A 42,962-nucleotide genomic window follows, 5' to 3' on the forward strand; every position below is an offset into this window, starting at 1 on the left:
GCAAGATCAAGGTCAAGAGCGGCTCGCTTCGCATTGTGGTTACGGGGGCAAGATCAAGAGCGGCTCGCTTCGCATCGTGGTTACTAAAGTTGTGTAGATACCTATGGTAATCGGGGGCAAGCCCCTCCCACACGGGCCTAGCCTGGATTGAACAGCACCTGCTGCATCGCCTGGGGCGGCTGCCCGAATGCACGGAGGAACGCCTGGCGCATGCGTTCGCGATCACCAAACCCGGTTTCGCGGGCCACTACTTCCACCGGGTGACGGCTGGTTTCCATCATCGCCCGCGCCGCTTCCACCCGCAGGGCTTCGATGGCCTTGGCCGGGGTTTGCCCGGTTTCTTCGCGAAACACTCGGCTGAACTGGCGCGGGCTGAGCCGGGCGACTTCGGCCAAGGCTTCTACCGATAAATCATGGGTTAGGTTTTCACGCGCATAGGCCAGGGCCAGTTGCACGCGGTCGGATTTGGGGTCCAGTTCCAGCAAGGTTGAGAGTTGCGATTGCTCGCTGCCGCGGCGCTGGGCTATCACCAGCTTGCGTGCGATGCGGCGCGCAAGGTCGCTGCCCAGGTCGTTCTCCACCATCGCCAGTGCCAGGTCGACCCCGGCGCTCATGCCGGCACCGGTCCACACCTGGCCGTCCACCACGAACAACTTGTCTTCTTCCAGGCGAATATCCGGGTAGCGCTTGCGAAACGCCGGCGCGTGGATCCAGTGGGTGGTGGTGCGTTTGCCGGCGAGCAGGCCCGCTTCCGCCAGCACAAAGATGCCCATGCATAACGAGGCCACCCGGCGCGACTGTGCCGACGCTGCCTTGACCAGTTCCAGCAGGTTGGCCTCCGGTAGGCGAAACTCCAGATAGCCGCTGACGATCAGAGTGTCATAACCCTCTGGGCGGATGGCGTTGGTATTGACTGAAAAGCCCTGGGAGGTCATCACCGCGCCGCCGCTTTCCGATACCAGGTGAAACTCATAGGCCGGCTCGCCGCGCAGCAGGTTGGCGCACTCGAACACCGAGCCCAGGCTAAGGCTCAACGACTGGAAATTCGGGTAAACCATCAGCGCAACGCTGTGCATTGCATCTCTCCAAGGGGCAGGGGAGAGGGGATTGTCGGCGTGTACCAGGCAAACGGCAACCGACTTTGGCGCATGTCCGGAATCCTTGCGGATATGACATTGTGAGTGGTTGCCTCGCTGCCTAACATGGCCCCAACGAACTAGACGACTGGTCTAATCGCACGGAGGCAAGCATGAGCAACGCAAGCAGCAGTGCACGGCAAGCGATTCTTGAGCGTGCGCAATCCATCGTCGGCGCCAAGGGATTTTCCGCGGTGGGCTTGAACGAAATCCTGCTCGCCGCGCAAGTGCCCAAGGGCTCGTTCTATCACTACTTCAACTCCAAGGATGCGTTTGGCGTGGTGTTGCTCGATACCTATTTCGACCAGTACGTCGAAGGCATGCAGCAGCTGTTGGATCAGCCGGGTTTAACCCATCACGCCAAGTTGATGCGCTATTGGCAAGGCTGGATCGACAACCACACTGGCTGCACCGATACCGGCAAGTGCCTGGCCGTCAAGTTGGGGGCTGAAGTCTCCGACCTGTCAGAACCCATGCGATTGGCGTTGCAGCGCGGTACTTCGCGCACCATCGAGTTACTCGCGCTGGCCCTGGAGCGCGGGGTCGAAGACGGTTCGCTCAGGTTTGAGCACGCTCCGCACAGCCTTGCCAAGCGCTTGTATGCGCTGTGGCTGGGAACCAGCGTCATGGGCAAGATCACCCGTACCACTGCGCCGTTCTGCGAGGCGCTGCTGCTGACCCAACAGTTGTTGGGCGGCCCTGAAAACCCTGCTACTCACATCGATCGAGGCACTGGAAAATGAAAGTATTAATGGTACTGACCTCTCACGACCAGCTTGGCGATACCGGGCGCAAGACCGGCTTCTGGCTCGAAGAGTTTGCCGCCCCTTATTACGCGTTCAAGGACGCTGGCGCCGATGTGGTGCTGGCTTCCCCGGCCGGCGGCCAGCCGCCGTTGGACCCGAAGAGCGATGAACCGAATGCGCAAACCGAGCAGACAGCGCGCTTCGCCGCAGACCCGGCTGCGCAGCAGGCCCTGGCTACCACGGTGAAGCTGGAAACGGTCAACACCGCCGACTTCGACACCGTGTTCTACCCTGGCGGCCACGGCCCGCTGTGGGACCTGGCGGAGTCGCCGGTGTCCATCGCGTTGATCGAGGCGTTCGAACGGGCCGGCAAACCCATCGGATTTGTCTGCCATGCACCGGGTGCCTTGCGCCACGTCAAGGCAGTCAACGGTGAGCCGTTGATCAAGGGCCGCCGTGTGACCGGGTTCTCCAACTCGGAGGAAGCCGCGGTGCAATTGACCGATGTTGTGCCGTTCCTGATTGAAGATGAATTCAAAAAACTGGGCGGCAAGTATGAGAAGGGCGCCGACTGGCAATCCTTTGTGATTGTCGATGGCTTGCTGGTCACTGGGCAGAACCCGGGCAGCTCCAGCGACGTGGCCAAGGCCCTGCTGACACTCAGCGCTTAAGTTAATAAACCGAGGTACGCGCTGGCGACTCCCAGGAGTCGCCAGGGTTTTCGTTCGTTCTGAATTTGGAATATCCCCATGCCTGACTGCATTTTGAACACCCCGATAAAGCTGGGGCATCATCGCTTGAACAATCGCGTTGTGCTGCCGCCGCTGACACGCCAGCGCAGCGCCCAGCCGGGCAATATCGCCACCGACCTGATGGCCGAATATTACCGCCAGCGTGCCAGTGCCGGCTTCATGGTCAGCGAGGGTACGCAGATCGAGCCGCGCGGCCAGGGCTACGCATGGACGCCGGGCATCCATACACCGGCGCAGATCGAGGGTTGGCGCAAGGTCACCGCAGCGGTACATGCCGAGGGTGGGGTGATCTTTGCCCAGCTATGGCACGTGGGGCGGGTGTCCCATAACGCCTTGCAACCTGGCGGCGCCGCACCGGTGGGGCCGTCTGCACTGCCGGCGCTGCAAGCCAAAGCCTTTATTGAAACCGGTCCGGGTGTGGGTGAGCTGGTGCAGCCGCCCGTGCCTCGTGCGTTGAGCGTGCTGGAAATCGATGAGTTGGTCGGGCACTACGCCCAGGCTGCTCGCAATGCCCTGGACGCCGGGTTCGATGGTGTGGAAATCCATGCGGCCAACGGCTATTTGGTCAACCAGTTCATCTCGGCCCACTCCAACATCCGTGAGGATGAGTACGGCGGTTCGCTGGACAATCGCCTGCGCTTGCTGCGCGAGATTGTCGAGGCGGTGTGCAAGGTGGTGGGGCCGCAGCGCCTGGGCGTGCGCTTTTCGCCGCTGTTCAGCGGTACCGATCAGGATCGGGTCTACATTGGCCTGGTGGAAGAGGACCCGCACCGTACCTATATCGAAGCGATCAAAGTGCTGGAAGCGTCGGGCATCGCCTATGTTTCCATCGCCGAAGCCGACTGGGATAACGCGCCGGACCTGCCTGAAACATTCCGCCAGGCCGTGCGCCGCACCTTCAGCGGCAGGATCATCTACGCCGGCCGCTACACCGCCGAGCGCGGTACACGGCTGGTAGAGGCAGGGCTGGCGGGCCTGATCGCCTTCGGACGGCCGTTCATTGCCAACCCAGACCTGCCCCAGCGGATTTTCAATGGCTGGCCATTGAATGCGTTGAAGGCAGAGGGCTTGTATGGGGGGACTCAGGCGGGGTATGTGGATTATCCGGTGTATGCCGAACCGGAGTGACACACGCCCCTCCCACATTTGTGCCGAGTACCGTCAAACTTGGCCGGTCGCCAAGGATTGAGGAAAGCGCCTCACTCCACCCGCAACACAATCTTGCCAATGTGATCCCCACCTTCCATGCGCGCATGGGCCTGGGCGGCGTCGGTGTATGCATAGACCTTGTCGATGATCGGCAGGCAGCGCCCGGCGCTGAGCACCGGCCACACGTAGTCGCGTAGCTGTTCGGCAATCGCGGCCTTTTCTTCGCGGGTGCGGGCGCGCAGCAGGGAGCCGGTGATCACCGCGCGTTTGGCGAGGATGGTCAGCAGGTCGACGTCATGAGCCTTGCCGCCACCGAGGAAGCCGAGCATCACCAGGTGACCGTCCATGCCCAGGGCCTTGAGGTTGTTGTTCAGGTACGAGGCACCCATGATGTCGAGAATCACATCGACGCCTTTGCCATCGGTCTGTTGGGCAATGACCTCGGCAAACTCCTGTTCGCGGTAGTTGATCGGTTCGGCGCCCAGCTTGGCAATCGCGGCACATTTGTCTGCGCTGCCGGCGGTGGCGAATGCCTGGATACCGAACTCCTGGCAGAGCATCAATGCGGTGGTGCCGATGCCGCTGGTGCCGCCGTGGATCAAGGCGCGCTGGCCTTTATGGGCACCGCCGAGGCCGAACAGGTTGGCCCAGACCGTGAAGAAGGTTTCCGGCACGGCGGCGGCCTGAATCCAGTCCATGCCCGCCGGGATCGGCAGCGCCTGGCTGGCCGGCACCGCACAAAACTGCGCATAGCCACCGCCATTGGTCAGGGCACACACCTTGTCGCCCAGGCTGTATTCAGTCACGCCAGTGCCCAGCGCCACCACTTCACCGGCCACTTCCAGCCCGGGAATCGGGCTCATGCCGGGTTTCATCGGGTATTTGCCGGCGCGTTGCAGCGCGTCTGGGCGGTTGACCCCGGCGGCGTGCACGCGAATCAGAATCTCGCCTGGCCCGGCCACTGGCACGTCGGCGCGCCGTGGCTGCAAGACGTCGGGGCCGCCAGGCGTGGTGATTTCGATCAGGGTCATTTCTTGGGGGAGCGTCATGGAAAAGTTCCTGTAGCGATGAGCGTATGGGTTGGGACCGTAGCGCGGGGTCGGCAGTTCAGCAAGATCATGCCGGGTTCTTTCGGCAATGCAACGGCCTGGGGCAACCGCAGGATTTCAGCACAAGCCTGCAAGTGCGTCGGCGCGGCTTTGGACACACTGGCCGTCGATCATTATTGACGGACATAGGTGGCGTATGAACGAAGCGAGAAATCAGGATACCGGACTGTTGTTCCTGCGGGTCAGCGGGGCGGTGTTCCTGTTGTGTGTGCATGGGTTGCCCAAGCTGCTCAACTACGGCGAACAGTTGAAGCTGATCGAAGACCCGTTTCACCTGGGGGGCCAGGTCACCTTGCTGCTGGCGATCTTTGCCGAGGTGCTGTGCCCATTGCTGATCATTGCGGGCGTGCTGGTGCGCCTGGCGTGCGTGCCGATCCTGGCGGTGCTGGTCATCGCTTTGCTGGTGGTGCATCCAGAGTGGACGCTGTGGGAGGGGCAGTTCGGCTGGCTGCTGTTGATCATCTTTACCAGCATCCTCATTGCCGGGCCGGGGCGGCTGGTAGTGGTTCAGCGCTTTGCCTGAGCAAAAAAAGGCCGGGCGAACCCGGCCAAACAAGCAGAGGAGGTTGCAAGCGGTTCAGCGGCTGAGGAACGCCAACAGGTCTTCATTGAGCTGCTGGGTGTGGGTCGCGGCAAACCCGTGGGGTGCATCCTTGTAGACCTTCAGTTGCGCGCCGTTGATCATTTCGGCAGCCACCTTGCCGGTGGTTTCGAACGGCACGATCTGGTCGCCGTCGCCATGGATCACCAGGGTCGGCACGTCGATTTTGGCCATGTCCGGGCGGAAGTCGGTTTCGGAGAAGGCGCTGACGCAATCCACGGTCGACTTGAGCGAGGCAAGCATCGCGATCTGCAGGGTCTGGCTGAGCACACCCTCCGAGACTTGCTGGCCCTTGTTGATACCGAAGAACGGCGTATTGAAATCGCTGATGAATTGGGCGCGATCCTTCAACAGGCCGGCCTTGATGCCATCGAACACCTCGGTGGGGACGCCTTGGGGATAGTCGGGTTGCTGGCCGAAGATCGGCGTCACGGCACCCAGCAACACCAGGCCGGCGACACGAGCGCTGCCATGGCGGGCGATGTAGCGCGCCACATCACCGCCACCCATGGAAAAGCCCACCAGGGTCACGTCCTTCAGGTCCAGGTGTTCGATCAACTGCGCGATATCGTCAGCGAAGGTGTCGTAGTCGTTACCGGTCCAGGGTTGGTCCGAGCGGCCAAAGCCACGGCGGTCGAACGCGATAGTGCGAAAGCCGCGGCTGCTCAGGTACTCCATCTGGTATTCCCACATGTCGGCATCCAGCGGCCAGCCGTGGCTGAACAGCACGGGCTTGCCGCTGCCCCAGTCCTTGAAGTAGATCTGGGTACCGTCTTTGGCAACGAAGGTGCTCATCTGAATCTCCTTGCTTGAGTTAAAAAAGCGCTGAAAAAACCGTATCACTATTGCCGTTAACCTGAGCCCAGGCTTGTATGGGTGTGCTCGCCTGAGGTTACCAACTGAACTTGAGTTCCATGCCCAGGTAGTTGCTGTCGTGCCCACCGGCATCACGCAGGGTCTGGCCAGCCGCGTAGTGCACGGCCTCGATTGCACCGCTGATGTTGGAGGTAAACGCGTAGTCGGTGCGCACTTGGCCATAGGCGCCGGTCCAGCGTTGACCCTGGCCAGCCGTTCCGGCGACGGCGAGGTTGGGTTGGGTATAAACCGCGTCCGCGGTGGTCTGCCGCCACAACAGGCCGACAGCGGTTTGCACGCTCAGCTTGGCGATGGGTTTGACGGTGATTGATGGTTTGACGTGGATCAGGTTGCTGTAGCCCGTATAACCGGCCAGGGAAAAGTAGTAGCCGTTGGGGAACAGCGGGTTGAAGGTGCCGACGCGGCCATCACCGCGCTTGCGGTCACCGGAGGCGACATCCACTTGCAGGCCGAGGCGCGGTGTCCAGGCCAGCGTGTCGAAGGTGTAGCCGGTACGGCTGCCGCCGGCCCAGGCGCGGATCGCCTGGCTGCCCACCGACCCCTTTTGCAGCATGGCTTCGATATCCCAGTCGAAGCCCCGGGCCGCGCCGCCCAGGCGTACGTCGAGCAACTGGCGGGTCTCGTTGCCGTCGGCATCCAGGTAATGGGCGGCACGGCGCTCGTAGACGCCGTAATAGGCCGACAACTCATTGCTGCCGCCCACCAGCCGCTCGACCCGCAGCATGTGGAAGCGCGCGTCACGATTGGATTTGTCGTCAAAGTGCCGGCCATCCTGGTATTGCACCGGTTGGCTGGCGATCCCGATAAAACGCCACTGGGGCGTTTCCCAATCGGCCCACAGCGCGTCGAAGGACTGGCGCACATTCGGGCCATCGCGCGACGAAATAAAGCGCTGCAAATCGAAGGCAAAGTCCTGGCGACCCGCCCGAGCCTTAAAGGTGCCGGCGCTGAAGGTCTTCACGTATTCGGCAAAGGCCAGGCGCAGGTCTACGCGGTTCTGGTCGGCGCCGCCGATGGTGGTTTTGTCATAGGCCCGTACATCTTCCAGCTGGGTGAACAGCCGCCAGTGTTTGTTGAGGTGCAAGTCGGCGTGCACCTGAAAACGCTGGATCAGGTAGCGATCACGCGCTACATCGCGCACGCCGAAGCCGCTGGCGTCGTTCATCTCGAAGCGTTCGCGCAACGTCGCACCCATGGACAGGTAGGTGAACGGGTTGGCGGCGGACAGCGGGATGTACTTGAGGTTGTCCAACGGTTGCGTGCGCAATGCCGGATCCTTGAGCACAGACCAGTCTTCCTGCCAGCGATTGGCCTTGATGGCCGGGCGGGTCGGTTGATTGTCGGCATGTACGCTGCCCACCACCAGCGGCCACAGCACGGCCAGGCCCCAGCCTGTACGACGGATCATTTCGCCGCGATGAGTTGGTGAATTTCCGCGACGTAACCGCCCGGGAATTGCACCAATGCGCTGCGACGGCCTTTGCTGGCGAAGCTCGGCACCAGTACGGTAGCGCCCGAGCCCGTGGCTTTGGCCAGGGTGGCCGTCAGGTCGGCTACCTCATAGCCGGTGGTTTCATGGCCAAAGGGGTAGGGCAGTTGGCCGTTGGTCACCAGTACCGCCATACGCCCAAAGGGCGACGTGATTTCGACGCGTCGGTAAGTGCCGCCAGCCTGGCCCACCTCCACAGCAGGTGCGTGTTTGTCATCGGCTACCACTTTGCCGTGGGAGAAGCCAAGGAACGCCTTGATAAAGCGGTCGGCGCGATCGGCGCTGAGGTACACGCGGTTTTCCGGCACCGTCTGGAAGGCGGCGTAGTCGGGAGCCTTGGTGTGCCAATACAGCTGCATGTTCACGCCGCCCGGCCACTGCACCACCGCATCGCGGCCGATGGGATCGGGAAAATCGCTGACGATGACCGCAGCGCCGTTGTCCCGAGCTGCCTTCAGGGCCACGTCCATGTCCTTGACCAGATAACCATTGCGCTCCTGGCCGAAAGGATGGGGGATGGGCGTGGTGAAGCCGAACAGTGACACCGTGCCGGCCGGGGTCTGCAACAGTTGCGAAGTGGTGCTGCTTGGCACCGGCAGCACATTGACCACCACCTGGGGCGTGCTCTTGCCCCCGAACGTGGCCAGGAAACTCTGGGCAAAACCCTCTACATCAGCGGGTGCTACATACACATGGCTGGTGTCGTATTGCGGCGCCACAGCCACTACCGGCGTGGCCGCCCATGCGCTGCCCGCCATGGCCCCGGCCAGCAATGTCACGGCCAGGGTTACCGCCCTCACTTTTCTGTACATGCCTACTCTCCAGCGCTTTTAAGAAAGTCAAAAGCTTAGGGGGCGGGCGGTGACGCCGATTGTATGGGCGTGCTTGGTTGAACGGTTCAGCGTCAATGGCATTGCCCGCACCTGTTGCGGTTCGCTGATCGGCCGTATCCAGAAAGCCCGGGAGATGCTGGGTTCTGCGCCGAACAGAGGATTGTCCGGGATGTGGAAATGATCGATATGCAGGGCATCAACGAGGCGTATAGCTTATCTTTAGCTGACCCACCGCTATCGGGATCAAGCTCCCTTCCACATGCACAGTGGGGTGTTCATTACAGTCGCGCCAGCCAGGAGGAGTCATGTCGACCGTTGTTCGTCTCGCCCAAGCAGCCGATGCCCAGGGCATCAGCCAGGTCATTCTGGCGGCCTTGCACAGCAGCAATGCACGGGATTATCCAGCAGATGTGATTGCTCGCGTCGCCACTCACTTCACGCCCGATGCGGTTCTGGAACTGCTCAACCGCCGTATTGTGCTGGTGGCTACCCAGGACCATTCAATCGTCGCCACCGCTGCCCTTGATGCCAACGTGGTGCGTTCGGTCTTCGTCAATCCCGAGCTGCAAGGGCAGGGTATCGGCCGTTTGTTGATGATCGAGATCGAACTGCGTGCCCGCGAAGCCGGGGTGACGGTGTTGAGTGTGCCGTCATCACTGACTGCCGAGCCGTTCTACAGCAAGCTGGGTTTTCACACCGTGCGCGATGTCTACCATGGCAACGAGCGCACGCTGGTCATGGAAAAGACCTTGCTGTCACGGCATCCCATCGGCCCCTACCGCGACCGGCAGCATCGCGCCCAAGTGATTGAGTTATGGCAGCAGGCGTTTGGCTATGACACCGCACACAACCTGCCGAGCCTGGCGATTGACAAGAAGCTGGCGGTCAACGATGGGCTGTTCTTCGTGGCCACCGACAAGAAAGCCGTGATTGGTACGATTCTCGCGGGCTATGACGGCCATCGTGGCTGGTTGTACTCGGTGGCGGTGCATGACGACTATCGTCGCCATGGTTTGGGATCGTCGCTGGTGCGCCATGCCGAGCAGGCGTTGACGGCCTTGGGCTGCATGAAGATCAACCTGCAGATCACCGGCGGCAATGACGTCGTGGTGGGGTTTTATGAGGCGTTGGGGTATGGGGTGGAGCCGAGGATCAGTATGGGTAAGAGGATTGCAGAAAATATCAACGGTTGACGCGCATGACCGACGGCAACCTGGTCATGGCTGGTGAGCTTTATTTCTTCGCTTTTTTTCGTTTTTTTATGGCATAGGCTGTCATTTTGGCGAAAGCGTTGGCTACGTACAGGTAAAGCGCCTTGTCATCGTTATCGTAGTCTCCATCGCCGTCGACGTCATCGGGTGCCGAGGCGGTATCGTAAATCCCGTCGTGCTTGCTGGATGACGCGTAAACGGCCCAATCAAGGTCGTTGTTAATGTAAGTTTCCATCACGATTTCTTTACTACCGTCATTCTCGAAATCTTCTGCGGACACACGTAATTCATAGATCGCCATGATGGGCTCCTGCTGGGTTTAGAAGGAGAGTTAACTTAGGTGTGCCGATTTTTACTGTCTACTGTCAATCTTCACAGGTGATTGCACATCCAGTAACCCACCGCATAAAAAAGGCCCATTCACCGACAGCGGTGAATGGGCCTTTTTCTGAAGTGGCAGGTTCAGATCATTTTCAAACCTTGACGATCCAACCCGCGGGCGCTTCAACGTCACCGGTCTGCACACCGGTCAGTTCTTTGTAGAGCTTCTGGGTAACCGGGCCGACTTCGGTTTCGCTGTGGAACACGTGCATCTTACCGTTGTGCTGGATGCCGCCGATCGGTGAAATCACCGCAGCAGTACCGCAGGCGCCGGCTTCCTTGAACTGGTCCAGTTTGTCGATGAACACTTCGCCTTCGACCACGTCCAGGCCCAGGCGGGTCTGGGCCAGTTCCATCAGCGACAGGCGGGTGATGCCTGGCAGCACCGAAGGCGACTTCGGCGTGATGAACTGGTTGTCGTGGGTGATCCCGAAGAAGTTGGCCGAGCCGACTTCTTCGATTTTCGAGTGAGTCATCGGGTCCAGGTAGATCGCGTCGGCGAAGCCGGATTTCTTCGCTTCAGAGCCCGGCATCAGGCTGGCGGCGTAGTTGCCACCGACCTTGGCGGCACCGGTGCCTTGCGGCGCAGCGCGGTCGAAGGTGGAGATCTGGAAGTTATGTGGCACCAGGCCGCCTTTGAAGTAGGCCCCGACCGGGATAGCGAACACCGAGAAGATGAACTCCGGCGCAGAGCGTACGCCGATATTGTCACCGGTGCCGATCACGAACGGGCGCAGGTACAGCGCGCCGCCACTGCCATACGGCGGGATGAAGCGCTCGTTGGCCTTGACCACTTGTTTGCAGGCGTCGATGAAGTCTTCGGTCGACACATGCGGCATCAACAGGCGGGCACAGCTGCGTTGCATACGTGCAGCGTTCTGGTCCGGGCGGAACAGGTTGATCGAACCGTCCTTGCAGCGATAGGCCTTCAGGCCCTCGAAGCATTGCTGGCCATAGTGCAGGGCGGTGGAGCCCTCGCTGATGTGCAGCACGTTGTCGTCGGTCAGGGTGCCTTCCTGCCATTCGCCGTTTTTCCAGACCTGGAGAAACCGCTTGTCGGTCTTGATGTAGTCAAAACCCAGCTTGTCCCAATTGATGCTTTCGTTACCCATGACACCCTCTATCTCTGGTCAAGTCGGATTTTTTTCTGGATGGGAGCAACAATACTGCATTCTTGGCTTGTGTGGGAGCGGGTGGGTGGACCATTGAGCCTTTGTACTGGCTGGTCCACCGTCATCGCGGGCAAGCCCGGCTCCCACATTTGACTGCATTCCAAATGTGGGAGCTGGCTTGCCTGCGATAGCGTCACCGCAGTTTCACAGATGCAAGGCGTGCCCCAGTGCCCGCAATGCCGCTTCCTGTACCGCCTCGCCAAGGGTCGGATGGGCGTGAATGGTGCCGGCCACATCCTCAAGGCGCGAGCCCATTTCCAGGCTCAGGCCGAACGCGGTAGACAGCTCGGACACCCCAGCCCCCACGGCTTGCCAACCGACAATCAGATGATTGTCACGCCGCGCCACCACCCGCACGAAACCGGCTTTGGACTCAAGCGTCATGGCCCGACCATTGGCGGCGAACGGGAAGCTCGACACGATGCAGTCCAGCCCGGCAGCCTTGGCCTCGTCCGGGGTCTTGCCGACCACCACCAGTTCCGGGTCGGTAAAGCACACCGCTGGAATCGCGGCCGGGTTGAATTCGCGGGTCTTGCCGCTGATCAGTTCGGCCACCATCTCGCCCTGGGCCATGGCCCGGTGCGCCAGCATCGGTTCGCCGCTGAGGTCGCCGATGGCGTACACATTGCGCATGCTCGTCTGGCAGCGGCTGTCGATCTTGACCGCCGCGCCGTTCATGTCCAGGTTCAGCGCTTCGAGGTTCCAGCCTTGGGTGTTGGGTTTGCGCCCAACGGCTACCAGCACCTGGTCGGTGTCCAGCGCCAAGGTGTCGCCATTGGGCGCACGCACTTGCAGCTTGTTGTCGGCAAAGCCGGTGACACTGTGCCCAAGGTACAGCTTCACCCCGAGTTTCTTCAGGGACTCGGCCACCGGTAAGGTCAGCTCGGCATCGTAGGCGGGCAGGATATGTTCCTGGGCCTCGACCACACTGACCTCGGCACCGAGCTTGCGATAGGCGATACCCAGTTCCAGGCCGATATAACCGCCGCCCACCACAATCAGGCGCTTGGGCACGCGGGTCGGTGCCAAGGCTTCGGTGGACGAGATGATCGGCCCACCAATCGGCAGCATCGGCAGGTTGACACTTTTCGAACCGGTGGCCAGCAGCAGGTGTTCGCACTGGATGCGCTGGTCGCCCACCTCGACAGTCTTGCCGTCGATAACCTTGGCCCAACCGTGAACGACCTGCACCTTGTGTTTTTTCAGCAGCGCGGCGACACCCGTGGTCAGGCGATCGACTATGCCGTCTTTCCATTCCACGCTTTTGCGGATGTCCAGGGTCGGCACATCCACTTCAATGCCCAGTTGTGAGCCCTGGCTGTGATGCACGGTCTGCTGGAACTGCTCGGCTACATGGATCAGCGCCTTGGACGGAATGCAGCCGATGTTCAGGCAGGTACCGCCCAGTGCCTGGCCTTCCACCAGTATGGTGGGGATGCCCAGCTGGCCGGCGCGAATCGCCGCCACATAGCCGCCGGGGCCGCCGCCGATAATCAGCAGCGTGGTGTGCAATGTCTGAGTCATGCCCTTACTCCAGGAACAGGCTGGCGGGTTGTTCGAGCAGGCTGCGAATGGCCTGGATGAATTGCGCCGCGTCCATGCCGTCGACCACGCGGTGATCGAAGGAGCTGGAGAGGTTCATCATCTTGCGCACCACGATCTGGCCCTTGATCACCATGGGCCGTTCGACGATGCGGTTGACGCCAACGATGGCCACTTCCGGCAGGTTCAGCACCGGCGTGCTGACGATGCCGCCCAGGGCGCCCAGGCTGGTCAGGGTGATGGTCGAGCCGGACAGCTCTTCACGGCTGGCCTTGCCTGTGCGTGCGGCGTTGGCCAGGCGCACGATTTCTTCGGCAGTGCCCCACAGGCTGCGGGCTTCGGCGTGACGCACCACCGGCACCATCAGGCCCACGTCGCTTTGCGTGGCGACGCCCACATGTACCGCGCCGAGGCGGGTAATGACCTGGGCTTCGTCGTCGTAGCGAGCGTTGATCTGCGGGAAGTCGCGCAGCGCCACCACCATGGCCCGTACGATAAACGGCAGCAGGGTCAGCTTGCCGCGTGTCGCACCGTGCTTTTCGTTGAGATGCACGCGCAACTCGTCGAGGGCGGTGACGTCGATTTCTTCCACGTAGCTGAAATGCGCGGCGCGCCGGGTGGCGTCCTGCATACGCTGGGCGATCTTGCGGCGCATACCGATCACCGGGATCTGGTGTTCATCATTGCGCTCGGCGTAAGGGTTGGCGGCGCTGGCGCTGGTGGCCGGCCCCTGGTGCAGGTACGCCTCCAGGTCTTCGTGCAGAATCCGGCCCGCAGGCCCTGTGCCATGGACCAGACGCAGTTGAATTCCGGCATCCAGCGCATGTTTGCGCACGGCAGGGGAGGCCAACGGGCGCTCGCTGGCTTCGCGGGCCACGGGCGCTGGTGGCGCGTTCACGGCTGGAGCCGGTTTGCTTTGAACGGGTGCCGTGACCGGTTTGGCTTCAACGACAGGCGCGGTCTTCATCGGTTCGGCAGCCACCGGCACATCCTTGGTGTTGCCTGCGCCTTCCACTTCAATGCTGATCAAAATACTGCCCACCGCCATGACTTCACCCGGCTCGCCGCCCAGGGAAATCACCTTGCCGTGGACGGGCGAGGGAATATCCACCATCGCCTTGTCGGTCATCACATCCGCCAGCACCTGGTCTTCAACCACCAGGTCGCCGACCTTCACATGCCACACCGACAATTCAACTTCCGCGATGCCTTCGCCAATGTCCGGCATCTTGATAACGTGCGTGCCCATTCAGACCTCCATGACCCGTTTCAACGCCGCGCCCACTCGGGACGGCCCTGGGAAATACGCCCACTCCTGCGCGTGCGGGTAGGGCGTGTCCCAACCGGTGACGCGCTCGATCGGCGCTTCCAGGTGGTGGAAGCAGTGCTCTTGCACCAGCGATACCAGTTCGGCGCCAAAGCCGCAGGTGCGCGTGGCTTCATGCACCACCACGCAACGGCCGGTCTTTTTCACCGACTTGACGATGGTTTCCAAATCCAGCGGCCACAGGCTGCGCAGATCGATGACTTCGGCGTCGATGCCGGTTTCTTCGGCGGCAACTTGCGACACATACACGGTGGTGCCATAGGTCAGCACCGTCACAGCCGAACCTGGGCGCACGATGGCGGCCACGTCCAGGGGCACGGTGTAGTAACCGTCCGGAACCTGCGCTTGCGGGTGTTTTGACCACGGCGTTACCGGGCGATCGTGGTGGCCGTCGAACGGGCCGTTATACAGGCGCTTGGGTTCCAGGAAGATCACCGGGTCATCGTTCTCGATGGAGGCGATCAGCAGGCCCTTGGCGTCGTAGGGGTTGGATGGCATCACCGTGCGCAGGCCGCAGACCTGGGTGAACACCGCTTCGATACTCTGGCTGTGGGTCTGGCCGCCGTAGATGCCGCCGCCGCAGGGCATACGCATGGTCAAGGGCGCGGTGAACTGGCCGGCCGAGCGATAACGCAGGCGCGCCGCTTCGGAAATGATCTGGTCGGTGGCGGGGTAGACGTAGTCGGCGAACTGGATTTCCGCCACCGGGCGCAGGCCATACGCGCCCATGCCCACGGCTACGCCGACGATGCCGCTTTCCGAGATCGGTGCGTCAAACACCCGTGAGCTGCCGTATTTGGTCTGCAAACCTTCGGTGCAACGGAATACGCCGCCGAAGTAGCCGACGTCCTGGCCGAACACCACCACGTTGTCGTCACGTTCGAGCATCACATCCATGGCCGAGCGCAGGGCCTGGATCATGGTCATGGTGGTGGTGGTCATGGCGGTTTCCAGTTCGATGCTGTTGTTGTGGTCGTTCATGTCACACCCCCAACTCTTGACGCTGGCGCTTCAAGTGCTCCGGCATCTCTTTATAGACGTCCTCGAACATGGTCGCGGCGCTTGGAATCTGGCCACCGGCGAGGGTGCCGTACTGTTCGGCTTCCTTCTGCGCCTTGACCACTTCGGCTTCAAGTTCGGCACTGACCGCCGCATGTTCCTCTTCAGACCACTGGCCAATCTTGATCAGGTGCTGCTTGAGACGGGCAATCGGGTCGCCCAGGGGGAAGTGGCTCCAGTCGTCGGCTGGACGGTATTTGGACGGATCATCGGAGGTGGAGTGCGGGCCGGCGCGATAGGTGACCCACTCGATCAATGTTGGCCCCAGGTTGCGCCGTGCGCGTTCGGCAGCCCAGGCCGAGGCGGCATACACCGCGATAAAGTCATTGCCGTCTACCCGCAGGGAGGCGATGCCGCAGCCCACGCCGCGTCCGGCGAAAGTGGTGGCTTCACCGCCGGCGATGGCCTGGAAGGTGGAGATGGCCCATTGATTATTGACCACGTTGAGTATCACCGGCGCGCGGTAGACGTGGGCGAAGGTGAGGGCGGTGTGGAAGTCCGATTCAGCGGTGGCGCCGTCGCCGATCCAGGCCGAGGCGATCTTGGTATCGCCCTTGATCGCCGAAGCCATGCCCCAACCCACGCCCTGCACGAATTGGGTGGCGAGGTTGCCGGAAATGGTGAAGAAGCCCGCCTCTTTGACCGAGTACATGATCGGCAACTGGCGACCCTTGAGCGGGTCGCGCTCGTTGGACAGCAGTTGGCAGATCAGGTCTACCAGCGGCACGTCGCGGGCCATCAGAATGCTTTGCTGGCGATAGGTGGGGAAGCACATGTCGTCGATGTTCAAGGCCAGGGCCTGGGCGCTGCCGATGGCTTCTTCGCCAAGGCTTTGCATGTAGAACGACATTTTTTTCTGGCGCTGGGCGACCACCATGCGGTTGTCGAAGATGCGCGTCTTGAGCATGGCGCGCATGCCTTTGCGCATGATCTCGGTCGAAACACCCTCGGCCCACGGCCCGAGCGCCTGGCCCTGGTCGTCGAGCACGCGGATCAGGCCCTTGGCCAGGTCGGCGGTGTCGGCGGGTTCTACGTCGATGGCGGGTTTGCGTACCAGGCCGGCGTCGGTCAGACGCAGGTAGGTGAAATCGGTCTTGCAGCCTGGACGGCCCGAAGGTTCGGGAACGTGCAGGCGCAGCGGTGCATACGGCTGGGTCATGGCTTTCTACGCTCTATCTTGTGAATTTCTTGTAGTGGGCGCGCTAGCTGACAGTCAGTCTTCGGGTAGAAGAAATCTTGTCCTACAACAATCATAGGCGTGGCGTAGAAGAATATTTATCTGTGTTTCATTGCGCTCACCGTCATTTGCGGATAAAAAAACTGCATAAACATAATAAACAGGTGATTTTGTCTCATGCGCAAACTGGACCGTACCGATATCGGCATTCTCAACGCCCTGCAGGAGAATGCCCGCATCACCAACGCCGACCTGGCCCGCTCGGTCAACCTGTCGCCCACGCCGTGTTTCAACCGGGTCAAGGCGATGGAAGAACTGGGCCTGATTCGTGAGCAGGTCACGTTGCTGGATGCTGACCTGCTGGGGCTGCACGTCAATGTGTTCATCCATGTAAGCCTGGAAAAGCAGAATGAGTTGGCGTTGCAGCAGTTCGAAGGGGCGATCTCGGACCGTCCCGAGGTGATGGAGTGCTACCTGATGGCGGGTGATCCGGATTATTTGATCCGCGTGCTGGTGCCGACGATCCAGTCGCTGGAGCGTTTCATGATGGACTTTTTGACCAAGGTGCCGGGGGTGGCAAACATTCGCTCCAGCTTTGCCTTGAAGCAGGTGCGCTACAAGACGGCGCTGCCGCTGCCAGCCAACGGCATCAGCCTGGGCAACTGACTCAACGCGGTAAAAATGTGGGAGGGTGCTTGCCCCGATGGCGGTGTGACAGTCAATTTATGTGTAGCTGATCCACTGCTATCGGGAGCAAGCCCCCTCCCACATTTTTTTACTGTATTTCAAAGTTGGTTGAGGGGGATCTTCAGGTAGGTCACGCCGTTTTCTTCCGCCGGCGGCATATGCCCCGCCCGCACATTCACCTGGATCGCCGGCAGCAACAAGGTCGGCATTCCCAGCCCGGCATCACGCTGGGTGCGCATCTCTACAAACGCCGCTTCATCCACCCCATCGTGCACATGAATATTCCCCGCCCTTTGTTCCGCCACAGTGGTCTGGCACTTGGCCTCACGCCCCTCTGGCGGATAGTCATGGCACACATACAGCTTGGTATCCGAGGGGAACGCCAACAGCTTGCGCATCGATGCGTATAACTGCCGCGCATCGCCGCCGGGGAAATCGCAGCGGGCGGTGCCGACGTCGGGCATGAACAGCGTGTCGCCCACCAGGATCAAGCGGCCGTCGATCAAGTAGGCCATGTCGGCAGGGGTGTGTCCCGGCACATGCAGGGCTTGGGCTTTCAAACCGCCGATATGAAAGACCTCATCCGGCGCAAACAGGTGATCGAACTGCGATCCGTCGACGCGAAATTCCGGCTCCAGGTTGAACAGGTTTTTGAACACACCCTGCACCTTGCTGATCGATTCGCCTATCGCGATCTTGCCGCCCAGGGTGCGACGCAGGTAGGGCGCGGCAGACAGATGATCGGCATGAGCGTGGGTTTCCAGCAACCACTGCACCTGCAAGCCATGCTCGCGCACGAACGCGATCACCTTGTCAGCCTGGGCGGTATCGGTACGCCCCGACGCCGGGTCGTAGTTGAGTACCGAGTCGACAATGGCACAGGGGCCGCCATCCGCTTCATAGACGATGTAGGTATAGGTCGACGATGCGTCATCCAGAAAGGCTTGAATCAACGCTGGCATGGCGGCTGTCCCCAATGAAGAAAAAAGTGGTTACAATCAGTTTACGTTTACACATAATGTTTTGAGCTTAAGTGACATAAAGGACCCGAAGCAAATGGAATCTACCTTGAGTGAGGGCGAAGTCGCCCAGTTGCGTGCGTCGGCGTCCAAGGCTTGTTCCTTGCTCAAGGCCCTGGCCAATGAAGACCGACTGTTGATCCTGTGCCAGTTGACCCAAGGCGAGCGCAACGTCGGCGAGCTGGAAGCCCTGACTGGCGTGCGCCAGCCCACGCTGTCACAACAGTTGGGCATCCTGCGCGATGAAGGGCTGGTCGCCACCCGCCGAGAAGGCAAATACATTTTCTACGGGCTGGCCAGCCATGAAGTGATTCAAGTGATGAAGACCCTGTCCGGGCTGTATTGCGGCGCGGTCATAAAAAGCTGGGCGTGACGCCATCCGGCAGCGACCCTTGTGTGCATTGACTCAAAAAGGCAGTAGACAATGACCGAACAACACTGGGGACCCACCATCAGTGGCGATATCGTAGTCATCGGCGGCGGCTCGGCAGGCATCGGCCTGCTGGCCAGCCTGCTCAAGCGCGACCCGCAGCTGAACATCATCCTGATCGAGCCCAACGATTACCACTGCTACCAACCGGCCTGGACCCTGGTCGGCGGTGGTGCCTACGACCTGCAAAAGACCCGCCGCCCCCTGGCCGATGTGCTGCCCAACGGCGTCAGTTGGGTACAGGCCGCCGTCAGCGAAGTGCTGCCCGACGAGCAAACCCTGGTGCTCGACAGCGGTCAGCGCGTCACCTGGCAAAACCTCATCGTCTGCCCCGGTCTGCGCCTGGCCTGGGAGAAGATCGAGGGCCTGCCAGACACCCTCGGCCAGCACGGCGTCACCTCCAACTACAGCTATGAGCACGCCGCCTACACCTGGCAACTGGTGCAGCAACTCAAGGGCGGCAAGGCGCTGTTCACCCAGCCCGCCATGCCGATCAAATGCGCCGGAGCGCCGCAAAAAGCCATGTACCTGTCCTGTGATCACTGGCTCAAGCAGGGTGCACTGAAAAACATCGAGGTGGAGTTCAACCTGGCCGGCGCTGCGTTGTTCGGCGTGGCGACCTTTGTGCCACCGTTGATGAAATACGTCGAAAAATACGACGCGCGCCTGGCGTTCAACTCCAACCTGGTAAAAGTCGACGGCCCGGCGCGCAAAGCCTGGTTCGAAGTCAAGGACGCCGAAGGCAACGTGAGCGTCGAAGAGAAAACCTTCGATATGTTGCACGTCGTGCCGCCGCAGCTGGCCCCGGACTTTATCCGCGAAAGCGAGCTTGCCGACGCCGCCGGCTGGTGCGAAGTAAACCCCCACAGCCTGCAACACCTGCGCTACCCGCATATCTTCGGCCTTGGCGATGTGTGCGGTACCACCAACGCCAAGACGGCGGCCGCGGTGCGCAAGCAAATCGTGGTGGTGGCCGAGAACCTGCTGGCCCTGCGCAAACAGGCGCCATTGCCGCTCAAATACGACGGCTACGGCTCCTGCCCGCTGACGGTGGAGAAGGGCAAGGTGGTACTGGCCGAGTTCGGCTACGGCGGCAAGCTGCTGCCGACCTTTCCCCCGGACCCGACTCGGGCGCGCCGTTCGATGTGGTTCCTCAAGGCCACGCTGCTGCCGTGGTTCTACTGGAACGGTATGCTCAAGGGCCGCGAGTGGCTGACCCGTCTGAGCAAGGTGGACTGAATGCTGCTGGCCAGTCTGTTGGGTGTATTGATGGGCCTGGTCATGGGCCTGACCGGCGCGGGCGGCGGCATCCTTGGGGTGCCGGCGTTGGTGCTGGGGCTGGGGTTGACGATGACCCAAGCCGCGCCGGTGTCGTTGCTCGCAGTGGGCGCGGCAGCGGCGGTGGGGGCCATCGATGGCTTGCGCCATGGCCTGGTGCGTTACCGCGCGGCGTTGTTGATCGCCTTGCTCGGCGCGCTGTTTTCGCCGTTGGGCGTGTTCGTAGCCCACCAAATGTCGGAGCCGGTGCTGATGGGGTTGTTCAGCGCGCTGATGGTGCTGGTGGCCTGGCGCATGCTGCAACGGGAAAAGCGCGAGGCGGGGCCGAGTGACCATGGCGCCGCTTCATGGGGCCAGAAGAATTGCATGCTGGATCAACAAACCGGGCGCTTCTCCTGGACCGCCAAGTGCAGCGCCACCCTGGCTGCGCTGGGAGCTGTGACGGGTGCTGTATCGGGCTTGCTGGGCGTGGGCGGCGGCTTCCTGATCGTGCCGGCGTTCAAACAACTGACTGACGTGCAGATGCGCGGGATCGTCGCCACGTCGTTGATGGTGGTCAGCCTGCTATCGCTGATCGGCGTGGCCGGTGCGTTTCATGCGGGCGTGAGCATCGAGCCGGTGGGCTGGGTGTTTATCGGCGCGAGTGTCGTCGGCATGTTGGCGGGAAGGCGGTTGTGTTCGGTCATCCCCGCGCGGGTGTTGCAAGTGGGGTTCGCCAGCCTGTGTGGGGTGGTGGCGATTGGCATGTTTGTCAGCGCGTTGCTCTGACGCGGTACCGGTGCACGGTCACGAAGTCTTGCAGTTGGTCGGGAACCTCCTCATTGGGTGCTGACACTCAGTGAACGGCCGCAAGCGCCGGACTCCTCGACTACGCATAGGCGTTTTATGACAAGCATTACCGCTGCAAGTACTCATTTTTCGCTTCCCCTGCCGACAGATGAACATCCGTCATCACCTGTGACCTATGGCGTCGACACCTCAATGACGTCCCCTCGTCTCAGCCAGGATAGACCGATACCCAGCAGCCCGGCGCCCTCGCTGGGTAATCTGGGAGGCGCATTATCCTGGTCGGTTCCCTTGAGCGCAGGCGAACAGCGGCGCTTGCGTCTTGTCACGATGAATCACCAACACGCCCTTGGCGATCAGCCGCTGGTGATGCAAACCCAGGGCGGGGTGCTGGAGTTTCTGCGGTATCGGCAGCCGCTGCCGGCAGAGGCGGGCGACGACCCGGCTAAAATACTCCAGGCACTGGTCAACTCCCCGCAAGGGCAGCGGATGGGCAAAGCGCTACAGCAAACCATGCAAGGCGTTGACAGCGAAAGCAGCGCAAGCGATTACCTGCTGGCCGCTATCGCCCTGCAGATGGACCCTGAGTCGATCACTGCGCCCGCTCGCAACAGCGTTGCCGGTTTCGACCTGGGCAGTGACACACGTGGGGGGCACCACGCCTCCAAGGTTGTGGCCGGCTTGGCCGAACATTTGAGCAGTACTGGCAAAACCAGCGCTGCACTGGCGAGTGTCGGTGCGTACCTGTTGCTGGCCAAGGCGGCACCGCAGTTTCTGATCAAAGACATTCCCCCGACGGTAAAGGTTGGCAGTCAGGCGTGGGCCAGCCTGACGATGGCTGCGATGACGATTGAGGCGCACACACCCGGCAAAGTCCCTGGTATGACGTTTGCCCAAGTCATGAGTGAGGCGCAAGAAGCGCAGCGGGTCGACCCTGCAGTTACCCAAGCGGCACAAACCCTGGCATTGCTGGACTGGGCCGTGGCGAGCGGCGTGCTCACAAAAAGACAGGATGGCGACTATGTCCCCGCGCAACTTGAATCGGCAAGGGTCGCATTCAACGCGCAACAGGACGCCCGGCTCGTTGCTTCCCAGGCACTGGACACAGCACTGCCCACTCGAAAAGAGATCGCACTGGCCAAGCTCAAAGAGCGTTTTGGCGACCTTGGCGCATTTTTCGAAGAGAAAGCATTCGCGATTGATCAGCACTACGTGGCGATTGAAGGGGGAGGGATTTCGCTATTGGATATCGCCATGATCGACTGGCTGGAACCCCGGCTCTTCAGGGCGTATGAACCGAGCAGTTCACTCAAGGGCAATGACCTGCGAAGGGTGCTGACGCGTTTGAACGCCAACCGGCAGTTTGGCGTGCCGGCTGAATTCGAACGGCAGTTCAGCCGTGCGATCGAGGAAAAAAAGGCCGCCGTCAATACAGTGGTCAGGCACATGATTTCGCAACTGCCGTTGGAAGATCGCCAGCGCCTGGAGTTTGGGAAAATCAGCTTTTTCCAGGAAGGCTCATACGTCATGGATGGTCATTTCAATAATACGTATGGTCAAAATAAACCGGGGCTGCTGGTTAAAACTGAACTGCAAGGCGTGTCGCACGCCTACGTCATCGACTTCAATAAAGGCACGATTGAAACAGCGAGCCTTTACGATACGAAGATCAGGGCGGACAGGGTTGGCAACAAGGTAACGACGACCAAAACGTTCACGCCCAGCCACAAAGCAGATGATCTTGGGCGTGAGCGCCCGTTGGATAACGGGCCATGGGAGAGCTTTACCAGTGCTCGATCCCATGGGATTGCCACGGCCTTTGTCGAGCACTTGGATCTCGACGATCCGGCTATCAAGTTGCAAGCCCGTGGGCAGACGGCCTTGGACACGGCGAACGCGCAGTTGAGCGAGTTTTTGTTGAACCTGATCCCCTTCAGGTCCGCCATTGTCAATTTTCAAAACGGCAAGTACGGGGACGGGGCTTTCGATCTCTTGCTGGATGTTTTCGGCTTTCTTACCGCCGGCACCGCCACCGCCGGAAAATTGCTCAAGGTCGGCCGCTCGGCGCTTTCCACCGGCGCCAAGGCATTGCGGGCGGCCAAGGTCATCGGTGTGGCGGCCATTGACGTGCTCAACCCTGTGGGAGGGGTGGGCGATCTGCCCAGGTTGGTGGGTACTGCTGGCCTCTATGTACTGTCCAAAGGCATCAAGGCCGTCAACAAACTCAGAGGCGCCACTGGCAGCTACGACGTGTTGAAAACTATCAGCAAACAGTACGACGTCGCAGCAACAGGCACCTTGAAGGTGGGAGGCCAGACAGTGGAAGGGGCTGCTGTGCTCAAAGGCGGCAAGTGGTATTCATTTGACGCTGACACTATGCGACCTTATGGCAGCCCGCTTGAGCAGTTCAAAGTATCGACCCAGGCTGTCGACGGTGAGGTGGACACGGCGCACATTGATGGGCTGAGTGAGTTGAGCCATGAGCTGTTCGGGCACTTCAAAGTGCCAGACCGCAAAATCGTGGGGCTGTCACGCAACCGTCAGGGGGTGTATGTGGCGGCCGATGGGCACATGTCGCATATACGCCATACCGACAGCAACGGTGATACAGCGGTATATGAGGTGCGCCAGGTTTCGCGCACGGACGACGGTGTTGTGCAGGCGCGGGTTTATCACAACAACCGGCAAACCGAGTTGCTGGTCCAGCATGTACAAGGGGACGAATGGCAGCGCCTGGGGGCGCCAGGTGGCGGGCAGATCACCGCTGAACATTTGCGGGCCTGGGAGGCGTTGTCGCCGGATGAACAGGCCAGTCTTACCCGAAAGGGCTTTGCCAAAAAGAATCACCTCCCCCAGAAAACCTTTGAGTACTACGTGAAACCTGACGGCCAGTTGAGCGATACCGGTGTGATCGTGCGTGACCGCCCCGCCAACGCATTCACCGATAAGGTGACCGAAACGCATGTGCGTGATTGGCAAAACATGACACAAGCGGCGCGTGACGAAATGACCTTGGACGGATTTATCGGCCTTCATAACCTTCGACCAGGAACATTCAAAAGTTATGTGCGCCGGGATGGCACCCCGATGATCAGGGGCGAAGCGTTGCTCAAGTCGTCCGTCGCCCCCAGAAGCAAACAAATTACCGATGATCATTTACGCCAGTGGGATGAGCTTTTCAGGAGCCCGGACAACACATTGACGTCTGCGCAGTTTGTTAGTCAACACGGGCTCAGCCAACGTAGCTGGGAGCTGTACGTCAAGGCGGATGGTTCTTTAAAGGAAATGGGCGCGCAGCGCCTGGAACAGGCACGGCAAAATGCCGCACTGGCGTCCGCAGGCCAGGCCCCGTCCTCCATGGCTGATCATTTGCGCGCTTGGCAGGCGCTGTCTTTGGAGCAACAACAAAGCCTTACCCGTGAGGGCTTCGCCCGGCAAAAACACCTCCACCCGAGAGTTTTTGAGCGCTACGTGCAACCCAATGGTCAACTGACCGCTACCGGTGTGGCAGTGCGCGACCGCCTGCCCGGCACGCCCTTCTATCCGGTGACTGAAACCCATATCCGTGACTGGCAAGACATGACACAGGCGCAGCGCGACGTGTTGACCCTCGAAGGGTTTGCCGAGCTTTATCACGTTAATCCGGGGTCGTTCAAAACGCATGTACGGCGAGATGGGACCTTGGGGCCAGTCGGCAGGGAGCTGATGGACAGGGTAGCCGGGGTCGTCCCTAACAGAATTACCGATGAGCATCTTCGCCAATGGAAAGCGCACTTCGAGAGCCCGGATAACGCGGTCACGCAAGCGCAGTTCACCCGCGAGAACGGGCTCCATCCTGCTACGTGGAGGGACTGGGTCAACCCTGACGGCTCCTTGAAAAAGACCGCCAGGGAACGTCTTGAGCGCGCTGCACTGAGGCCCGCGGCCCATGCTCCGAGGGCGCCGATGCTATTGATCACCGCCGAGCATTTGCGCGACTGGGAGGCGCTGCCGCTTGCGCAACAGCAAGGCTCTGCCCGTAAGAACTTTGTCCGACATAGACACATCTCCCCGAGAACCTTTGATCACTACGTGCAGCCTGACGGCAAACTGAGCCCTGCCGGCGAGCTTGTGCGCGACCGCGCGGCCAACACACCGGTTGACAAGGTGACCGAAACGCACATCCTGGCGTGGCAAAACATGACACAGCAGGCGCGGGACGCCATGACCAGGGAAGGTTTTGCCGGTCACCATAACCTCAGTGCGCACTCATTCAGATCACATGTACGGGCAGACGGCAGCCTGTCGGCCACCGGCGAAGCACTGGTGAGCAGCGCAACCGATGGCACCTATAGGCGGATCACCAGTGACCTTTTGCGCCAGTGGCAAGTGCTTGCCACCAATGCGGACAACTCAATGACGCAAGCGCAGTTCTTGCACCAGCACAGGCTTAATCCAAGCGTCTGGACGAAGTACGTTAAAAGTGACGGCTCCTTTACAGCGATTGCTGTCCAACGTCTCGAACGGTTACAGCAAAACACTGGACCGCGTCTCACGCCCCAGCAACCTGCTGTGGATACGGCACGAAAACGACCGGCATCAGACCCTCTGGACCCGCCGCAAGCGAAGGTTGCGGATCTGACCTTGCACGCCGATACGCCTCAGGGCGTAGAGGCCCCGGGGCCAGCGTTGGCAGTCCCGCCTGTCGTTATCAAGGTTGAGCCCAGTGATTTCCAGACACTGCCCCGCCATCAGATCGACAACACACTGCCGATCCTGCAGGACCCGGCGAACCCCAGGGTCAGCTTGACTCAAGCACTTGAAGGTCCTATCGATGACATCCGTATCGCCTACTGGAATGGTGTGCTTGACGGGCTGGATAGCGCAACAAAGGCGCGCGTTTCAGCCCAAATCAAGGAATCGATCAAAGACTGGCTGCGAACCGAAGGTCAACACCAGTCTCGGTTTGAGGAGGCTATGGAAGTGGTCACGCCGCTGGACGATGGTGGGCCGGCTCGCGGCGCTTCGGTGTGGGCGCGGCGCGATATTCCTCAATATGAAGTGCTTGGTCCGTATGCAGGCAAATATCACCCAGACGAGGCGTCGTTGTTCGAGGAGCAACGCAAGCAAGGCTCGCGGGCTGTAATGACCTACCTGTTTGGTACCCGTTCGGGTACGCGGACGGTGAGTGGGCTGCACACGGGCAACACCCTGAGCCTGATCAACACCTCGCAACTGGGCGATGGGCCAGCGTGGAGGTCCAACAATGTCGTGTCCATCTCGGTCGGGAAAAACCTGACGTTCTACGTGGCGCTGAAGGACATCAAGAAAGGGGAAGAGTTATTGCTGGACTATGGACCGTTCTATAAACCGGTACCTGATATTGCGATCAAACCGGATCCTGATCGCTGAGTTCAGTGCTCGGCGCGTCAGCCTCCGCCCCCGAGCGAAAGCGCCAGCAGGCGCTTTCGTCAGGACGCTTCCTCGACAATGGACAGGTCGTTTTTTATGACAAGCATTAGCGCGGCACACACGCATTTTTCGCTTTCACCGCCTGCTGCTGAAAATCAGTCGGCGCCCGTGACCGACACCTCGTTGACTCCCCAGCCTCCCAACCAGGATGTGCCGTTGCCCGGCAACCCCGCCCCCTCGCTGGGGCATCTGGGCGGGGCATTGTCCTGGCCGGTTCCCTTGAGCGCAGACGAACAACGACGCTTGCGTCTTATCACGATGAATCACGCACATCATCTGGGCGATCAGCCGCTGGTGATGCAAACCAAAGGCGGCGTGCTGGAGTTCTTGCGGTATCGCCAGCCTCTCCCGGCGTCTGTGCAGGACGACCCTGCCAAGATGCTCGAAGCGCTGATCCGTTCCCCCCAGGGACAACGGATGGGCAAAGCGCTGCAACAAAGAATGCAGGGCATTGACAGCGCGAGCAGCGTGACGGATTACCTGCTGGCAGGCATCGCGTTGCAGATGGATCATGAGTCGATCAGCGCCCCGGCGCGCAACAAAATAGCTGGGTTCGACCTGGCCAGTGACCATTATTGGGGCCACCCCCCATCGGCAGTCGTGGAAGGCTTGGCCGAACACTTAAGTCGCACCGGCAAAACCAGCGTTGCGCTGGCAAAAGTCGGTGCGTACCTGTTGCTGGCCAAGTCGGCTCCGCAGTTTCTGATCAAAGACATTCCCCCGACGGTGAAAGTCGGCAGCCAGGCCTGGGCCAACCTGACGATTGCCGCCATGACGAGCGAAGCGCAGGCACCGGGCAAAGTTCCCGGCATGACGTTTGCGCAGGTCATGAGCGAGGCTGAAAACGCCCGACGGGTTGACCCTGTGGCCACTCAGCATGCCCAGACTGCCGCGTTACTCGATTGGGGCGTTGCGAATGAAATCATCCCCAAAAGAAACGCTGACACCTACACCGCCGCACAACTTGAAACCGTCAGAACCGAGTTCAACCAACAGCTTGATGAGCGGATGTCTGCTTCAAAAATACTGGACAAGGCAATACCGACGCGAACAGAAATCGCACAGATCAAGTTGCAGGAACGGTTTGGAGACTTGGGCGCGCTGTTTGAAGTCAAAGCACTCAGCACAGATGCGTCTCGCGTGGAGCACGGGCAAAACGGGATAAGCGGCACTCACTCACTCTTGGACTACGCCAAGATGGACTTGCCGAATCCGAGGCCGCTGAAGTCGAGCGACTCCCGCATCCCCGTAGAGGCGCTGAACAATAATCCTACGTTCGGCGTTCGGGAGGCTTTCGAACAGCAGTTCACCAGCGCCATCCAAGCAAAAAAGGCTGCGATCAATACAACCGTCAGGCACCTGATCTCGCAGCTACCATCTGCGGATAGGAGGAACTTGGAGTTTGGAAAAATCAGCTTTTTCCAAGAAGGCTCATACGTCATGGATGGTCATTTCAATAATACGCAGGCTCAAAATAAACCTGGACTGTTGGTCAAAACTGAATGGCATGGCACAACAAAAGCCTACGTCATCGACTTCAATAAAGGCTCGATTGAAAGGGCGAGCGTGTACGCAGCGCAGGTTCAGGAGTCCAGGGCAGGCAAAAATGTTTCTACGACCAAAGCGTTCACGCCCCGTCATAACGCAGATGATCTGGGTCGTGAACGCCCGTTGAGTGACGCACTTGTGAATAGTTTCACCAGCGCTCGATCCCGTTCGATTGCCGACGCCTTTGTCCAACACCTTGATCTCGATGATCCCGCTATAAAAGAACAGGCGCGCGGGCAGACACCCCTCGACGAGTATTACAGCCCCAAGCCGTTGAACGATTTTTTGTTGAACCTGATCCCCTTCAGATCGGCCATCGTCAATATTCAGAATGGTAAATATGGTGAGGCAGCATTTGATCTCATGCTGGACATCTTCGGCTTTGTTACTGCGGGGGCCGCCACGGCTGGAAAACTGCTCAAGATCGGCAGCGCTGTTCTCTCCAGCGGTGCAAAGGTGCTAAAGGCTGCCAAAGTCATTGGCGTCGCCACGATTGACTTGCTCAATCCGGTGGGTGGTTTGGGGGATTTGGCAAGGCTAGTGGGCAGCGGCGGCTTGTATGTACTGTCCAAAACCGTCAATAAACTCAGAGGTGCCACCGGCAGTTACGACGTATTGAAGGCGATCAGCAAGCAGTATGACGCAGCGGCGACAGGCGTGGTGAAGGTGGCCGAACAGACGGTGGAGGGAGCCGCCGTGCTCAAGAACGGCCATTGGTATGCTTTTGATGCCGACGCGATGCGACCCTATGGCAGCCCGCTCGAAGAGTTCGTGGTCGCAACCCAGGCTGTCGCCGGTAAGGTGGGCGCTCCGCACCTCGAAGAAGTGAGCGAACTGAGCCATGAATGGTTTGGTCAGTTCAACGTGCCTGAGTCGCGTATTGCTGGCCTTTCACGTAATGGCCAGGGCGTGTATGTGGCCGCCGATGGGCACCTGTCTCATATACGTCATATCGACAGCCACGGTAAGGCGGCGGTGTACGAAGTCCGCCAGGTGTCGCGCACGGAGGACGGCGTTGTGCAGGCCCGGGTTTATCACAACAACCGGCAGACCGAGTTGTTGGTCCAGCATATACAGGGTGACCAATGGCACCGCCTGGGGGCAACCGGTGGTGCAAAGCAAATCACCGCTGAACATTTGCAGGCGTGGGAAGCATTGCCGCGCCAGGAGCAAATAAGGCTTACCCCCAAGGGCTTTGCCCGCCAGCACCAACTGCCCTGGAAAACGTTTGAGTACTGTGTGAAAGCTGACGGTCGACTGAGCGAAACCGGCTTGATCGTGCGTAACCGCCCCGCCAACACGCCGTTCAACAAGGTGAACGAAGCGCATATCCAGAGTTGGCGAAGCATGACTCAGCATGAGCGTGGCGCCATGACCATAGACGGTTTTGCCGTTCATCATCACCTGAATTCGCATACGCTCAAAAATTATGTGCGGGTCGATGGCAGCCTTGGGCCAGAGGGTGAAGAGCTATTGGGCAGGGCTGCCGGTACTGTCTATGAGGTAATTACCGACGAGCATTTACATCGGTGGCGCACGCTCTTCACGCAACCGAACAACTCAGTGACGCAAGCGCAGTTCATAAGCCAGCACAAGCTCAGCCCAGGCAGTTGGAGTCGCTTCGTTAAAAAGGATGGTTCCTTGAAAGAGGCGGCCGTGCGACGTCTCAATCAGGCCGAGCAAAACACCGCACTTACCCCCACCTTCCAGACTTCGGCACGCAAACAGATAATCACTGCTGAGCATCTACGCGAGTGGGAGGCGTTGTCGCCCGCGCAACCGCGAAGCATTACCCGTGAAGACTTTGCCCAACAGAGGAACCTCTCGCCGAAAACCTTTGCCTACTATGTGCAGCCTGACGGCCAGTTGAGTGATACCGGCAAGATTGTGCGCGACCGCGCGGCCAATACACCCTTCAATACACTGACCGAAACGCATATACGTGATTGGCAAAGCAAGACGCAGCAGGCGCGTGACGCAATGACCATGAACGGATTTGCCGGCCATCATCACCTTAATCCGAGCACGTTCAAAAATGGTGTGCGGCAAGATGGTGGTCTCGGGCCACCCGGTGAAGCGTTGTTGAACAGGGCGGCCGGTCTCACCTATACCGTGCTTACTGATGACCATCTACGCCAGTGGCGGGCGCTCTTCGCTCAATCGAACAGGTCAGTCACGCAGTCGCAGTTTTTGAGCCAACATGGGCTCAACCCAAACACTTGGCATCAGTCCGTTAACGCCGATGGCTCTTTAAAAGCGGCGACCGTGCAACGCCTCAATCGGGCAGAGCAAGATATCCCGCAGCTCCCCGTGCCCGAGCAACCGGCTGCGAGTGCAACACGAAAACGGCCTGCGCAAGACCCTCTGGATCCGCCGCCGTCGAAATCTTCGGATCTGAACACTCCCACCGACACGCCACACAGCGAACAGATCCCAGGTTCGTCTTCGGACATCGTCGTTATCAAGGTTGAACCCGACGTTTCCCCTGTACTACCTCGTCATCAGATCGACAATACTCTGCCGATTCTGCAGGACCCGACGAACCCCAGGCTCAGCTTGACCCAATCACTTGAAGGCCCTATCGAGGACATCCGTATCGCCCACTGGAATGGTGTGCTTGACGGTCTGGATAGCGCAACCAAGGCACGCGTTTCAGCCCGGATCAAGGCGTCGATCAAAGACTGGCTGCGGACCGAATGCCAGCACCAGTCCCGGTTTGATGAAGTCCTGGAAGTGGTCACGCCGCTGGATGATGGTGGGCCGGCGCGCGGCGCATCGGTGTGGGCGCGGCGCGATATCCCCCAATTTGAAGTGCTTGGCCCGTATGCCGGCAAGTACCATGCAGACGAGGCGTCGTTGTTCAAGGAGCAACGTAAGCAAGGCTCCCGGGCTGTACTGACTTACCTGTTCGGTACACGTTCGGGTGTGCGTACGGTGAGTGGGCTGCACACGGGTAACACTCTGAGCCTGATCAATACCTCGCAGCTGCGCAATGGGCCAGTGTGGAAGTCGAACAATGTCGTTTCCGTGGCGGTCGGGAAAAACCTGACGTTCTATGTGGCGCTCAAAGACATCAAGAAAGGTGATGAATTGCTGCTCGACTATGGGCCGTTCTATAACCCTGTGCCTGAGATAGCGATCAAGCCGGACCCTGATCGCTGAGGTGAGCTTCTCGGCCGTTTGAAAATCAATTGTGCGTTCGCCATGGAAAGATGAGCGCTGCTCAGGTTTACTACTACCTGAGTAAGCGCTTCACCGACCTTGCACGTCGGCTCACCAAGGTCACCGAATGGATAAATACACCCCCCACACCTGGCAGCCCCACGAGCGGCCGAGCCTGCCCGGCTCGCCGTCGACGCCGCTGCACCCCACCCACAAGCGCTGGCTGTTTGCGCTGGTAGGCGTGCTGGTAGCAATCACCGGTGGCCTGGGCAATGCCCTGGTTATCGCCAACCTGCAATACCTGCAAGGCGCACTGGGCGCGACCACCGCGGAAATGGCCTGGCTGCCCGCCGCGTATGTCATGACCAACGTGTGCATGAACCTGCTGCTGGTGAAGTTTCGTCAGCAGTTCGGCCTGCGTGCGTTTACCGAAGTGTTCCTGGTGTTGTATGCGCTGGTGACTTTCGGCCACTTGTTTGTCAACGACCTCAACTCGGCCATTGCGGTGAGGGCGGCTCACGGCATGGTCGGCGCGGCGCTGAGTTCGTTGGGTTTGTACTACATGATCCAGGCGTTCCCGGCCAAGTGGCGCTTGAAAGCTCTGGTGCTGGGGCTGGGCACCGCGCAATTGGCGCTGCCCCTGGCGCGGCTGTTTTCCGAAGACTTGCTGCAGATCGCCGAATGGCGCGGGTTGTACCTGTTTGAACTGGGCCTGGCGCTGATCTGCCTGGGCTGCGTGTTCCTGCTCAAGCTGCCGCCCGGTGACCGCTTCAAGACCTTTGAAAAACTCGACTTCCTCACCTTCGCCATCCTTGCCACTGGCGTTGCTTTACTGTGTGCGGTGCTGTCCCTGGGGCGTATCGACTGGTGGCTGGAAGCGCCGTGGATCGGTGTGGCCTCGGCCTGCTCGCTGGTACTGATCATGGCGGGGCTGGCCATCGAGCATAACCGCAGCAACCCGATGCTGATGACGCGCTGGCTGGGCAGCGGCGTGATGATTCGCCTGGCCTTGGCGGTAGTGCTGATTCGCATGGTGCTGTCCGAGCAATCCACCGGTGCGGTGGGGTTCATGCAAATGCTGAACATGAGCTACCAGCAAATGCATACCTTATATGTGGTGATGCTGGCCGGGGCGATTGCCGGGCTGGTGGTCAGCGCGTTGACGATCAACCCGGCGCACCTGTTGATGCCATTGGTGATTTCCCTGGCACTGATGGCGACAGGTTCGGTGATGGACAGTTTTTCCAGCAACCTGACGCGCCCGCAAAACCTCTACATCAGCCAGTTCCTGCTAGGCTTTGGCGGCACGTTCTTCCTCGGGCCGACCATGGTGCTGGGCACGAAAAACGTGCTGACCAACCCGCGTAACCTGGTGAGCTTCTCGGTGATGTTCGGGATTTGCCAGAACCTCGGCGGCCTGATCGGCGCGGCGTTGCTGGGCACCTTCCAGACCGTGCGCGAGAAGTATCACTCAAGCATGATCGTCGAGCACCTGACCTTGATCGACCCCCGTGTAGCTGCGCGAGTGCAGAGCGGCGGGTCGGCCTACGGTGGCATCGTCGCCGACCCGGAACTGCGCAACCTGATGGGCATCCGCAGCCTGGCCACGGCGGCCACCCGTGAAGCGAATGTAATGGCTTACAACGATGTGTTCATGCTGATCGCGATTATTGCGATCCTGACCATGCTGTGGATCTTCACCCGCAGCCTATGGTTGATGAGCACCACCAAGGCAATCCCTCCTGTTCAACCCAGCGGCGCGACTTCATGACCGAACCTTCAACCACCACCACAACCGCCATCGCTGCCACACCGGAAGGCAGCACGCCACCGGGCGCCGTGCCCACCCAATTGCGACCTTTGCGCGTGCGCATCATCTCGTCCCTGGGTTTTGCCGCCATCGCCATCATTGGTGTGCTGATCGTGCTGTACGCCTGGCAATTGCCGCCGTTCAGCAGTGCGGTGGAAACCACCGAAAACGCTCTGGTGCGCGGGCAGGTGACGATTATCGGCCCGCAACTTGGCGGCTATGTGTTCGAAGTACCGGTGCAGGATTTCCAGTATGTAAAAGCGGGGGACCTGCTGGTACGCCTGGATGACCGCATCTACAAACAGCGCCTGGACCAGGCCCTGGCGCAACTGGCGGTGCAGAAAGCGTCGCTGGCCAATGTGGTGCAGCAACGCAACAGCGCGGAAGCGACCATCAAGCTGCGCCAGGCCGCGCTGGTCGACAGCCAGGCCCAGGCGCGCAAAAGTACCGCCGACTTGCGTCGCAACGAAGAATTGATCAGCGATGGCTCGGTGTCCAAGCGCGAGCTGGACGTGACCCGCGCCGCCAATGCCCAGACCATTGCCGCCGTAGCCCAGGCCCAGGCCAGCCTGGAAATTGCCCGGCAAGACCTGCAAACAGTGATCGTCAATCGCGGCTCCCTGGAAGCGGCAGTCGCCAGTGCCGAGGCGGCGGTGGAACTGGCGCGGATCGATTTGTCCAACACCCGCATCACCGCGCCACGCGATGGTCAGTTGGGGCAGATCGGCGTGCGCCTGGGTGCCTACGTTAACTCCGGCGCGCAATTGATGGCCCTGGTGCCCAAGCAGCTGTGGGTGATCGCCAACATGAAGGAAACCCAGATGGACAATGTGCAGGTCGGCCAGCCGGTAACCTTCACCGTTGACGCGCTGAACCATCGCAAATTCCATGGCACGGTGCAGCATATCTCGCCGGCAACCGGCTCGGAGTTCAGCCTGTTGCAGGCGGATAACGCCACCGGCAACTTCGTCAAGATCGCCCAGCGCGTGCCAGTGAGGATTACCGTGGACCCGGACCAGGCCGAGAGCGAGCGGTTGCGACCTGGGTTGTCGGTGGTGGTGAGTATCGATACGGCAGGGCGCCTGAAAAACAGCCCACCCTGACCCTGACACAGTGCAGAGCAAAATGTGGGAGGGGGCTTGCTCCCGATTAGCACAGGTATCTACACAACTTTGCATTCGCCAACAGTAACCACGATGCGCAGCGAGCCGCTCTTGATCTTGATCTTGATCTGCTTTTGATCTCAGGCGCCCCGTTAAACCACGCTGGCCGGAATTCGACAGGGATTTGGGGGGTAAACCGGCAGGGATGCCGGTTTAGCCGCCCCGCGCCATGGATGGCGCGTGGCGGCGACCCCCCAAATCCCTGGCGGATTACGGGCACACCGAGCCTAGGCGAGGTGCCGAGTGGTGGGGCAAGAGCCTTTTTGGTTACTTTTGGGGCTCTTTTCCAAAAGTGACCCGCTGTAAAAGCGGAACCAATAGCGGCCGTTACCCAAACACCGGATATGTACTCGGTCTGATCCAGCACCCTGGTCGGCCCGGAGGCCGCCATCGGGAGCAAGCCCCCTCCCACATTTGACCAAGGTGTGTCACGTAGGCGCCTGTCGATTGTGAGGCCGTCAGGTGAGCAACCCCCCTCTCACATTTGCTCACCTGTATTCTGACGATTGGGTTTACAGCACCACGCTCGGCAACCACAACGACAGCGCCGGAATGTAGGTCACGGCGATCAGCACCAGAAACAGCACCGCATAAAACGGCAGCAGCGCCTTCACGGTTTTCTCGATGCTTACCTTGCCCACCGCCGCGCCGACGAACAACACCGCGCCCACCGGAGGCGTGATCAAGCCGATGCCGAGGTTGACCAGCATGATCATGCCAAAGTGCACCGGGTCGACGCCGATACCGAGGATCACCGGCAACAGGATCGGCGTAAGGATCAGGATCAGCGGTGCCATGTCCATCACCGTGCCGAGCAACAGCAGCATGACGTTGATGCACATCAGGATCACGTAGCGGTTGTCCGACAGGGTCAGGAACAGCGTGGTGATCTTCGCCGGGATCTGCATCAGGGTCATGATGTAGCCGAAGCTGGCGGCGAAGGCGATGAGGATCATCACGATGGAAATGGTGCGTACCGTGCGATGCATCAGCTTGGGCAGCTCGCGCCATTTGTAGTCGCGGTAGATGAACATGGTCACGAAAAACGCCCACAGCACCGCGATGGCCGCCGACTCGGTGGCGGTGAAGATGCCCGACAAGATGCCGCCGAGAATGATCACCATGGCCATCAGGCCCCAGAGTGCATCAGCGGCGATCTTCAAGGCCTGCTTCAAGGGGATGACTTCGCCCTTGGGGTAGTTGCGCTTTTTCGCGAAGATCAGGCACAGCACCATCAGGCACGCGCTCATTAAAAGGCCCGGCACCACGCCGGCCATGAACAGCGAGGCGATTGATACCGTGCCGCCGGCGGCCAGGGAGTAGAGCACCGAGTTGTGGCTGGGCGGGGTCAGCAGCGCTTGTACCGAGCCACTCACGGTCACCGCCGTGGCGAACTCCCGTGGGTAGCCACGGCGTTCCATCTCCGGGATCAGCACCGAACCGACCGACGCGGTATCGGCCACCGACGAGCCTGAGATCGCACCGAAAAACGTCGACGCCATGATGTTGACCAGCGACAGCCCGCCGCGCACAAAGCCCACCAGCACCCCGGCAAACGCCACCAGCCGCCGCGACATGCCGCCCTCGGCCATGATCGCTCCGGCCAATACGAAGAATGGAATCGCCATCAGTGAAAACTTGTTCACCCCGCCCGCCACCTGGATCATCAGGGCCTGGAACGGAATGTCGATCCACCACGCGCCGATCAGCGCCGACAAGCCCAGGGCGTAGGCCACCGGCATACCGATCAGGATCAAGGCGATAAAGCTGCCCAGCAGAATCAATGCGTCCATATCAGGCAGCCCCTTCGCTTTCTTCAACCAGGTCGAAACGCACTACGCGCCGGTGGCTCTGGTCGCCCAGTAGAAGTTTTTCCAGCACGAATATCAGGGTCAGCAAGCCGCCAATCGGGATCGGCATATAGGTGATACCCACACGCAGGGTAGGGATGGCGCTCATGAACTGGTTCCAGGTGGACAGGCACAGCTTGGCGCCCCAAATGGTCATGAACAGGCAGATGGTCGCCATCAACAGTTGCGAGACGATGCCGACAACGCGGCGCTGAGCATCAGGCAGGCGATCAGTGATCATCGCCACCGACATATGCGCCCCGGCGCGGTAGCTGGCAGCCGCGCCGATAAAGGTGAACACCAGCATCAGCAGGATCGCAGAGGGTTCCGGCCAACTGGAGCCGGTGCCGAGAATATAGCGGGCGAAGATGCCCCAGGGAATGATCAGCGCGACCCCCAGGACCGAGAGGCCGGCGACCCAGATGCAGGTCATGTAGATACGGTCGTTGATGCGCAGCAGTAGATTCTTCATGGCGTTCACCGTGACCGGGCGCGTCGATACCGACCGCGCCGGGCCTTGTCAGGGAGGAGGGCGTTACTGAACGGCGTCGATACGCTTGATGATGTCGGCGTAAGGCGCACCGTACTTCGCGCGAACCTGCGCGGTGGCGTCATAGAAGGGCTTTTTGTCGACGGTGATGAACTCGACCCCGGCCTTTTTGAGTTTCTCTTCACTGCTGGCCGACTTGGCATCCCACAACACACGCTCGTCAGCCTGGGCGGCCTTGGCGGCTTCCTTGACCATGTCCTGCTGTGCGGCGGTGAGCTTGTTCCAGGTGATTTTCGACATCACGATGGGCTCGGGCAGGATCAGGTGTTCGGTGAGGGTGTAGTACTTGGCGTTCTGGAAGTGGTTGTGTTCCAGAAGCGTCGGCGGGTTGTTTTCTGCGCCGTCGATCACCCCGGTCTGCAAGGCGCTGAAGATCTCGCCGGTGTCCATGGCGATACCGTTGGCGCCCATTGCATTGAAGGCTTCGATGAAAATCGGGTTGCCTTGCACGCGAATCTTCATGCCCTTGAGGTCTTCGATCTTGCGCACTGGTTTCTTGGTGTAGAGGTTGCGCGTGCCGCCGTCCATCCAGGCGAGGGCGACCAGGCCGAACTCGGAATCGGTGATCTTGGCGAGGATCTCATCGCCGATTTCGCCGTCAATCACTTTGCGCATATGCGCCTGGTCGCGGAACACGAACGGCAGGTTGAACACATTCACGTCCGGCACCACCGGGCCGACGATGCCAAGGCTGACGCGGGTCATTTGCACGGCGCCGACCTGGGCCTGTTCGACGACTTCCTTCTCGGAGCCGAGCACACCGCCCGGGAAGTACTTGAAGGTCAATTCGCCCTTGCTTTGCTGGGTCAGGGCCTTGCCCATGTTTTCTTCGGCGACCACGGTGGGGTAGCCAGCGGGGTGGATATCGGCAAACTTGATTTCCAGCGCGTGGGCGGCGCTGCTGAGGGCCACGAGTGTGGCAGCGAGCAAGGTGCGTTTGAAGTCCATGGGCGGTGATTCCTGTCTTGTTATTGTTGTATTCAAGGCACAGCGATGCAGCTAGAGGATGAACTGGGGTTCGGGCAATCCCTTGACGCCGGGGTTGAGGGCAAACACGCCGCCGGACAGCGAACTGTCACGCTGATCGTCACGAATGGAGGTGACGTACAGGGTGTCCAGGCGACTGCCGCCGAAGGCGCACATGGTGGGTTTTTTTACCGGTACGGTGAGGGACTGGTCGAGGCGACCGTCGGGGGTGAAACGGTGGACCAGGCCGGCATCGTTGGCGCAGATCCAGTAGCAGCCATCCGCGTCGACAGCTGCACCATCGGGCCTGCCGAGAAAGTCATGCATGTCCACAAACACCCGGCGGTTGGACGGCGCACCGGTGTCGATGTCGTAGTCGAATGCCCAGATCTGCTGCACTAGCGGGTGTGAATCAGAGGCATACATTGTGCGGCCATCGGGGCTGAAGGCCAGACCGTTGAGGGTGATGAAACCATCGAGCTGCGCATGGGGCGCCGTGCCAGACGCATAGCGATAAAGGCTGCCCTCAGCGGCGTTCAACCCCATGTTCAGCACCATGCTGCCGGCCCAGAAGCGGCCTTGGCGATCACAGCGGCCGTCGTTCAAGCGCATGTCCGGGCGCGGATGTTCGACACCGGCCAAGAGCGTAGTGTCGAGGCTGCCGTCGTTGTGCGGGGTCAGTTCAAAGAAGCCGGTTTCCATGCCTGCCACCCAGTTGCCCGCTTGGGTACGGGCGATGCAGGCTAGCATCTGCGGGGCCTTCCAGGCACGCAGGTGCCCGGCAGAGGCGTCCCAACGGTGCAAGCCACCGTTGGGGATGTCCACCCAATAGAGGGCGTTTTCTTCAGGCACCCATATCGGGCATTCCCCCACGGCGTTGCGGGCATCGACAATCAATTCTGCAGTCATGGCCACTCATTCCTTTGGGTTGCTGTGCACTCAGTCACCGAACGGGCCTGCCGCGCAGAACGCGCCGCCCTGATAAATCCTTGCCGGGTCATCATCTGCGACCGGCGGCTGGGCCTCGACCTGGACGCGGAACACTTCGGAGCTGTCCTTGGGCGCAAAGCCCAGGTGTGCGGCGTAGCGGTTGTCCCACCAAGTGTCGAGGTTGGCCGACATACCGTAGACCACGGTATGGCCTACATCGGGCGTGTACAGCGCGCGTTCGAGTAGTTGGGTCAGGTCGTCGAAGCTCAGCCACGTGTGCATCATCCGGCGGTTCTGCGGCTGCGGGAACGAGGAGCCGATGCGGATGCTCACCGTCTGGATGCCATAACGGTCAAAGTAGAAACTGGCCATGTCTTCGCCGTAGGACTTGGACAGGCCGTAGTAGCTGTCCGGGCGGCGTGGGGAGTGGGCGTCGAGTTGTTCACCCTGTTTATAGAAACCGATCACATGGTTGGAGCTGGCGAAGATCACACGCTTTACGCCATGGCGACGTGCGGCCTCGTAGATATGGAAGATGCCGCTGATATTGGCGCCGAGCACTTCTTCGAACGAGCGCTCTACCGATACGCCACCAAAATGCAGGATGGCGTCGACGCCTTCTACCAATTGGTGCACGGCTTGCTTGTCGGACAGGTCGCAGGTTTGCACTTCTTCGCGGGCATCGATGGCGGGAGCCATGTCGGCGATATCCGACAGGCGCAGGACCTTGGCGTAAGGGCGCATACGTTCGCGCAAAACTTTACCGAGGCCACCGGCGGCGCCGGTGAGCAGCAGGCGGTTAAACGGAGCAGGGGTTGTGGTGGTCATGGGCGTTCCAGATTTTTGTTGTAGGTTGTCGTATGACTATATGGAAATAGTGTTAGGGATTCTTGGTGTTGTCAACGTCCTTCCAGGCGCATGAGATCAAAGGTGGGAGCTGGCAAGCCAGCTTCCACATGGATGTGTGGCACCTTTGAGATCGAGTTCGACCCTGGAACTTACAACAACGAAATCGGATAGCTGATGAAAATCCGGTTCTCATCGAACTCGTTATTGCTGAAGTCGCGCCGCATTGTTGAATTGCGCCACTTCACATTGAGGTTTTTCAGTGCACCACTTTGCACCGTATACGCCAGTTCCGACTCACGCCCCCATTCCTTGCCATCGGTGATCGCTGCGGTGTGTACGTTACTGCCGCTGATGTAGCGGTTCATCAGGGTCAGCCCTGGCACGCCGAGTACGACAAAGTTGAAGTCATGGCGCACCTGCCAGGATTTTTCCCTGGCATTGTCATAGCTGGAGTTATAGCTGTCGTTGGCCAGCGTGCCGCCGCTGGTGCCGTTGATACGCATCCATACACTGTCTCCGGTGAGTTTTTGCAGGCCGACGTAGAAGGTGTGGCCGTTGTATTTGGCCGAGAGCAGGGCGAACACGGTCTTGTTGTCGAGGTCGCCGGCCAAGGCGCTGCCGTCTTCCTTGCCGTTGAAGAAGCCAAGGTTGGCGCCCAGGGTCCAGTCGCCCACCGGCTGGCTGTGGGTGAGGTTCAGATACTGTTGCTGGTAGATATCAGTGAGTTCGGCGTACCACAGGCCGACCTGGGTGCGCTTGTCGTTGAAGGTATATTCGCCCCCGCCGAAGTTGAAGCGGTCCGAGGTGAACGCAGCTTTGCCGTTCATGAACATGTCTTCCATGCTCGCGTCGTTGCGTGGGCTGTTGCCGCGAAACTGGCCGCCGTAGAGGCTCAGACCGGCGATCTCATTGGACGTGACCTGGCCGCCGCGAAAGGTCTGGGGCAGAGAGCGGCCATCATCGGAACGCAGGATCGGCAGCACTGGCATCCACTCGCCAAGTTTGAGCTCGGTCTTGGACAGCCTGGTTTTCAGCGCGACCCCAAGGCGTCCGAAATTGTCGGCAGGGCGGCCATCGTCATGCACCGGCAGCAGTTGAGTACCGGCAGTGCCTTTGCCGCCATCGAGCTTTTGCGAATACAGGCCCAATACATCAATCCCGAACCCGACAGTGCCTTGGGTAAAGCCGGATTTGGCGTCGAGAATGAAGTTTTGCGTCCACTCTTCGGCCTTGCCCTGAGGGTTGCCGGGGTTGGTGAAGTTGCGGTTGAAGTAGGCGTTGCGCAGGTTGAGCGTGGCCTTGGCGTCGTCGATAAAACCTTCGGCTTGAACGCACAGGGGCAGGGTGACGGCCAGGCTAGCGAGGCTGATAAGGCCCAGGCGTGCAGAGCAATTGCGGGCGAATTGACTCACAGTGAGGCTCCCTTTCTTTTGTTGTTTTTATTATTTGTTATACGTCGTCGTACAACATTGGGCGGGATATTTGCGGGGTTTTCGGGGTGTGTCAAGCAGAAGTTATACGATGACTGTGTATGACCTGATCTAAAGCGGGCAGGGTCAATGTGGGAGGGGGCTTGCTCCCGATAGCAGTGTGTCAGTCACAGATGATCTGACTGATACACCGCTATCGGGAGCAAGCCCCCTCCCACATTTGATTGAGTTAAACCTGGTTTTTTATACCGCTAAAACCATCGGAGGCAGGGTGCCAAGGAGTGAAACGGCGGCTACTGCGCAGACCCCCAGCAGCCATTCCGTCATCACGCTGGCTTTCAAACTGCCCAAGCGCTGTTCGCAGCGTTCGATACGCAACCGGTTCAGCAGCGCCAACCCCAACATCCCCGCCACCAACCCCACCTTGATCAGCAGGATCAAGGCAAACCCATTGAACAGTGGCGTGGGCCACAGTTGCCCGGTGAGCACGCGCACATTGATCAAACCGGTTACCAGCAAGCCGGCGACGAGGCCGTAACCCACGCCGCTGAAGCGCCGCAAAATCGGCTCCAGCCGGTGCTCTTGCGCGTGCCTGAGGATCAGCACCAGCACCAGCAACCCACCCAGCCAGGCCCCCACGCACAGCAGATGCACCACTTGGTTGAGGATCAGCAATTGCCCACTCAGCCCGTCGAGCATGGCGCCATGGCCCACCGGCGCGAGGGTCGCCAGCAGCAGGGTGATCAATGGCAAACGCAAGGCTGGCCAGGGTTTGATCAGCACGATTACCAGCAGAACATTCAGCAGCAGATGCCAGGTCCATACCTGGCCGAAAAAGGTCTTGCCCAGCACCAATTGCACGGTGGCCGGTTGCAGCGCCGCGTCCCAACTGCCGGCCATGCTGGCGGTGATCAGCAGTAGCCACGCCACGCCGGAGCCAAGCCCCAGCCAGGCCAGGCCACGGGTAATGCATAGCAGTTGCCGGTCCAGAGTCGGCTGTACCTGGGCGCCGAGCAGCCAGGGCCGGAGCACGCAAGCCCCGAACATCAGCAGCACGACCATAAAATGCAGGAAACGGCACAGCACCAGCAGGGTTGCCATGGGTTACTGGCCGACCTTGAAGCTGTATTTACCGCTGCTCTTGTGGGTGTCGACCGACACTGCATTCCACACCACTTTGTAATTGCCGCTCGCGAGCGGGGCGGCAGGGGTCACGACCAGGACTTTCTTGTCCGCGTCCGGGGTTTCCAGGCCCTTGATGGCGATTTCAGTGCCGTCCTTGCTCAGGGAGACCTTGGTGAAGGTGGCTTCGACGCCTTCGGTGAAGGTCAGGCGCAGGTCTTTCGGCGCGGCGACGCTGCTGTTGGCCGCAGGTTCTGCGCTCTTGAGGTGGGCATGGGCAAATGCCGCCGAGGCGCCCAGCAGGGAGGTGAGCAGGGCGAGGGTGGTCAGGGCTTTCTTGATCAACATTGTTCAATACCAATCAATGGGTAGGAGCGGGCAGTGTACGAAGTTTCGGCTTGGCCTGTCGCCCCGATCTAGAGCTGGTGGTAGTCTTTAACCCGTGTTGTTGTCAGGGAGCCCTTATGGGCAATCACAAGATCGGAATCCGTCGGGTCAACGTCGAGAAAATCCTGCTGGCGGCGGAAAAAGTCTTCGCTGAAAAAGGCTACGGCAGCACCGCCATGGCCGACATCGCCGAAGAGGTGCAACTGCCGCGTTCCAACCTGCATTATTACTTCACCACCAAGAGCGAGCTGTACAGCGCGGTGCTGTTCGACCTGCTGGAGCTGTGGAAGCAGGATGCCCTGAGCTTCGAAACCTTCGATGATCCGCGGGTGGTGCTCAGCAGCTACATCCGCGCCAAGATGCAGCGCTCGCGTACGCGGCCGTATGGCTCCAAGGTCTGGGCCAATGAAATCATCCACGGTGCGCCCACGCTCGGTGAGGCCCTGGATGAAAGCCTGTACGACTGGGCCAAGATGAAGGAAGCGAAGATTCGCCAGTGGGTGCAAGACAAACGCATCCTGCCGGTGGAACCGTCGAGCCTGCTCTACATGATCTGGGCCTCGACCCAGCACTATGCCGACTTTGATCACCAGGTGAAGATTTTGAATGATCACCAGCCGTTGTCGGATATGCAGTTCGAAAAGGCGATTCAGACGGTGACCAGTGTGATCTTGCGGGGGATCGGATTGGAGCCTTGAGCCTTGTGGTGAGGCTGAGGGCCCCATCGCAGCATGGGTATCTACACAACTTCGTAGCAGTCACCAGTAACCACGATGCGAAGCGAGCCGCTCTTGATCTGCTTTTGATCTTAGGCGCCCCGTTAAACCACGCTGGCCGGAATTCGACAGGGATTTGGGGGGTAAACCGGCAGGGATGCCGGTTTAGCCGCCCCGCGCCATGGATGGCGCGTGGCGGCGCCCCCCCCAAGTCCATGGCGGATTACGGGCACACCGAGCCTGGGCGAGGTGCCGAGTGGTGGGGCAA

At 60.2% G+C, this 42,962-nt stretch carries 34 protein-coding genes; 14 read left to right on the forward strand and 20 right to left on the reverse strand.

Features of this window, described 5'->3' with window-relative positions; genetic code table 11:
- Window positions 1-137: 137 nt before the first annotated feature.
- Window positions 138-1,076 carry a GlxA family transcriptional regulator gene (locus E4O97_RS23515; protein WP_032880454.1) on the reverse strand — a complete coding sequence of 313 codons (939 nt, stop codon included), beginning with the start codon at window positions 1,074-1,076 and terminating at the stop codon, window positions 138-140.
- A 173-nt stretch (window positions 1,077-1,249) separates the two neighbouring features.
- On the opposite strand from E4O97_RS23515, the gene E4O97_RS23520 reads away from it, so the two are divergent.
- The 3 genes from E4O97_RS23520 to E4O97_RS23530 all read left to right on the forward strand — a co-directional run bounded on the left by E4O97_RS23520 (window position 1,250) and on the right by E4O97_RS23530 (window position 3,762).
- On the forward strand, window positions 1,250-1,879 hold the full coding sequence (locus tag E4O97_RS23520; protein WP_248162376.1) for a TetR/AcrR family transcriptional regulator: 630 nt from the start codon (window positions 1,250-1,252) through the stop codon (window positions 1,877-1,879).
- Window positions 1,876-2,553, forward strand: a complete 678-nt coding sequence (locus E4O97_RS23525; RefSeq protein WP_248162379.1) for a type 1 glutamine amidotransferase domain-containing protein — start codon at window positions 1,876-1,878, stop codon at window positions 2,551-2,553. The genes E4O97_RS23520 and E4O97_RS23525 overlap by 4 nt, the downstream gene beginning before the upstream one ends.
- Window positions 2,554-2,631: 78 nt before the next feature.
- Window positions 2,632-3,762 carry an alkene reductase gene (locus tag E4O97_RS23530; protein WP_248162381.1) on the forward strand — a complete coding sequence of 377 codons (1,131 nt, stop codon included), beginning with the start codon at window positions 2,632-2,634 and terminating at the stop codon, window positions 3,760-3,762.
- 71 nt (window positions 3,763-3,833) lie between these two features.
- On the opposite strand, the gene E4O97_RS23535 is transcribed toward E4O97_RS23530, so the two are convergent.
- Window positions 3,834-4,832 carry an NAD(P)H-quinone oxidoreductase gene (locus E4O97_RS23535; RefSeq protein WP_078821753.1) on the reverse strand — a complete coding sequence of 333 codons (999 nt, stop codon included), beginning with the start codon at window positions 4,830-4,832 and terminating at the stop codon, window positions 3,834-3,836.
- 196 nt (window positions 4,833-5,028) lie between these two features.
- On the opposite strand from E4O97_RS23535, the gene E4O97_RS23540 reads away from it, so the two are divergent.
- Entirely contained in the window at window positions 5,029-5,415 is a 387-nt protein-coding gene (locus E4O97_RS23540; protein WP_032880465.1) for a DoxX family protein, read from the forward strand.
- A gap of 54 nt (window positions 5,416-5,469) precedes the next feature.
- Here the strand turns inward: E4O97_RS23540 and E4O97_RS23545 are convergent, their stop codons facing one another.
- From E4O97_RS23545 to E4O97_RS23555, 3 genes are all read right to left on the reverse strand, one after another.
- A complete protein-coding gene (locus tag E4O97_RS23545) occupies window positions 5,470-6,288 on the reverse strand; it encodes an alpha/beta hydrolase (protein WP_005789458.1) in 819 nt (272 codons plus the stop codon).
- Between the two features lie 97 nt (window positions 6,289-6,385).
- Window positions 6,386-7,777: an alginate export family protein gene (locus E4O97_RS23550; protein ID WP_078821751.1), complete on the reverse strand. Its 1,392-nt coding sequence runs from the start codon at window positions 7,775-7,777 to the stop codon at window positions 6,386-6,388.
- Window positions 7,774-8,670 carry a hypothetical protein gene (locus E4O97_RS23555; protein ID WP_032880472.1) on the reverse strand — a complete coding sequence of 299 codons (897 nt, stop codon included), beginning with the start codon at window positions 8,668-8,670 and terminating at the stop codon, window positions 7,774-7,776. The genes E4O97_RS23550 and E4O97_RS23555 overlap by 4 nt, the downstream gene beginning before the upstream one ends.
- 326 nt (window positions 8,671-8,996) lie before the next feature.
- Here E4O97_RS23555 and E4O97_RS23560 point away from each other — a divergent pair, with 326 nt between their 5' ends.
- Entirely contained in the window at window positions 8,997-9,884 is an 888-nt protein-coding gene (locus E4O97_RS23560; RefSeq protein ID WP_078821750.1) for a GNAT family acetyltransferase, read from the forward strand.
- A gap of 40 nt (window positions 9,885-9,924) precedes the next feature.
- Here E4O97_RS23560 and E4O97_RS23565 read toward each other — a convergent pair whose 3' ends face one another.
- From E4O97_RS23565 to E4O97_RS23590, 6 genes are all read right to left on the reverse strand, one after another.
- On the reverse strand, window positions 9,925-10,203 hold the full coding sequence (locus E4O97_RS23565) for a hypothetical protein (RefSeq protein ID WP_248162383.1): 279 nt from the start codon (window positions 10,201-10,203) through the stop codon (window positions 9,925-9,927).
- A 172-nt stretch (window positions 10,204-10,375) separates the two neighbouring features.
- A complete protein-coding gene (locus E4O97_RS23570) occupies window positions 10,376-11,395 on the reverse strand; it encodes a branched-chain amino acid aminotransferase (RefSeq protein WP_005789450.1) in 1,020 nt (339 codons plus the stop codon).
- Window positions 11,396-11,599: 204 nt separating this feature from the next.
- Entirely contained in the window at window positions 11,600-12,979 is a 1,380-nt protein-coding gene (lpdA, locus tag E4O97_RS23575) for a dihydrolipoyl dehydrogenase (RefSeq protein ID WP_032880474.1), read from the reverse strand.
- A 4-nt stretch (window positions 12,980-12,983) separates the two neighbouring features.
- Entirely contained in the window at window positions 12,984-14,246 is a 1,263-nt protein-coding gene (locus tag E4O97_RS23580) for a dihydrolipoamide acetyltransferase family protein (protein WP_078821749.1), read from the reverse strand.
- The gene (locus E4O97_RS23585; protein ID WP_005789444.1) at window positions 14,247-15,305 is read right to left on the reverse strand and encodes an alpha-ketoacid dehydrogenase subunit beta; all 1,059 of its coding nucleotides are present in this window, start codon (window positions 15,303-15,305) and stop codon (window positions 14,247-14,249) included. It abuts the gene before it with no gap.
- A 1-nt stretch (window position 15,306) separates the two neighbouring features.
- On the reverse strand, window positions 15,307-16,542 hold the full coding sequence (locus E4O97_RS23590) for a 3-methyl-2-oxobutanoate dehydrogenase (2-methylpropanoyl-transferring) subunit alpha (RefSeq protein ID WP_005789442.1): 1,236 nt from the start codon (window positions 16,540-16,542) through the stop codon (window positions 15,307-15,309).
- 195 nt (window positions 16,543-16,737) lie between these two features.
- Between E4O97_RS23590 and bkdR the strand changes: the two genes are divergently transcribed.
- Window positions 16,738-17,226: a Bkd operon transcriptional regulator BkdR gene (bkdR, locus tag E4O97_RS23595; protein ID WP_005789440.1), complete on the forward strand. Its 489-nt coding sequence runs from the start codon at window positions 16,738-16,740 to the stop codon at window positions 17,224-17,226.
- Window positions 17,227-17,345: 119 nt separating this feature from the next.
- Here the strand turns inward: bkdR and E4O97_RS23600 are convergent, their stop codons facing one another.
- Window positions 17,346-18,209 (reverse strand): MBL fold metallo-hydrolase, encoded by an 864-nt coding sequence (locus E4O97_RS23600; RefSeq protein WP_032880479.1) that lies wholly within the window; start codon window positions 18,207-18,209, stop codon window positions 17,346-17,348.
- A 94-nt stretch (window positions 18,210-18,303) separates the two neighbouring features.
- On the opposite strand from E4O97_RS23600, the gene E4O97_RS23605 reads away from it, so the two are divergent.
- The 7 genes from E4O97_RS23605 (at window position 18,304) to E4O97_RS23635 (ending at window position 33,834) form a co-directional block, all read left to right on the forward strand.
- Window positions 18,304-18,639: a metalloregulator ArsR/SmtB family transcription factor gene (locus tag E4O97_RS23605; RefSeq protein WP_005789341.1), complete on the forward strand. Its 336-nt coding sequence runs from the start codon at window positions 18,304-18,306 to the stop codon at window positions 18,637-18,639.
- A gap of 51 nt (window positions 18,640-18,690) precedes the next feature.
- On the forward strand, window positions 18,691-19,935 hold the full coding sequence (locus E4O97_RS23610) for an FAD/NAD(P)-binding oxidoreductase (protein WP_248162385.1): 1,245 nt from the start codon (window positions 18,691-18,693) through the stop codon (window positions 19,933-19,935).
- Window positions 19,936-20,742, forward strand: a complete 807-nt coding sequence (locus E4O97_RS23615; RefSeq protein ID WP_248162387.1) for a sulfite exporter TauE/SafE family protein — start codon at window positions 19,936-19,938, stop codon at window positions 20,740-20,742.
- A gap of 309 nt (window positions 20,743-21,051) precedes the next feature.
- Window positions 21,052-26,151, forward strand: coding sequence for an SET domain-containing protein-lysine N-methyltransferase (locus E4O97_RS23620; RefSeq protein WP_248162389.1), 5,100 nt, complete (start codon window positions 21,052-21,054; stop codon window positions 26,149-26,151).
- Between the two features lie 96 nt (window positions 26,152-26,247).
- A complete protein-coding gene (locus tag E4O97_RS23625; RefSeq protein WP_248162391.1) occupies window positions 26,248-30,921 on the forward strand; it encodes an SET domain-containing protein-lysine N-methyltransferase in 4,674 nt (1,557 codons plus the stop codon).
- A gap of 127 nt (window positions 30,922-31,048) precedes the next feature.
- Complete coding sequence (locus E4O97_RS23630; RefSeq protein ID WP_005789335.1) at window positions 31,049-32,692, forward strand: MFS transporter; 1,644 nt, start codon at window positions 31,049-31,051, stop codon at window positions 32,690-32,692.
- Window positions 32,689-33,834 carry an HlyD family secretion protein gene (locus E4O97_RS23635; protein ID WP_005789334.1) on the forward strand — a complete coding sequence of 382 codons (1,146 nt, stop codon included), beginning with the start codon at window positions 32,689-32,691 and terminating at the stop codon, window positions 33,832-33,834. Before E4O97_RS23630 ends, E4O97_RS23635 begins: the two co-directional genes overlap by 4 nt.
- 572 nt (window positions 33,835-34,406) lie before the next feature.
- Here the strand turns inward: E4O97_RS23635 and E4O97_RS23640 are convergent.
- The 8 genes from E4O97_RS23640 to copC all read right to left on the reverse strand — a co-directional run bounded on the left by E4O97_RS23640 (window position 34,407) and on the right by copC (window position 41,939).
- A complete protein-coding gene (locus E4O97_RS23640) occupies window positions 34,407-35,687 on the reverse strand; it encodes a TRAP transporter large permease (protein ID WP_216091757.1) in 1,281 nt (426 codons plus the stop codon).
- Window position 35,688: 1 nt separating this feature from the next.
- On the reverse strand, window positions 35,689-36,216 hold the full coding sequence (locus E4O97_RS23645) for a TRAP transporter small permease (RefSeq protein WP_005789330.1): 528 nt from the start codon (window positions 36,214-36,216) through the stop codon (window positions 35,689-35,691).
- Window positions 36,217-36,279: 63 nt separating this feature from the next.
- Window positions 36,280-37,242, reverse strand: coding sequence for a TRAP transporter substrate-binding protein (locus E4O97_RS23650; protein ID WP_103735473.1), 963 nt, complete (start codon window positions 37,240-37,242; stop codon window positions 36,280-36,282).
- Window positions 37,243-37,293: 51 nt separating this feature from the next.
- The gene (locus E4O97_RS23655; RefSeq protein WP_248162394.1) at window positions 37,294-38,169 is read right to left on the reverse strand and encodes an SMP-30/gluconolactonase/LRE family protein; all 876 of its coding nucleotides are present in this window, start codon (window positions 38,167-38,169) and stop codon (window positions 37,294-37,296) included.
- A 30-nt stretch (window positions 38,170-38,199) separates the two neighbouring features.
- On the reverse strand, window positions 38,200-39,018 hold the full coding sequence (locus E4O97_RS23660) for an NAD(P)-dependent oxidoreductase (protein ID WP_078821741.1): 819 nt from the start codon (window positions 39,016-39,018) through the stop codon (window positions 38,200-38,202).
- Between the two features lie 170 nt (window positions 39,019-39,188).
- On the reverse strand, window positions 39,189-40,451 hold the full coding sequence (locus E4O97_RS23665; RefSeq protein ID WP_248162396.1) for an OprD family porin: 1,263 nt from the start codon (window positions 40,449-40,451) through the stop codon (window positions 39,189-39,191).
- Window positions 40,452-40,712: 261 nt separating this feature from the next.
- The gene (gene copD, locus E4O97_RS23670; protein WP_248162398.1) at window positions 40,713-41,570 is read right to left on the reverse strand and encodes a copper homeostasis membrane protein CopD; all 858 of its coding nucleotides are present in this window, start codon (window positions 41,568-41,570) and stop codon (window positions 40,713-40,715) included.
- A gap of 3 nt (window positions 41,571-41,573) precedes the next feature.
- A complete protein-coding gene (gene copC, locus E4O97_RS23675; protein WP_032880503.1) occupies window positions 41,574-41,939 on the reverse strand; it encodes a copper homeostasis periplasmic binding protein CopC in 366 nt (121 codons plus the stop codon).
- Between the two features lie 116 nt (window positions 41,940-42,055).
- Here copC and E4O97_RS23680 point away from each other — a divergent pair, with 116 nt between their 5' ends.
- Entirely contained in the window at window positions 42,056-42,676 is a 621-nt protein-coding gene (locus E4O97_RS23680) for a TetR/AcrR family transcriptional regulator (protein WP_005789320.1), read from the forward strand.
- Window positions 42,677-42,962 lie beyond the last annotated feature (286 nt).

The sequence above is a fragment of the Pseudomonas sp. W15Feb34 genome, assembly GCF_023127765.1.
Classification (GTDB): Bacteria; Pseudomonadota; Gammaproteobacteria; order Pseudomonadales; family Pseudomonadaceae; genus Aquipseudomonas; species Aquipseudomonas synxantha_A.

Bases quoted from the DNA above. Each gene is read 5' to 3' on its own strand.
- E4O97_RS23515 (WP_032880454.1), bottom strand. From the start codon at position 1,076: ATGCACAGCGTTGCGCTGATGGTTTACCCGAATTTCCAGTCGTTGAGC.
- E4O97_RS23520 (WP_248162376.1), top strand. From the start codon at position 1,250: ATGAGCAACGCAAGCAGCAGTGCACGGCAAGCGATTCTTGAGCGTGCG.
- E4O97_RS23525 (WP_248162379.1), top strand. From the start codon at position 1,876: ATGAAAGTATTAATGGTACTGACCTCTCACGACCAGCTTGGCGATACC.
- E4O97_RS23530 (WP_248162381.1), top strand. From the start codon at position 2,632: ATGCCTGACTGCATTTTGAACACCCCGATAAAGCTGGGGCATCATCGC.
- E4O97_RS23535 (WP_078821753.1), bottom strand. From the start codon at position 4,832: ATGACGCTCCCCCAAGAAATGACCCTGATCGAAATCACCACGCCTGGC.
- E4O97_RS23540 (WP_032880465.1), top strand. From the start codon at position 5,029: ATGAACGAAGCGAGAAATCAGGATACCGGACTGTTGTTCCTGCGGGTC.
- E4O97_RS23545 (WP_005789458.1), bottom strand. From the start codon at position 6,288: ATGAGCACCTTCGTTGCCAAAGACGGTACCCAGATCTACTTCAAGGAC.
- E4O97_RS23550 (WP_078821751.1), bottom strand. From the start codon at position 7,777: ATGATCCGTCGTACAGGCTGGGGCCTGGCCGTGCTGTGGCCGCTGGTG.
- E4O97_RS23555 (WP_032880472.1), bottom strand. From the start codon at position 8,670: ATGTACAGAAAAGTGAGGGCGGTAACCCTGGCCGTGACATTGCTGGCC.
- E4O97_RS23560 (WP_078821750.1), top strand. From the start codon at position 8,997: ATGTCGACCGTTGTTCGTCTCGCCCAAGCAGCCGATGCCCAGGGCATC.
- E4O97_RS23565 (WP_248162383.1), bottom strand. From the start codon at position 10,203: ATGGCGATCTATGAATTACGTGTGTCCGCAGAAGATTTCGAGAATGAC.
- E4O97_RS23570 (WP_005789450.1), bottom strand. From the start codon at position 11,395: ATGGGTAACGAAAGCATCAATTGGGACAAGCTGGGTTTTGACTACATC.
- lpdA (WP_032880474.1), bottom strand. From the start codon at position 12,979: ATGACTCAGACATTGCACACCACGCTGCTGATTATCGGCGGCGGCCCC.
- E4O97_RS23580 (WP_078821749.1), bottom strand. From the start codon at position 14,246: ATGGGCACGCACGTTATCAAGATGCCGGACATTGGCGAAGGCATCGCG.
- E4O97_RS23585 (WP_005789444.1), bottom strand. From the start codon at position 15,305: ATGAACGACCACAACAACAGCATCGAACTGGAAACCGCCATGACCACC.
- E4O97_RS23590 (WP_005789442.1), bottom strand. From the start codon at position 16,542: ATGACCCAGCCGTATGCACCGCTGCGCCTGCACGTTCCCGAACCTTCG.
- bkdR (WP_005789440.1), top strand. From the start codon at position 16,738: ATGCGCAAACTGGACCGTACCGATATCGGCATTCTCAACGCCCTGCAG.
- E4O97_RS23600 (WP_032880479.1), bottom strand. From the start codon at position 18,209: ATGCCAGCGTTGATTCAAGCCTTTCTGGATGACGCATCGTCGACCTAT.
- E4O97_RS23605 (WP_005789341.1), top strand. From the start codon at position 18,304: ATGGAATCTACCTTGAGTGAGGGCGAAGTCGCCCAGTTGCGTGCGTCG.
- E4O97_RS23610 (WP_248162385.1), top strand. From the start codon at position 18,691: ATGACCGAACAACACTGGGGACCCACCATCAGTGGCGATATCGTAGTC.
- E4O97_RS23615 (WP_248162387.1), top strand. From the start codon at position 19,936: ATGCTGCTGGCCAGTCTGTTGGGTGTATTGATGGGCCTGGTCATGGGC.
- E4O97_RS23625 (WP_248162391.1), top strand. From the start codon at position 26,248: ATGACAAGCATTAGCGCGGCACACACGCATTTTTCGCTTTCACCGCCT.
- E4O97_RS23630 (WP_005789335.1), top strand. From the start codon at position 31,049: ATGGATAAATACACCCCCCACACCTGGCAGCCCCACGAGCGGCCGAGC.
- E4O97_RS23635 (WP_005789334.1), top strand. From the start codon at position 32,689: ATGACCGAACCTTCAACCACCACCACAACCGCCATCGCTGCCACACCG.
- E4O97_RS23640 (WP_216091757.1), bottom strand. From the start codon at position 35,687: ATGGACGCATTGATTCTGCTGGGCAGCTTTATCGCCTTGATCCTGATC.
- E4O97_RS23645 (WP_005789330.1), bottom strand. From the start codon at position 36,216: ATGAAGAATCTACTGCTGCGCATCAACGACCGTATCTACATGACCTGC.
- E4O97_RS23650 (WP_103735473.1), bottom strand. From the start codon at position 37,242: ATGGACTTCAAACGCACCTTGCTCGCTGCCACACTCGTGGCCCTCAGC.
- E4O97_RS23655 (WP_248162394.1), bottom strand. From the start codon at position 38,169: ATGACTGCAGAATTGATTGTCGATGCCCGCAACGCCGTGGGGGAATGC.
- E4O97_RS23660 (WP_078821741.1), bottom strand. From the start codon at position 39,018: ATGACCACCACAACCCCTGCTCCGTTTAACCGCCTGCTGCTCACCGGC.
- copD (WP_248162398.1), bottom strand. From the start codon at position 41,570: ATGGCAACCCTGCTGGTGCTGTGCCGTTTCCTGCATTTTATGGTCGTG.
- copC (WP_032880503.1), bottom strand. From the start codon at position 41,939: ATGTTGATCAAGAAAGCCCTGACCACCCTCGCCCTGCTCACCTCCCTG.
- E4O97_RS23680 (WP_005789320.1), top strand. From the start codon at position 42,056: ATGGGCAATCACAAGATCGGAATCCGTCGGGTCAACGTCGAGAAAATC.